This is a genomic window from Aeromonas sp. QDB25 (genome assembly GCF_027707725.1).
Classification (GTDB): Bacteria; Pseudomonadota; Gammaproteobacteria; order Enterobacterales; family Aeromonadaceae; genus Aeromonas; species Aeromonas caviae.
The window spans coordinates 1-46830 of the sequence record NZ_JAPCIZ010000032.1; the positions used below are offsets into that span (position 1 = coordinate 1).

The window sequence follows — 46830 nt, forward strand, 5'->3', positions numbered from 1 at the left end:
ACAAGATCAAAGTGATAAAGCGCATGGCATATGGATTTAGGGACTCAGAATACTTTTTTCTGAAAATCAAGGCGGCCTTCCCCGGAAAGCCGCGATGAACCTAAAAAAACCCGCCTCTCGGCGGGTTTTTCAGTGCATCGGACTGCGGGTCGATTACTCGGCCTGGGCTGCCTGGATGCCGGTCAAGGCGATGGTGTAGACGATGTCGTCCACCAGGGCGCCACGGGAGAGGTCGTTGACCGGCTTGCGCATGCCTTGCAGCATGGGGCCGATGGAGACCAGCTCGGCGGAGCGCTGTACCGCCTTGTAGGTGGTGTTGCCGGTGTTCAGATCCGGGAACACGAACACGGTGGCCTTGCCGGCAACCGGGGAGTTCGGTGCCTTGGACTTGGCGACGTTCTCCATGATGGCCGCATCGTACTGCAGCGGGCCGTCGATGATGAGGTCGGGACGCTTGGCCTTGGCCAGCTCGGTCGCTTCACGCACTTTCTCCACGTCCGCGCCGGCGCCGGAGGTGCCGGTGGAGTAGGAGATCATGGCCACGCGCGGCTCGATGCCGAAGGCGGCAGCGGAGTCGGCGGACTGGATGGCGATCTCGGCCAATTGCTCGGCGGTGGGATCCGGGTTGATGGCGCAGTCACCGTAGACCAGTACCTGGTCCGGCAGCAGCATGAAGAAGATGGAGGAGATCAGGGAAGAGCCCGGGGCGGTCTTGATGATCTGCATCGGCGGACGGATGGTGTTGGCAGTGGTGTGCACGGCGCCGGATACCAGACCGTCAACTTCATTGCGCTCCAGCATCATGGTACCCAGTACCACGTTGTCTTCCAGCTGCTCGCGGGCAACCACTTCGGTCATGCCCTTGTTCTTGCGCAGCTCGACCAGACGGGCCACGTAACGCTCGCGTACGGCAACGGGATCGATGATCTCGACGCGGTCGGTCAGGATCACGCCCTGCTGTTCGGCAACACGGCGGATCTCGTCCGGGTTGCCCAGCAGCACCGGACGGGCGATACCGCGCTCGGCACAGATGGCGGCCGCCTTGATGGTGCGCGGCTCTTCCCCTTCCGGCAGCACGACGCGCTTGTTGGCCTGACGGGCCAGCTCGGTCAGCTGATAGCGGAAGGCCGGCGGGCTCAGGCGACGGGAGCGGGTGGACTTGGCGGAGAGAGACTCGATCCAGTGCTTGTCGATGTGACCAGCAACGTAGTCCTGTACCAGCTCGATCCGCTCGCGGTCATCTTCCGGGATGTCGACGTTGAAGTTCTGCAGGCTGACGGCGGTCTGCCAGGTGTTGGTGCCGGTGATCATGATCGGCAGACCGGTGGCCATAGCCTGTTGGCACAGGGCCATCACCTGGGGTTCCGGGTGGTAGTTGCCGGTCAGCAGCAAGGCACCCAGCTTGACGCCGTTCATGGCGGAGAGGCAGGCGGAGACGATGACGTCGGAGCGGTCGCCGGAAGTCACCAGCAGGCTGCCTGGACGGAAGTGCTCGATCATGTTGTGGATGGAGCGGGCGCAGAAGGTCACGGTCTGCAGGCGGCGGCTTTCCAGCTCACCCTTGTTGATGATCTTGGCGGCCAAGTGCTTGGCGAGATCCTTGGCGCGCGGTGCGATCAGCTGGGTGTTCCAGGGAATGCAGCCGAGGATGCGCAGCGGACTCTTGCCGAAGACCTGCAGCACTTCCAGGTTGTGGCCGGTATCGGCGCCGTGGTGGTGCGCTTCGAACATCTCGGTCAGGTCGGGACGGGTCACGCCGTGCTCGTCAACCGGGGCACCCACCTTGTTGATGACGCAGCCCACGATGCGCGGGTTGTTGACGCCACCGAAGTTGGAGCAGGCCAGCTCGATGCGCTCTTTGAGCTTCTGGCTGGAGTCGTTGCCTGGATGGGTCACGAACACCATGTCGGCGTCCAGCGCCTTGGCGACGTCGTAGTTCAGCTTGTTGGCAAAGGGTTGCTTGTCGGTCGGAACCAGGCCCTCGATCACCACCACTTCGGCACCGCTGGTCTTCACGTGCTCTTCGAAGCGGGCCACGATCTCTTCCAGCAGGATGTCGGTGTTGCTGGAGGTGATCATGTTCTCGGCGTAGGAGAGGGCGAACGGCTCGGGCGGGTTGATGTTGGCAGCGGCGCGGATCACGGCGGTGGAGCGCTCGGTACCGGTTTCACCCGGACGCGGCTGGGCGACCGGTTTGAAGAAGCTGACATTGACACCGTGACGCTCCATGGCGCGAACGACGCCAAGACTCACGGAGGTTACGCCGACACCAGTGCCGACCGGGATGAGCATAATAGTGCGTGCCACTTATTACCCCTTGTTCATTTTTTGGGATCAGGAAAAGGCCGCCCTGGGGCGGCCTTGCTCTACAGCTAATTTATGCGCCGACCAGTTCCAGCGCGTCGTGGGCGATGACCCACTCTTCGTTGGTCGGGATAACCAGGGCCTTGGTGGAACCAGCCTTGGTGATCTCGCCGCCCTTGCCGAAGCGAGCCTTCAGGTTGGCGTCGTGGTCGACGTCAAAGCCCAGCAGGCCCAGCTTGTTCAGGGTGATCTCACGGATCGGGGCGGAGTTCTCGCCGATGCCGCCGGTGAAGACCACGGCATCCAGACGACCGTCCATGGCGGCGGCGTAGGCACCGATGTACTTGGCCAGACGGTAGCAGTACACGTCCATGGCGCGCTTGGCTTCTTCCTTGCTGTCGTAGTTGTCTTCAACGAAACGGCAGTCGGAGGTGACTTCAGTCAGACCCTGCAGGCCGGATTCCTTGGTCAGCATGGTGTTGATCTCGGCGACGCTCATGCCCAGCTTGTCGTGCAGGAAGAAGATGATGGCCGGATCGATGTCACCGGAACGGGTACCCATCACCAGGCCTTCCAGCGGGGTCAGGCCCATGGAGGTGTCGACGGACTGGCCGTTCTTGATGGCGCAGACGGAACCGCCGTTGCCCAGGTGGCAGTTGATGATGTTGAGCTCTTCCACCGGCTTGTTCAGCTGCTTGGCCGCTTCCAGGCTGATGTAGTAGTGGCTGGTGCCGTGGGCGCCGTAGCGACGGATGCCGTTCTCTTTGTAGAGCTTGTACGGCAGGGCGTACAGGAAGGCTTCTTCCGGCATGGTCTGGTGGAAGGCGGTGTCGAACACGGCGACGTTCTTCTCGGCCAGTTCCGGGAAGACCTTCAGGGCGGCACGGATACCGATCAGGTGAGCCGGGTTGTGCAGCGGTGCGTAAGGAATGGCGGCTTCGATGCCGGCAATGACGTCATCACAGATGCGAACGGAGGAGGTGAAACGCTCGCCGCCGTGTACCACGCGGTGGCCGATGGCGATCAGGTTCTTGGACAGTTCCGGGTTGAGCGGCAGGATCTTGTGAACGATGAAGTCCAGCGCTTCCTGGTGAGCGGCACCGGCACCCAGATCAGCGTTGCCTTTCTCGCCGTTCAGCTTCCACTTGATGCGGGCGTCGTCGAGGTTGAAGCATTCGGCCAGGCCGGACAGCAGGTCATCACCGGTGGTTGCGTCAATGACAGCAAACTTCAGGGACGAGCTGCCACAGTTAAGAACAAGAACCAGCTTACTCATGAATAAATCCTATCGCAGATTGGGTTGGGTTGGAGGATGCGCCGGACGCGGTGCGTCCAAAAACTATCAACTTATCCTTATGAGGGTTGGCAATCTGTTGCTTGCCCCTTGTATAGTGATACAAGACCCGAAATTCAGACGTCCCTGACTGGTCAGTGGCCGTGCCCCAGCGTAAAAATGGGCGTACAAAGGATAACCTGATTGTTGAAAAATAACAAAGTCATCCTCAACCTTTGTTATTGCCTCTCAAATATTGTCGAGGTTTTGCCGTTAATACGTTCGAAAAGAGCTCGGAGGTAGCATGAGCATGAACATTTTTGGAACTAAATTACAGCAAGGCCGTCATTATATGACTCTTTGGCCGCGCCGTCCCGAGCTTAATTCCATGTTCCCGGAGAATCGGGTGATCAGGGCCACCGAATTCGCCCTCAAGGTGATCCCGGCACTGGCGGTGCTCAGCGTCATGGTGCAGTTCCAGTTTGGCGAGCTTCATTACTGGCCCTCCGTGATGGCGTCCGTGCTCTTCCTGCTCAGCCTGCCGCTGCAAGGGTACTATTGGCTCGGCCAGCGCGCCGATACCCGGCTGCCCCCCTCCCTCGCCACCTGGTATCGGGAGATAAACGGCAAAATGAACGAACAGGGCGGTCAACGTCAGCTGGTGGCCCGTCCCCGCTACGAAGAGCTGGCCGATACCCTCAACGCCGCCTTCAAGCAGCTGGACAAATCCTTCCTCTACGAATGACTTTCCGGAGTCAGACTGACGACAAAGGCGCCCTCAGGCGCCTTTTTCACATTCAGGCGGCCAGCACCTTGCTGATCTCCTGGATGGAGAGCTTGTACTGACGGGGGCACTGACGCCAGACCGCCAGCATGCGCTGGTACTTGTCCCGCATGGCGATGTCGCTGGAGAGCTCATCGCAGGGGCAGGGCAGTTCGGGGAAGCGCTTGTCCACTTCCAGCAGGAAGCAGACGTAATCCGCCAGTTCCCGCTCCTGGCTGCGGCTGTAGCCGTTGAAGGCAAGGCGGCTCTCGTTGACATCGGCCCGGGCGCTGGCATCCAGGTTGCCCCAGGAGATGGCCAGTGCATGGTGCAGCTCCAGGGTGTCCAGCACCTCCTGGCAGGTGGCGAGATCCAGATGGCCGAAGCTCTTCTCCAGCTCGAGGATTTGCAGGCAGTAGCCGCGCTCGACGATGGTGCTGGCACGCTGGTAAAACGCCGCCTTTTCCGGATTGAGTTTGGCCAGGATCTCGTACTGGTTGCTCAGGATCAGGCGTTCGGTGTGGCTCATGTTCATGGGCTGTCTCGCTGGAAAATGAATCTGGGGTCACGTTAACCCATATCCAGGATGAATTTTTTGATCTGAGAGGGGAGGTTGGCGAGAAAAGGGGGGAAGAGGCGCCCTGGTGAGCCGCCAGAGAGTGGGGGCTGATGCCGTGGTGAAACGAGCAGGGCCCGCCATGGCGAGCCCTGCAACAATGCCGCTGGTGGCTTAGCCCTTGACGAGGTCGAGCACCACCTGATGGTGATCGCTGGTCTTGAACTTGTCGAAGCGATGGGCAACCTTGCCCTCTTCATCGATGAGGAAGCTCAGGCGATGAATGCCGTCATACTCCTTGCCCATGAACTTCTTCGGGCCCCAGACGCCAAAGGCATCGGCCACCGCGTGATCCTCATCGGCCAGCAGGCGGAAGTTGAGGTTGTCGCGCTCCTCGAACTTTTTCAGGCGCTTGGCGCTGTCCGGGCTGATGCCGAGCACCACCACATTGAGGGCAGCCAGCTCGCTATTGACGTCGCGCAGACCGCAGGCCTGGGTGGTGCAACCCGGGGTCATCGCCTTGGGGTAGAAATAGATCAGCACCTTCTTGCCGCGCAGATCGGCGAGGCGAACCTGATTGCCGTCCTGATCGGAGAGGGAGAAATCGGGGGCCTGGGTACCAGCTTCTAGTGGTGACATGGGGTCTCCTCGGATAAACGCCGTCAGGCGTACTTGTGATTGACGATGAATTCGAACGACTCGGCGCCCAGTCCACGACAGAAATCGGCGAAGGCCGTCTTCGAACCGGGCTCTTCTCCCTGCTTGGAGAGATTCAACTGAAAGTTCGCCTTGAGCAGGTTGAAGGGCTGCTGTTCCAGGGTGATGGTCTGCATGGCCTGGATGTCCCAGCCGTGATCGCTGAAGAACTGGGTGCACTGACTTACGATGCCCGGCTGATCCCGGATCAGCACCTCTGCGCTGGCGCTGATGTCATATTGCAGGGAGTGGTGGCGCTCGGTGCGTTTCATCATGGTGATGAGATCCCACTCCTGGCTGCGCAGTGGGAGGCTGATTTCCAGTTGCATCAGGCTGTTCCAGTCACCGGACAGCAGCATGATGAAGGTGAATTCGTTGCCGAAGATGCCAAGACGGCTGTCGACAATGTTGCAACCGCAGCCACTGACGTGACGGGTCACCTCATTGACGATGCCAGGCCTGTCCGTGCCGATGGCCGTTACGACCAGGTAGTGAGTCATAAATCGTCTCTCGTCCATTATTGAGAATGCGTTGACCGCGGGTGCCGGTACCCTGCCGGGAGGCCTCTTGTGCGCTCGTGCATTCATACGTTTTGTGCCGGATGGTAACACGGCTTGTCCCGTGCCTCCCTTGTTTTTCAAAAGGGGCAGCTTTACCATTACGCCCCTGAAAATCGGGAGAATTATCCATGTTACGCGGTAGTATTGTTGCGCTCGTTACCCCCATGCTGCCCTCGGGCGACATCGATTGGGTCAGTCTGGCAGCGCTGGTGGAATATCATGTGGATGCCGGGACCAGCGCCATCGTCGCCGTGGGAACCACGGGAGAGTCGGTCACCCTGAGCGAGCAGGAACATATCGCCGTGGTTGAGAAGACGGTGGAATACGCCGCTGGACGCATTCCCGTCATCGCGGGCTGCGGCTCCAACAATACTGCTCACGCCATCGCCCTCTCCCGGCGTTTCGCCACCATGGGCGTGGTGGCGGGTCTCTCGGTGACCCCCTATTACAACAAACCCACCCAGGAAGGCCTCTATCGTCACTATTGTGCGATCGCCGAGGCTAGTGGTCTGCCTCAAATTCTCTATAATGTGCCCGGTCGCACCTGCTGTGACCTCAAACCCGAGACGGTGGCCCGTCTGGCCAAGGTGCCCGGCATCATAGGTTTGAAAGAAGCGACTGGCGATCTTGGCCGTACCCCGCTGCTGCGCGAACTGTGCGGGCCGGATTTTGCGCTTTATAGTGGCGATGACGCCAGCGGATGTGATTTTATGCTGCAAGGGGGCGATGGTGTCATTTCGGTCACCACCAATATTGCGGCGCCCCAGATGGCCGACATGTGTCGTGCTGCCCTGGCCGGTGATGCCGGGCAGGCTCATGACATCAACAATCGATTGATGCCGTTGCATCAGACTCTGTTCTGTGAACCGAGTCCCATTCCGGTGAAATGGGCCTGTGCCCGGCTGGGATTGATGGCGACGGCGACCTTGCGTCTGCCCCTGACCGATCTCACCCCCGAGGGGGAAGCGGCGATGGCGCGAGCACTGACGACTGCGGAGTTGATGGCGAGTGTTTAAAGCAAATGGAAAGGGAAATGCAGTGCGCCTGGTACTGAGTGTCGCGACGGTGGCCGTGCTGGCTGCCTGCAGCTCACCCCAGGAACGCAAAATGGCCAACCGTGGCTTCGAGTATGAAGAGAGCCGCCTCGAAGGCCGCGCCTTCCTTGTGCCCGCCGGGTTGAGTACCCCCGCCTTTAACAGCAATTTCGACATTCCGGCCCTGCCCGAGAGCAGCCGTGAGGGCGCCCTCGGGGCCAAGGTGGACGTGCGTCCGCCCGCCCAGTTGCTCACCGTGGTGCCCGGAAGCCAGGTGGTGGCCAATGCCAGCGAGCCAACCGTCGCCTTCTATGCCCTCAGCACCTCCCAGAGCGTGGAGCGCGATACCTGGGCCTTCCTGATGAACTTCCTGGCCGAACACAAGGTCACCACCGAGAAGCTGGACCAGCAGGACGGCGTCTTGCAGACCGGCTGGTTTGACAACTCCGCGGTGCTCGATGGCTGGGCGGAAGATGACGATGACTTCAAGATCCGTCAGCGTTACCAGTTCACCCTGCGCAACGATGTGCAGCGCCACGCCATCAAGATGTCGGTACGGGTGCTGGATCACGAAGAGACCATCGACGGCGAGACCAGCACTGTGCTGACGCCGGCGGACGCCCAGCGTTATGCTACCCGCGCCCTGAACCAGTTCTCCCTCTATTACGACAAGCAGCTCAAGGCCCGTGAACAGCACAAGTCCAGCGATGGCATGGGGCTGGAGCTGGGTCTGGACAACAACGAGCTGAGCGCCTGGATTGCCGAAGGGTCGTTTGACCAGGTGTGGCGCCGCCTCAATCAGGTGCTGCCTGCCTATGGTTTCACCATCAAGGATACCCAGCAGTCCCTGGGCTGGATCGACGTGGAGTACGACGAGCCGGACAGCGAGTTCTGGAAGGCCAAGGGAGCGGAGCCCTTCAAGCTCGAGGAAGACAAGTATCGCTTCCAGCTCGGCGAGATGACGGGCGGCAAGACCTCCATCACCCTGTTCGACAAGGACAAGAAGCCTGTCGCATCCGGTGTCATCTCCCAGATGTACATCAGCCTGTCCGAGGCCTTTGCCAAGGGCTTGGCCGATCAGGGGGCGAAGTAAGCATGGAAACAGGGGCCTCGCGCCCCTGTTTTGTTATGTCCGGGTTGCCGCAGGGCCAGCGTGCCGAGCCGGTTGCCCCGGGCCTGAGTACCTGATGATGTGAATCCCCCACAGACAGGGGTCTGGTGCCCCTGCCTAACTAGTCCCACAACAGGAAGTGTTATTAGCCATGAGTCTTGCAGATCAAGTATTGGCGGTGAACGACGATTTGCCGATCCGTACCGATAAACCTGTCCATTCCGGCAAAGTGCGCAGCGTCTACTGGTTGACCCCGGCAGACAGTGCCCGGCTCATTCGGGAGAAAGGCTATGATGTGCCGGCCGATACGCCCCTGGCCCTCATGGTGATCAGTGATCGCATCTCGGCTTTCGACTGCATCTGGCAAGGGGTGGACGGTCTGAACGGCGTGCCGGGCAAGGGCGCGGCGCTCAATGCCATCTCCAGCCACTGGTTCAAGCTGTTCAAGGAGCAGGGGCTGGCGGACAGCCACATCCTGGACATCCCGCACCCCTTCGTCTGGATCGTGCAAAAAGCCCGTCCCGTGATGATCGAGGCCATTGCCCGCCAGTACATCACCGGCTCCATGTGGCGTGCCTACAAGGATGGTGAGCGGGAATTCTGCGGCATCACCCTGCCGGAAGGGCTCAAGAAGGATCAGAAGCTGCCCGAGATCCTCATCACCCCGTCCACCAAGGGGATCCTCAAAGGGCTGGATGGCGTGCCGGAAGCGGACGACGTCAACGTCTCCCGCGGCGACATCGAGCGCCACCATCAGGCCTTCGGCTTCCGCTCCCCGGCGGACATCGACCGCTACGAGGCGCTGCTCAAAGAGGGCTTCAACGTCATCAGCGAGGCGCTGGCTGCCCTGGATCAGGTCTTCGTCGACACCAAGTTCGAGTTCGGTTACGTGACCGATGCCGCCGGTCGCGAGAAGCTCATCTACATGGATGAAGTGGGCACCCCCGACAGCTCCCGCATCTGGGACGGCGCAGCCCTTCGCGGCGGCGAGATCATCGAGAAGTCCAAAGAGGGCTTCCGCCAGTGGCTGCTGAACCACTTCCCGGATCCGGACATCCTGCTCAACAAGAACCGCATGCCCGAGCGCTTCGCCCTGGCCCGGGACAACAAGCTGCCCACCGAGGTGATGATGGATATCTCCCGTACCTATGTGGGGATCGCCGAGAAGATCATCGGTCAGCCGCTGGTACGCAGTGCCAATCCGAAGCAGGAGATCATCGAGGTACTGCGGGAGCAGTACGGCCTGATCGACTGAGGCCGACCGCTTTTATGCCGCAGGCGAACAAACGTTTGCCGGTGACAGGGGAGGCGCTTGCAACGCAGATGACAAAACGGGCCCCATGACGGGGCCCGTTTTCATTGGGTTGTCCGGAGCGCTCAGCCATTGACCCGGAAGATCTGGCCGGTCTGTACCCCCAGTACCGATTTCTTGTAGGCCTGGGCCACCCGGGCGGCGGGTACCGGCACGAAGCCCGGGAAGAAGTCGGCATACTTGCTCATGGACTCTTCCAGCACGGTGGGGCTCACCACGTTGATGCGAATGCCCCTTGGCAGCTCGCAGGCGGCCCCTTTCACGAAGTGCTCGATGGCACCGTTGATGGTGGTGGCGCTCACCCCCCAGTGGATGGGCTCCTCGCTCAGAATGCCGCTGATGAGGGTGATGGAGCCACGGTCGCTCAGGTGGGCAATGGCGGCCCGGGTCAGGTTGATCTGGCCCATCAGCTTGCTCTGAAGCCCCACCTGCCACTGCTCGTCCGTCATCTCGGTCAGGGCATTGAAGGCGACGCTGCCGCTGGCGACCACCAGGGCATCGAAGGATCCGATCTGCTCGAAGAGCGCCCGGATGGAGGCGGGGTCGCGCATGTCCACTCTGGCATCCCCCTGGCTGTGACCGACCCGGATCACCTGGTGATCCTGGGCAAGCAGTTCGCTGACGGCGGCGCCAATGGTGCCGGAGGCACCCACAATCACAATCTTCATATCTATCGCTCCTGGTTGAGATGAGTTGATGATAGCGGGATAAAAGGGGAGAAAAAGCGCTTATGATGAACCCATTATTTCCATATTGGTGCTAATGATGGATATCACTCACCTGGCCAGTTTCTATGAAGTGGTGCAGCGGGGCAGTTTCTCCGCCGCTGCCGATGCCCTGGGGGTGAGCAAGGGGATGCTGAGTCGCCATGTCAGCGCCCTGGAGTCCGCCCTCAATGCCCAGCTGCTCCAGCGCACGACCCGCAGACTCAGCCTGACCGAGGCGGGGCGGGTGCTTCACCAGCAGGCCGGCGAGATCTTCGCCCTGGCCCGGGAGGCGGAGGAGGGGATCCGCGCCCTGACCGAGGAGGACAGCGGCCGCCTGCGCTTCACCTGCCCGGTCAGCACGGGGGACCGCATGGTGAGCGAGCTGCTCGCCCGTTTTGCCGAGCTCTGCCCCGGCGTCCAGGTCGAGCTCAACTTCACCAATGCCATGATCGACATGAGCCAGGGGGAGAATGACATCGCTCTGCGGGCCATGGAGCTGATCCCCGACAACCTGGTGGCCCTGCCGCTCGGCAGGCTCAAGGATGTGGTGGTGGCAAGCCCCGCCCTGCTGGCGCGAGAGGGGATCCCCGCCACTCCCTATGAGCTGGGGGGGCGCTCCTGCCTGCTGCAGGGCCACAACCCGGACTGGGAGCAGTGGCACTTTCGCCTGGGGGAGGAGGAGGCGCACATCCTGGTGCAGGGGCGAGTGCGGGCCAACCACTACAGCACCCTGCTGCAACTGGCCCGGGCGGGCATGGGCTTTGCCAAGTGTCCACTGATGCTGGTGGAGGCCAGCCTGGCCCGAGGGGAGCTGGTGGCCGTGCTGACGGAGTGGCAGACCGGCCTGCACCCGATCCATGTGCTGCACGCCCAGCAGCGCCGGGTGCCGCGCAAGATCCGGCTGTTCAAGCAGGTGCTGGCCCAGTGGTTTGCCGAGCGGCCCCATTATCTGCTGGGGTGAGCCTGCATCCCGTTATTTTTCTGTCATCTGGGGCTGCTACCCTGCGCCCTTCATCGCGAAAGGAGAGTCAGGGAATGAAGCGTCATCAGGGTTGGGCAGGGGTTGCGCTGCTGTGCTGCGGCGGTGTGCAGGCCGAGGTCAGGGTCGAGGTGCCCCGGGATTTCCAGATCCTGGCGGTGAGCGCCGGCAAGGTGCAGGACGAGCAGCACGCCGTGCTGGCCGACGGAGAGCAGCAACTGCTGGTGCGCTACGAGGGGGTGATCCCGAGTCGCAACAGCAGCGACAACGATCGCCAGGTTCGCTCCGAGCCCCAGGTGCTTCGCTATGAGGCCCGCGGGCAGTCGGTGCGCCTGCAGGCTCCCGTGCCTGCGGACGAGGCAGGGATGGAACGCTACGCCAGGGCCCCTGTCCTGGGCCTGGTGGCGGGGGGGCAGCCCCTCGAGGTGCGCCAGGATACGCTGATGGTGCAGGGGATGCAGATCGGCATGGACTGGCATGCCAGGCTGATGGAGTACAACCGTGGCGAGGGGCCTGCCGTGCTCGCCGGTGCGGCGGATGTGGCTGCGGCCGCCGTGGCGACGCCCCGGGCCTCCTCCGTGCCGGCCAGCGCCCTGGAAGGGCAGTTGCAACAGCTTTTCCTGCAGGCGGACCCCGCGCTTCGCAAGCGCTTCATCGGTTGGGCCGTGCCGCGCCTTTAAGTTTGCTCCCCGTTGCAGTAACGTGGGCACATCTTTGATTCCCGATGTGCCCATGTTGATCAGCGAGGCCCCCATGTTTGAATTGCACCCCCGCCTTCAGGCGGATACCCGGATACTCGGGGATCTGCCCCTGTGCCGCGTCCTGTTGGCCAAAGACAGCCAGTATCCCTGGCTGATTCTGGTGCCCCGGGTCGCCAACCTTCGGGAGATCCATCATCTGGCCCCCGAGCAGCAACAGCAGTTGATGCAGGAGTCCTGCGCCGTCGCCACCCTGATGGAGCGGGCACTCGGCCCGGACAAGATCAACGTGGCGGCCCTCGGCAATCTGGTACCTCAGCTGCACCTGCACCACGTGGCCCGCTTCAGCTCGGATGCGGCCTGGCCCGGTCCCATCTGGGGTGCCTGTCCCGCCATTCCCTATGAGGATCAGGCCTTGCAAGGGGCGGCTGCCAGTTGGCAAACCCGTCTGGCTACCCTGGATGGATTTCAGCCATTTCTGACTGATAATCCAGTCAAGTGAGAGGTGGCTCGCGCTTTGGGCACCGGGATCACGCAATCTGTTAGCGTATCGCGCCGGTGCATGGTGACATGGGCGACACGAGTGACAGCCCCATTATTTCGATCAGCAGGAAGGTTCCATGATAGTGACAAGATCCGAGGATGATGCCGTATTGACCACAGAGGACGTACTGCTGAGCCTGTGCAATTCGGTGACGAGCGTATTGAGTGCGGCGACCCAGACCCAGGTGCGCTTCTCCGGCATGGTGCAGCGGATCAGCAAGACCTGCCTCAAGCCTGACATCGGCTGTTTCGTGCTGTTTGACGGCGGCTTCTCCGGGCTGGTGGTGATCAACTTCTCCGCCGCCGCGGCCATGGAGCTCTACCAGAGCTACATGCTGAGCATGGGGCTCTCCAAGGAGGATCTTGCCATCTCCCACACCTCGGACGAGGTGAGCAACGTCATGGGCGAGCTGATGAACCAGATCGTCGGCAGCTTCACCACCAAGGTGGGGCGCGAGCTGCAGACCCACATCACCCAGAACCAGCCCAAGATGCTGGCGCTCAACAAGCAGGTGATGCTGAGCGTCGACACCAACCTCGACAATCCCGAGACCCGCCGGGTGACCTTCTTCACCGCCAGCAACAACATCTTCTATCTGGAGCTGGCCATGGACAAGACGGAGTTTATCCGGATCCATGATGGCGGCGTGCAGGAGGAGGTGGATCCCGACGAGCTGATCGCCCAGGCCAAGCAGTCAGCCAAACCGGCACCGGCGGCCGCGCCGGCGAGCAACGAGCACGACGATCTGCTGGATTCCCTCGGCATCTGATGGTCGAGGGGTGTGCAAATGAAGAGGCCACCCCGGGGGTGGCCTCCTTGCTTGGGGCGGGTCAGAAGTTGTAAAGCAGCCCGGTACTGAAGCGAAGCGCCTCGGCATCGTAGAAGTCGATGTCGGAGTCGGCGCTGGAGTAGGCCGCGGTGAAGGTGGCGGCAAGGGGTTTGATGCCGAACAGGTTGTGCCAGAAGAAGGTGCCATTGAGGGCGAACTCGCTGGCATCGGCGCGCTGGCCGAACAGGGGATTCGCCTCGTCGTACTTGCGCTTGCCGGCGTAGAGGTTGCTCACGATGGACCACTGGGAGGCGCGCTTGGCATAGGTCAGCTGCAGACCGGTGTTCTTGAAGCTCTCCGCACTCCCGTCCAGGCGGGCCTCCTTGTAGAGGAAGGCGGGCTCCAGCAGCTGGTCGCCGCCGAAGTGGTACTGGTAGGAGACAGCCAGGTCGTGGACCTTGCCGTTGCGGCTCAGCATGGAGGCGTAGTGGGTGCCGTGGGTCAGGTCATATTGCTGGCCGCTGCGCTCCTCGTCGAGCTCCACTTCCCGGCTGGTCAGGGTGGCGTAGACGTTGCTGCCCCAGATCCTGTCCCAGGCAAAGCGCACCCCTTTCGAGGTGAGATCGGTGGCGCTGCGGTCCACGCCGGTGGCGAAGGGATCGCTCCACACTTCCACCGGCATGAGGTTGAACACCAGGGAGGTGGCGACGATACCCTTGTCGCCCATCTCCTGGCGCAGACCGAGTTGCTGGGTAAAGTCGAAGCGCACCGCGTCCTGGATGAGGTTGCCGAGGAAGACCTGGGTGCGGGTATCGGCGAAGGTGTAGCGGATATCGGCATTGAGCAGCGGGCTCAGACCGCTTTCGCGGCCGGGGGAGCCCAGAGCATCGATACGGCTGTTGCTGTCGTCACCGGCATAGAAGTTGGACTTGTGGCTGCCGGCATTGACTCCGCCCAGCAGAAAACCGGACCAGCCGGTCTGGCGGGGGATCTCCCCCAGATCGGCGTGGGCGGTGGTGGCGACCAGCAGGCCAAGGCTCAACAGAACATGATTTCGCATCGGGTATGCTCCTGACATAACGAATGAGAAGGGTGACAGTGCGCCCCGGTATTCCGGTGGAACCGGTGCTGACTGAGGCATGGCAGGCATGCTACCCCAGCCGGAGTGTGACGTTAATCAATAATTGAATACGCGACGGACAAGAGTTCATGGCGCCGTACTGGTATCCTGTTTGCGCAAGAAAAGGGGAGAAAACAACGAGATGAAGCAGATCAAATCCTGGGCGCAATATTACGTCGACCTGATGACCAAGCTGGGACTGGTGCGCTTCAGCATGTTCCTGGCCACCGCCATCATAGTGCTGGCCGTGTCGATCCAGATGGGGGTGACCCTGTTTTTGCGCGGCACCGTGGACATCGTCGACCTGGTGCGCTCTGTCTTCTTCGGTCTGCTGGTGACCCCCTGGGCCGTCTATTTTCTCTCCATCGTGGTGGATCAGCTGGAGGACTCCCGCCAGCGGCTGACCCGGATGGTGCGCAAGTTGCAAGACATGCGCGAGCGGGATCTCGAGCTCAACAGCCAGTTGCAGGAGAACATCAGCCGGCTCAACGCCCAGATTGCCGAGACCAACCGGGCCGAGACCCTGCGCCAGCAAGCCATCGAGGATCTCGAAAACGAAGTGTTCCAGCGGGAGAAGGCCCAGCTGCATCTGGGGGAGCGTACCGCCCTCTTGCGCTCCTTCATCGACTGCTCCCCCGATCTGGTCTATTACCGCAACGAGGACGAGCAGTTCTCCGGTTGCAACCGCGCCATGGAGGAGCTCACCGGCAAGGTGGAAGCGGAACTCATCGGCCTGACCCCGTTCGATGTCTACAAGCACGACATCGCCAGCAAGGTGGTGGAGACCGACAAGCAGGTCTTCGCCCAGAACGAGCCGCTCACCTATGAGCAGTGGCTGGAGTACCCCGACGGTCGCAAGGCCTACTTCGAGCTGCGCAAGGTGCCCTTCTTCGATCGTTTCGGCAAGCGGCTCGGCCTGCTCGGCTTTGGTCGCGACATCACCGAGCGCAAGCAGTACCAGGACAAGCTGGAGAAGGCGAGTCGGGACAAGACCACCTTCATCTCCACCATCAGCCACGAGCTGCGCACCCCGCTCAATGGCATCGTCGGCCTGAGCCGGATGCTGATGGATACGCCCCTCGATGCCAGACAGCAGCAGCAGCTCAAGACCATCCACCTGAGCGCGGTGACGCTCGGCAACATCTTCAACGACATCATCGATCTGGACAAGCTCGACCGTCGCCGGCTGGAGATTGCGCCGGCTCCGCTGGATCTGCCCGCCTTCCTCGACGAGCTGGAGACGCTGTCGCGCATCCAGGCGGAGCAGAAGGGGCTCTACCTGCACTTCGACCGGGACGGCGATATGCCTCAGTTCGTGATGGCGGACGGCACCCGGCTGCGTCAGGTGCTGTGGAACCTGGTGGGCAATGCGGTCAAGTTCACCGATGAAGGGGGCGTCACCATACGCTGTCTCGCCCACGCCGCTGATGAACCGGGCAAGCTGGCGCTGCACTTCGAGGTGGAAGACACCGGGGTGGGCATTCCCCGTGCCCAGCAGGAGAAGATCTTCGCCATGTACTATCAGGTGCAGGGCAAGAAGCACGCCACCGGCACCGGCATCGGTCTTGCGGTCTCCCGCCAGCTGGTGCAGGCCATGGGCGGTCAACTCTATGTGGACAGCGACCCGGGCGAAGGCGCCTGCTTCACCGCCGAGCTGGAGGTGGACTGCGTCGAGCCCAGGGCCGCAGCCCCGGAGCCCGAGATGCCCTCCCTCGACATCCTGCTGGTGGAGGATGTGGAGCTGAACGTCACCGTGGCCTGCGCCCTGCTGAACAAGCTCGGCCATCAGGTCAAGGTGGCGCGGGATGGTGCAGAGGCGCTGGCCATGGCCAACCCGGATGATTTCGACTTGATCCTGCTCGACATCCAGCTGCCGGACATGACGGGGTTCGATGTGGCGGAGCAGCTGCTCGCGCGCTACGGCGACAGCCTGCCCCCCATGGTGGCGCTCACCGCCAACGCCACCGGCGATCGCCAGTACTACCGGGATCACGGCATGCAGGATGTGATCAACAAGCCGCTGGGCTCCAAGGCGGTGCAGGAGGTGATAGGCCACCTGTTTGCGGATCTCGCCGGGGACGAGGCGGACGAGCAGGACGATGTCCACCATCAGGATGCCCTGCTGGATCTGCCCTTCCTCACCGATTACGCCAGCACGGTCGGCAAGCCGGTGCTGCTCTCCAGCGTCGAGCTGTTCGAGAAGATGATGCCGGACTACATGGCGGTGCTCGACTCCAACATGATTGCCAGGGATCAGGCCGGTGTGGTGGAGGAGGCCCACAAGATCAAGGGGGCGGCGGGCTCCATCGGCCTGCGCCGGTTGCAGCAGACGGCCCAGCTTATCCAGAGCCCGGATCACCCCGCCTGGTGGGAGAACGTGGAAGACTGGATTGAAACCCTGCGCCGGGAATACCCGGGTGACATCGCCCGCCTGCGGCGCTGGCTGCTCTCGTAGACACGACGCCTCAGGCAAGGAGCCACGACATGTATGACCGTTTGATCCCCCCCGAGCGCATTCACCCCTGGGGAGACGAAGACCTGCTGGAGGCGACGGAGCAGGACCGCACCCGCATCGTGCAGGCGGCGCCGGTGCGTCGGTTGCAGCAGAAGACCCAGGTCTTCCCGCTCGATGTGAAAGCCTCGGTGCGCAGCCGTCTCACCCATTCGCTGGAGGTGCAGGAGACCGGTCGCCAGATCAGTCGCCGTATCCTGGCGGCGCTGCCGGCTGGAGTGGTGTGCGAGGGGGCCTTCATCAATCTGGTGGAGATGTCCTGCCTGTTGCACGATGTCGGCAACCCGCCGTTTGGCCATTTCGGCGAGCAGGTGATGAGTCAGTGGCTTGCCCAGGAGCTGGACGGCCTCTTCGCCCGTGCCCACGACCAGTTGCCGAGCCCCCAGTGGGCAACCCTTCGCCAGGATCTGCTGGTGTTTGACGGCAATGCCCAGAGCCTGCGACTGGTGCACAGCCTCCATGAGCTGAACCTCACCCTGGGGCAGCTGGCGGCGCTGTGCAAATACCCGCAGCAGCCCCTGCCGGGCCTGCACCATCCCCAGGGCTATGGCCAGCACCACGGCTGGACCAGCAAGCGCGGCATCTTCTTCAGCGAACAACCCCTCTATCGTGCCCTCGGCCAGAGCCTGGGGCTGGCCGAGGGGTGCCGTCATCCGCTGGTCTACATCATGGAGGCGGCGGACGACATCTCTTACTGCATCGCCGATCTCGAGGATGCGGTGGACAGGCGCATCCTCACCCAGAGCGAGCTGCTGACAGCCCTGCGCGAGGCGGACGAGGGCGGTTACATGGCCGACCTGCTCGATGAGGCGCTTGCCTCCGGTCGGGGGTTCTTCCCCCATTTTCGCCAGCATCTGACCCGGGATCTAGTGGCGCTGGCCGCCCATACCTATGTGGCCGAGCACGATCAGATCCTGAGCGGGGCCTATCCCCAGGCGCTACTGCACGGCCAGGCTCCGGCAGCCCGGGTACTCGATACCCTCAAGCGGGTGGCTCGCGAGCTGGTGTTCATGCGCCCGGAGGTGGAGGCGCTGGAGCTGGAAGGCTATGCCGCCCTGCGCGGAGTGCTCTCCACCTACGCCTGCCTGCTGGCCCTGCCCGCCAGCCAGTTCGAGCGGCTGCTCGCAGGCAACGGCGGGAGCGAGCTCTTCTTTGCCCGACGGCTGTTCCACCGCCTCTCTGCCCGCCACCTCAAGGCGTATCGACTGGCGGTGGCGAGCCGGGATCCCCGTTTCGAAAAGGAGAGCGAGCAGGAGTGGTACTACCGGGTGCGGCTGCTGCTCGATTATGTGAGCGGCATGACGGATACCTATGCGCTGGAGGAGTTCCGGCTGTTGTCAGGGATTTGACTGAACCTCTTTTTGGCCGTATTCCACCCATATGGGTGGGAGAGATATTGCGTAAAATTCGGTGTTTTTTTACACTGCGGCAACTTGTTCAACTTTCACACGGTAAGGAGACGACCATGCAACATTCCATGTTCAACGTTGCGTTCGATCGCTGCTCTGGCAGCGCGAAGACTCGTGCTCTTTATTTGCCGCGTGGAGGTGACAGGTAACACCTGCTTTTTTCATCACCCGCGGTTGTCCCGCAGGGTGATCACCTCTCTCCGGGGGAACCGCACGTTCAACTGGAGAATATTATGTCTATCGAACTCGCCCTGCTGCGCCACGTAGAGACCCTGGTTCAAAAAAGGATCACCCGGCTGGAGCGTCGCGTCAGCTACCTGCATCTTTCACCTGCCCTGCTCAAAGACATCGGGCTGGAAGGCAAGGAAGTGCAGATCGCCCACATCCGTGAGCGGGAGTTTCAAACCGGTTTCCGGCTCGGGAACCGAATAACCTGATGGGAGGGGGCCCGGCCCCCGACCTGGTGGATGGCAGGCCTGGGCCTGCCATTTTTCTTTCCTGATGAGCATTGTCTCAATTTAGTTGTCGCACATTGCGCCAAACACTCTATGATCCCCCTCCGTTTCGTATGGGAGTTGATAATGTTCCGCCGCTGCTGTCGTCTCATCCTGCTATGTGGTCTGGCTTTCTGGAGCCTGATGGTTGCGGCTGCGCCGGTGCAACTGGACCAGAGCAACTTCACCCTGGACGAACTGCACTGGCTTGCCACCCATGATGAATTGGTTGTCGGCATGCCTTCGGCGGCCTGGCCACCCTATGTCTATACCGATGGGCGCGGCAATTTCACCGGCCCCCTGGATGAGTTCGCCTCCCAGATTGCAGCCAGGCTGGGAGTGAGCCTTCGCTACCGTGCCTATGCCAACAATGCAGCGGTCCAGCAGGCCTTGCTGGATGGCAAGGTCGACATGTTGATCGGGGTGGCTCCGAGTCCGACCCGCACCCTGCAGATGCAATTTACCTCCGAGCTGATGGCACTGCCCCGGGCCGTGCTGTTGACGGGGGGGCGGGAGAGCCTCTCTCTGGAAGAGGCCTATGGGGTGCGCTGGGTCTGCGTCTTCGGTGTCAGCGCCTGCGATGAGCTGCTGCGCCTGGGGATCTCGAACCTGATCACGGCCGACAGCCGGGACGAGGCGATCTTCATGCTCAAGGAGGGCAAGGCGGATGCCTATCTGGCCGAGCTGCCCATGCTGAACCGGCTGCAAGCCATGGCGGGCATGGCGCTGGCCAGGATCGACTGGATGAAGGATACCTCCCTCGCCATGGCCGTGGCGCCCAGGAATGATGTCTTGCAGGGATTGCTGGAGCGGGCCCTCGAGGACATCTCTCCCTTGGAGCGTCGCGCCATTCTGGAGGCGGGGGACATCCTCGACTATGCCCTGGTGAAAAGGAGCAGGGAGATCGTCTTCAATCCGCAGGAGCAGGCGTGGTTGCAAGCACATCCGGTCATCCGCTACGGGGTTGCCCCGGATTGGCCCGGGATGAGCGAGGTGGACGACAGGGGGCGGCTCAAGGGGCTCATTGCCGATCTGCTGACACTGATGAGCCAGCGTGCCGGGCTTCAGTTCACCCTGGTGCCGACCCGGAGCTGGGCCCAGAGCATGGCGCTCTTCCAGGATCGCAAGCTGGATCTCATCCCGGCCATGACTCCCACCGCGGAGCGTCAGCAGTTTGCCCGCTTTACCCCCAACTACGCGTCGATCAACCGGGTGGTCGTGGCGAGGCAGGGGATGGCCGAGCTCACCGCCGCCAGGGCACTGAAAGGGCACAGGGTGGGCATGGTAGGGGGCTCGGTGGAGCAGGTCTTGCTGAACGAGGTGGGGGCCATCGCCGTGCCGGTGGCCAGCGATGCCGAATTGCTGCCCCTGCTGGACCAGCAGAAGGTCGACTATGTGCTGATGAGCACCACCACCCTGGAGCAGTCGCTGCAAAAGGGATTCAGCGACCGCTACCAGGTGGTCTTCTCCGGCAGCGACCTGCGGGTACCCATCGCCATGGCGACCCAGTTGCAGGACCCCATGCTGCAGCAGATCCTCACCAAGGTGCTGATCGCCATTCCCCCCGACGAGCTCTCCGCCCTGGAGAAAAAGTGGCTCTCCCTGACCATACAGACGGGACTGGATCCGAAGACGGTGCTGCTCTGGTCCTCCCTTGGCGGCGGCATCTTCCTGCTCTGCCTCTTGCTGTTCATGGGCTGGAACCGGACGTTGCGCCGCCAGATCAGCCAGCGGCGGGAGGCCGAGCGGCGGCTCGAGGAGCAGCTGGTGTTTGTCCAGATGATGCTGGATGCCCTGCCCAACCAGGTGGTGCTGACCAACGAGCGCTATGAAGTGGCAATGACGAACCGGGCGTATCGGCAGATGTTTCTCGGCGGGGAGAACCTGACGGGCTCCTATGAGCGGTTGCTCCAGGATCGATTGCCCGAGTCGATCCGCGCCAGGGTGATGGAGGAGGATGCCAGCGTCTGGGAGAGCGGAGAGGAGCTTCATGGCCGGGGCGAGATCCGGTTTGATGACGATCGCCTGCACCAGATGATCTACACCAAGCGGCTCTTTGCGGGGCCCGATGACAAGCGGCTCGGGATCCTGACAGTGCTGACCGACGTGACCGAGCTGGAGCAGGCGCGGTTTGCGGCCCAGGAGGCGCAGACCCGGCTGACCCAGATCACCGACAGCATGCCGGGTCTGGTCTATCAGTATCACTGGCTTGGGCCGGGCAAGGGGCACTTCCTCTACACCTCGCAAGGGGTCAGGGAGATGGTGGGGGGCGAAGAGGACCTGGTCGGCATGGCGGTCACCGGTGCCTCCATCCTGGGGCTGACAGGCAAGGCGCACCAGGACTTCGTGGCCACGGTGGATCGTCATGCCCTGAGCATGCAGCAGCTGGATCTCGAGGTGGAGATCCGGCGCCAGGGGGAGGCGGGCTATTTGCAGATCCGTGGTCATTTCGTTCACCAGGAGGGGCTTGAAGGGGTCATATTGAACGGCGTGGTGCAGGACATCACCAAGCTCAAGCGCCAGGAGCTGGAGCTGCGTCAGGCTAGGCGGGTGGCGGAGGAGGCGACCCAGGCGCGCAGCCGCTTCCTCGCCACCATGAGTCATGAGCTTCGCACTCCCATCTCCGGCATGCACGGCATGCTGGAGCTGCTGCAAATGAGCCCGCTGGACGACGATCAGCGCTACATGTTGCGCAATATCTCGACCTCCACCAACCATCTGCTCTATCTGGTGAACGACATCCTGGACTTCTCCAAGATGGAAGCCGGGCAGTTGCAACTGCACCCCCATCACTGCCGCCTGACCTCGGTGATTTGCGATGTCATCCGGGGACATGCGGCCCTGGCCTATGGCAAGGGACTCATTGTGACGCTGCGGTGGGGGAAGACGGTGCCGGATCTGGCCTGCATCGACGGGATCAGGGTGGGGCAGGTGATCTCCAATCTGTTGAACAACGCGGTGAAGTTCACCGAGGCAGGGGCGATCGCCATCCAGGTGGATTATGAAGACGACCGGCTGGCCTTCCGGGTCCGGGATACCGGGATCGGCATCGCCCTGGAGCAGCAGCGCACCCTCTTCATCCCGTTCAAGCAGGTGGAGTCCGACACCAACCGCCGGTTTGGCGGCACCGGGCTTGGGCTTGCCATCTGTCATCAACTCACCCAGAAAATGGGGGGGAGCCTGACCCTGGAAAGTACCCCCGGAATGGGCACCTGCGTGACCTTCACGCTGCCCCTGGCCGAGTGCCAGTGGGAAGCGCCGCCCCTGACCGGTCAGGTATGGTGGTGGTTTGGGGAGGATGAGGGGCTGGAGTCGGTGATGGCCAGGCTGGGCGCCAGACTGGTACGCATGGAGGCACACCATTGGCTGCAGCCCCTCGAGGGGCATCTGCTGGCGCAGGAGAATCACCTGGAGCAGGCCCTTGGCAGTGACTGGCTGGCCTGTTTGCAGCGTTCGAACCTCAAGGGCATAGTACTCTCTCCCCATGAGGCCCTGCGGGGGCGCATGGGGGGCAACGCCTGGTGGCGACTGGGACAATCGCCCCTCTACCCCGATCTGTTGCTGGAAACCTGCCAGTCACTGTTCAACCAGCAGGCGAGCCAGTCGATGGGGATGGAGGGGGAGAAGCTCAGGGGGCGGGTGCTGGTGGCGGATGATCACCCCGTCAACCGGGCATTGCTGACGAGGCAGCTCGCTATCCTGGAGCTCGAGTCCGAGGTGGTGGAAGATGGCGAGGAGGCGCTGCGCGCCTGGCAGGGGCAGGACTTCGCCCTGCTGCTGACCGACTGCCACATGCCGGTGATGGATGGCTATGCCCTCACGCGAGCCTTGCGGGATGCCGGGGACAGTGCTCCCATTATCGGGGTGACGGCCGATACCTCTGAGGAGGCGAGCCAGCAGATGCGTGATGCCGGCATGAACGACATGCTGTTCAAGCCCTACAGCCTGGATGCCCTGAGCCAGACCCTGGGACGCTGGTTGCCGACTCAGGAAGAACAGCTCGCCTCGGAGGCGCCCCGGCAAGCCAGGGTTCAACTGCCAGGCATAAGCTGGTTGACCCTGTTCGGGGATGAGGCGGTGGCACGCAGCATGGCCAGCGAATACCTGGAAGCCAACGAGCAGGATGGCGAGGACATGAGGCTGGCGCTGGCCAGCCAGGATACCCAGGCGCTGGTGGAGACGGCACATCGCATCAAGGGGGCCGCGCGCATGGTAGGACAGCAGGCTTTGGCAGAGGAGGCGGCCCGGCTGGAGGCGGCGGCCAGATTGAAACAACTGGACAAGCTCGATGACCTGGCCAGGGCGGTACAGGCATTGATGGACTCTATCAGAGGTGAAACGGGGTTATGGCTCGATGAATAGCGCACAGCATGAGTTGGCGATCATGGTGGTGGAGGATCACAACTTCCAGCGCAAGGCCCTGATGCACCAGATCCGCGGACTGGGCTACGGCAACCTGCTGGAGGCGCAGGACGGGGAGGAGGCGCTGGCACAGTGCCAGCACCACAGGGTCGACATCCTGTTCTGCGATCTGCGCATGCCAGGCATGGATGGCATGGCGCTGCTGCGCCGCCTCTCCCTTGGCGGGTTTCGCGGCGGCATTGTGCTGTGCAGCGCCTTGGAGGATGACGTGGTCGATGCCGTGCTGCGCATGAGCCGGGCCTATGGCCTGCAGGTGCTGGGGCGCATCGAGAAACCCGCGTCTCCCCAGCAGATCGCGCAGCTCATCGGTGCCTGGCGGCCCCAGCAGGTGCGCAGCCAGGAAGAGGATGGTTATCACCTGACCCAGGATGAGCTGCGCCGGGCGCTGGATCAGGACCAGTTGCTGCCCTGGTATCAACCCAAGGTGGGTTTTCACAACGGGGAGTGGCTCGGCATGGAGGCGCTTGCCCGCTGGCAGCACCCCGAATATGGCCTCATCTCGCCGGCCCGTTTCATCCCGCTGGCGGAGCACAACGGGCTCATCGACCCGCTCACCGAGGTGATCATCGGCAAGGCGCTGCGGGACGGCCACCTGTGGGAGAAGACCGGGCTCTCCCTGAACCTGTCGATGAACCTCTCCACCACCTCCCTCATCGAGGGGGATCTGTGCAACACCCTGCTCAGCCACTGCCAGCGCTGGAGCATCAACCCCGAGCTCATCACCCTCGAAGTGACCGAGAGCGCCTTCGTCAAGGATCTCGGCAAGTCGCTGGAGGTGCTGACCCGCTTGCGGATGCACGGTTTTGGTCTCTCCATCGATGATTTCGGGACCGGCTACTCCTCCATGCAGCAGCTCGCCCTGCTCCCCTTTACCGAGTTGAAACTGGACAGATCCTTCGTGGATCGCTGCTATGAAGATCCCTCTCGCCTAGCCATCATCGAGTCCAGCATCGAGCTGGCTCGCAAGTTGGGCTTGAAATCGGTGGCCGAGGGGGTCGAAGATGAGGCGACCTGGCAATTGCTGGCGAAGCTGGGGTGCGATCAATGCCAGGGCTTCTTCTCCGCCCGTCCCATGCCCCGCGAGGAGCTGATGGGATGGCATCAGGGTTGGCAAGCTCGTTTGCCCGCGCTCATCAGACGCTAATCCCGGGCAGGATGCCCGACGAATTCCAAGGATGGCCATGAAAATATCAAGCAAGTTGTTGTTGAGCTTCTGTTTTATCAACCTGCTCATCATTCTCTCCTCCGCCCTTGTCTATCATCAGCTCGGCCGGATCGAAGGCTCGCAAGATGCCTTGCTGGCCCAGGCCCTGCCCGCCCTGCAGCGGGACGAGGCGAGCCAGAAAGCCCTGATTGCCACCGTTTCATCCCTGCGGGCCTATCTCATCCTCGGCAAAGATCCGGCACAGGGTGATCGCATCAAGCAGGAGTGGGAAGAGGCCTGGCACGCCATCGATCGCCAGCGTTTCACCCCCGACCTGACCCGGGCACTCAAGGATTTCAAGGGGGCACAGTCACAGGTGTGGGCCCTGGCTCACACCGAAGAGAACCTGCCCGCCCACACCCTGATGCTGCTGGAGGCCGGCCCCCTGGCGGAGTCGGCCCTCGATCAGTTGCAGTCTTTTGCCAATGAAGAGGTGGCGACGCCCCAGGCGACGTTGCCCGGTGACAGGCGCCTGCTGCTCAAGCAGGTGGGGGATGCCTACAACAGCCTGGGCAATGCGCTCTCCGCCCTGCGGGATTTCCTCATCTCGGGGGAGAAGGAGTACCTGGACAAGTATCGGGACTACTACCAGTTCCACCAGCAGCGGGTGGCCGAGCTGAAACAGCAAGAGGCCAACTTCACCGAGGCACAAAAGGGGCTCTGGACGCTCTTTGAAGAGATGTCAGCCCCCTTTGCCGAGCTGGTCGGCCAGGTGATCGAGAAGCGCCAGGCCCCGGACTGGGACAGGGCCAACCACCTGATGGCCACCGAGATAGAGCCCGCCCTGACCCGGCTGGCGGATCAGCTGGCGACTCAGGTGACCCATACCCGTGCCGAGGTGGACAAGATGGCGGGGGAGATGGCGGCCGCCAGTCAGACCATTCACCGCACCCTGCTGCTGGCCACCACCAGCGTCATCCTGCTGGGCACCCTGGTGGCCCTGCTGTTCAGCCGGCGCCTGACCCGGGACATCGCCAGCCTGGTGAAACGGGCGGGCCTGGTGGCCGATGGCCGCCTCCCCGTCACCCCCTTGCCCGTGCTTCGTCAGGATGAGCTGGGAGGGCTCACGGGCTCCATCAACCGAATGTCGGCACAGTTGCGCGAGCTGGTGGGGGAGATCCAGGGGGCGGTCGGTCAGGTGGAAGGGGCTGGCCGCGAGGTGGGTCAGACCACCAATGCCATCGTGGATGATCTGGCGAGCCAGAATCAGCGGCTCGATGCGGTGGCAGCCGCCATCGAGCAGATGTCGGTCAGTACCCGGGATGTGGCGGGCAACATTGCGGACGCGGCGGGAGCGGCTCGCCAGACCGAGCAACAGGCAAGGGAGGGGGAGCAGGCCCTCGCCCGCATGGGGACCACCATGGCGCAGATTGGTGCCATGATTGCCCAGGCAAACCAGGCGATGACGCAGCTCAGCAGCCAGAGCGAGCAAGTGGGGAGGGTCACCGAAGTGATCGCTACCATCGCCGAGCAGACCAATCTGCTGGCACTCAATGCGGCCATCGAGGCGGCGCGGGCCGGTGAGCAGGGACGGGGATTTGCCGTGGTGGCCGATGAAGTGAGGCAGTTGGCCAGCCGCACCAGCGCATCGACCATGGAGATCAACCAGACCATTGCCAGCATCCAGCAGCAGACCCGGGAGACCGCGGATACCGTGGGCAGCGGCACCCTGCTGGTGGAGCAGGGGCGCGGCGCCGTGGCCTCGGTGACCGAGACCCTGGAGTCGATGGCGACGCTGGTGCAGGATCTCAGCGGCCAGCTTGCCGCCATCGCCACCGCCACCGAGCAGCAGTCAAGGGCGGCGCAGGAGGTGGCGGGCACGGTGGAGGAGATTGCCGAGCTCAGCCATCAGTCCAGCGAGCATGGCCAGCAGGGGGAGCAGATCGCCGCCCGCCTGACCCGGGAGACGGGGAGACTGACATCGGCCATCAGCCGCTTCGAACTGGATGCCTGACGCAAGGGAGAGAAAAACGGGGCAGACCTCTGGGTCTGCCCCGTTTTTTCGGCCCGAAAACCTGGTGGTGGAAGGATGCACGACGCAGGTGCGGTCCTGACCGTTCGGGAGCAGGGGGATGGTGTCTTGTGTACTGCCCTGTGGCTCTTTCTGCCGGCAGTACGGGTCACTCCAGGCGGCGGAAGGCCTGATTTTCGAAGCTGCTGCAGGTCTCCTGGTTGAGCAGGTTGACCAGCAGGATGGCCCGCTTTTCGCCATCCGGCTCCAGATAGATGGCTTCAAACCCGGCGAGGGGGCCGGATTCGATAAGTACCTTGTCTCCCTGGGTCGGCAGACGGGCATAGCTGGCGCGCGCCTCGTCGCTGTCGTCCCGGCTCATGAGCCGGTAGATCAGCTGGCTGCTGACGGGGGTCCACTCCTTGCCGAAGTGGATGATGCGACTGATGCCCCGGGTCGATTTCAGGGTGACCGGGGTGACCTCTTCCAGATCCACGTAGATGAAGAGGTAGTTGGGGAACATGGGCTCGCGCTGGGGCACGCGCTTGCCTCGCCGCAGTTTTTCAATCTCGACCATGGGGTAATAGGATTCAACGCCCTGGGCTGCCAGATGGGCGCGGGCGCGGGCTTCTTCCTTGGGTTTGCAGTAGGCCAGATACCATTTCTTCATTGTTGTTCTGTTTTTCGTGTTGCCGTGCTTGCGGCTATCATAACGGGGGTAAAAAAAAAGGCCACGCTTGACGTGGCCTTTTTTCCAGAGTGAGTGATTACCAACCTTTCACCAGACCGCCCTTGAACAGTTCGGTCCCCTTCTTGAAGACCTCGTCGGTCTGGAAGGACTGGACGAACTCCTTGACCTTCTCGTCGTCCTTGTTGTTCTCGCGAGCAACGATCAGGTTGACGTAGGGGGACTCCTTGTCTTCGACAAACAGGCCGTTCTCGGTGGGGGTCAGACCAATCTGACCGGCGAAGGTGTTGTTGATGATGGCCAGATCCACGTCTTCCAGGGAGCGCGGCAGTTGTGCGGCTTCCAGCTCGACGATCTTGAAGTTGCGCGGGTTGCTGGCGATGTCCAGTACGGTCGCTTCCAGACCGGCACCCTCTTTCAGCTTCAGCAGGCCCTGCTTCTCCAGCAGGATCAGGGAACGACCCAGGTTGGTCGGATCGTTCGGCACCGCGATCTGGGCACCGTCTTTCAGCTCGGACAGGGCCTTGACCTTCTTGGAGTAACCGGCGATCGGGTAGACGAAGGTGTTGCCGACCGGCACCAGCTTGAAGCCGCGATCACGGATCTGGGCATCCAGGTAGGGCTTGTGCTGGAAGGCGTTGACGTCGACGCTGCCGTCGTTCAGGGCCACGTTCGGGGTGACGTAGTCGGAGAAGGTGACCACTTCGACGGTCAGGCCGTATTTTTCCTTGGCCACCTTGGCCGCGGTCTCAACCAGCTCGGTCTCGGGACCGGCGATGGCGCCCACCTTCAGGGTCTTGTTCTCTTCCTTCTGGCCGCAGCCGACCAGTACCAGGGTTGCCAGCAGCGCAGCTGCTGCGGATTTGATGCCCAATTTCATAAAAACCTCCTGTCAGAAATCGACGATTAACGATGATCACATTGTTTGACCAGGCGCTCACCCGCGCTCTGGATGAGTTGAACCAGCACCACCAGAATGACCACGGTGACCAGCATGACGGTGGGATCGAAACGCTGGTAGCCGTAGCGAATACCCACATCACCGAGACCACCGCCTCCGATGGCACCTGCCATGGCGGAGTAGTTCACCAGGGTGACGAGGGTGATGATGACGCTGTTGAGGATCCCCGGCAGGGCCTCGGGCAGCAGCACCTTGGCGATGATTTGCAGGGGCTTGGCCCCCATGGCCTTGGCCGCTTCCAGCAGGCCGTCAGGCACCTCCATCAGGGCCCCTTCCACCAGGCGGGCGATGAAGGGAATGCAGCCCACGGTCAGCGGCACGATGGCGGCGATGGTGCCGATGCTGGTGCCGACGATGAAGCGGGTCAACGGAATGATGGCGACCAGCAGAATGATGAAGGGCACCGAGCGACCGACGTTGACGATGACGCCCAGGACCTTGTTGAGCAGCGGATTGGCCAGGATCTGCCCCGCCTTGGTCACGTGCAGCGCCACGCCGAGCGGCAGGCCGAGCAGGCAGCCGAACAGGGCGGAGGCAAACACCATGATGAGGGTGTCGCCCAGAGCCGAAATCAGCAGATTAATCATTGCTTCGGACATAACCCATTACCTCCAGCTGAATGTGGTTGTCGATGAGGAACTGTTGGGTGGCCTCGCACTGGGCCTCGTCCCCGAACAGTTCCGCCAGCAGGAAGCCGAACTTGACGCCACCGGCGTATTCGATGTCTGCGCTCAGGATGCTGATGTCGATGTTGAAACGGCGGCTCGCCTCGGAAATCAGCGGTGAATCCACCGTGGTCCCGGTAAAGCCGAGCTTCACCAGGGGATAGCTGCCGGGCACCCGGTCGCTACTCATCCGATCCTGATACTCCTGAGGCACTTCCAGGTGGATGGTGGAGTGGATGAAATCCCGGGCCAACTGGGTCTTGGCATTGCTGAAGAACCAGGCCACTTCCCCCTGCTCGATGAGACGGCCGTCGCTGATGATGGCCACCTCGTCACAGATCCCCTTCACCACGTCCATTTCGTGGGTGATGAGCAGTATGGTGAGCCCCAGCTTGACGTTGATCTCCTTGAGCAGGGTCAGGATCGAGCGGGTTGTCTGCGGGTCGAGGGCCGAGGTGGCCTCGTCACACAGCAGAACCTTGGGAGCCGGTGCCAGGGCGCGGGCGATGGCGACGCGCTGCTTCTGCCCGCCGGAGAGCTCGGACGGATAGGCGTGGGCACGGGCTTCCAGCCCGACCAGGGCCAGCAGTTCGCTGACCCGGCTCTGGATCTTGTCCTTGCTCCAGCCCGCCAGCTCCAGCGGGAAGGCGATGTTGGCGGAGACGGTGCGAGAGGCCAGCAGGTTGAAGTGCTGGAAGATCATGCCGATCTGGCGGCGAGCCTGAGTCAGATCCCGCTCGCTCAGGGCGACCAGGTCCTGGCCATCGACGATGACCTGCCCCTCGGTGGGGCGCTCCAGCAGGTTGACGCAGCGGATGAGGGTACTCTTGCCGGCACCGGAGGCACCGATCACCCCGAAGATCTTGCCTTGGGGCACATGCAGGCTCACGTCACGCAGGGCGTGCACGGCATCACTGCCTTTACCGTAGACTTTGTTGAGACCGATCAACTTAATCATGGATTCTTCCGTGCTAACAGCCTTAAAGCACAGGGCGCTACAGGCGGGTAAATTGGGCAGAGGTTTCACTGGGTAGCTCTGTCATCATGGAGGATGATGCTAAGATGTCCGGATGGCTGTGTCAACGCATGTTTTTACGTCTAGACGTCTAAAAAATGGATAAGGATTCCCGCCATTTGACTATGGTGTGGAGGTATCACCACCAGTATCAATATTAGATTCCGATTTGATGACATTGATCCGAATATAAGCTGGTAAATATCTCTTATGTCGTCGATTTGATGTCTCCCCTTCGGACAAGGTGCCCGGTCGTCCGGGCAGCATCGCTGCCGGTTTCCCCTTCCTCCTGCCGTCTCTTTTTCTGTTTTCTTTTCCATCTCCTTGATGCAGAACAATAAATGACCAGTTCGTGGCCGTGTCGACATGCCAGCTCCCTATACTGGCTGCAGGTGGATGCCAGGAGGGAGGCGAGATGCGATTCCAACAGATCAAGGACCTGATGCTCTATCTCGAGGAGCTTCATCATCGGCAAGGGCACATTTACGGGCGCCAGATCCCCCGGGTGGATGCTGAGCGCAGCAGGATGTTGCTGGCCTATTTGCAAGGGCGGGAGGATGCCGCGGCGGCTCATCTGCACGATTATCGCGAGCAGATGGGAAGCGCGGTGAAGGAGACCTGGCTGGATCAGGGATTTGGCGAGGATCTGCTGGCCGAGGGGGATCGTCTGGCGCTGCCCGCCACAACCCAGCCCGCGGAGATAGTGGCCCTGGTGTCACGCCAGGAGGAGAGGCTCATCGGCGAGCTGGAACGTCTGGCCCGGGAGTGCCCCACGCCCGACACGGCGGCGCTGCTGAAAGCCCTGGCTTCCATGGCCCAATCCCGCCTGACCCGTCTGGTACACGGTGCTCATCGCCTCGACGATCTCTGAGCCCGGATGAGAGAGACCCGGCACGGGCCGGGTCTTCTGATGTTGCTGGCGGTCAGCCCCCTTGCCGGGCCGCGCCATAGAGGGCGGCGCCTATGATGCCGGCCTGGTTGAGGTTCGCGGCCGCCACCAGGGGAGCCCGGGTCTCAATCTTGTCGATGAACTTGTCGAGCTTGGCGGCGCTGCCGCCCCCCAGGATGAAGAGGTCGGGGGAGAACAGAAACTCCAGGCGAGCCAGGTATTTGTTGAAACGTTTGCCCCAGCGGCCCCAGGAAAGATCCTCGCGCTTGCGCACCGCATCGGAGCAATAGTGTTCGGCCACCATGCCTTCCAGCATCAGGTGGCCCAGCTCGGTATTGGGCAGCAACTGGCCATTGACGAAGACGGCGGTACCGATGCCGGTGCCGACGGTGATGAGAATGATGACCCCCTGGCGATCCTGCCCGGTGCCAAAGCGCATCTCCGCCAGACCGGCCGCATCGGCGTCGTTCAGGACATGGCAGGGCAGGCCGGTCACATCGGCAAACAGGTGGGCTGCATCGGTCTCAATCCAGCTCTTGTCGATGTTGGAGGCATTCTTGGCGATGCCGTTGTGGATGGTTGCGGGAAAACCGCACCCCACGGGACCCTTCCATTGGAAGTGCTCGACCAGCGCCTTGAGGGTGTGTGCCACGGCGGCCGGGGTTGCCGGTTGCGGTGTGGCGATGCGGTGGCGTTCGCCAATCAGCTCCCCGGTTTCGGTGTCGACCAGGCAGCCCTTGATCCCGGACCCCCCAATATCTACTCCCAGCATCTGCATCAGAATCTTCCTTTTATTGTGCCGATGTTCAATGGTCGGCAGAGCATGAAAAAATGGCTGCGATCCGGCAAGTGCCAGATCACTTATGCGTGATCCGGCAGACCTTTTTCGATGCAGCGGATCAGCAATCGCGTCTTTTTATTCTCTTCCTGCTGACGCCTGGCCAGGGTCGCCAGCGCCCACTCGATATGCTCGGCCACCATGGACGCAGCCTCAGGCAGCGCCTGTTGCAGGGCGGCCAGGACCTCGCTGCTGGCCGGTCCGTTGCCAAGGGCCACCGCCAGGTTGCGACGCCAGCGCTGATAGCCGATGCGGCGGATGGGGCTGCCTTCCGTGTGCTTGAGAAATTCGGCTTCGCTCCAGCGCCACAGCACCAGCAGGGGAGGGCGATGCAGGTCGGGACGGGGACTGAAATCGGGTTCGGGGCTGGCATCGGCATAGCGGTTCCAGGGGCAGATGAGCTGGCAGTCGTCACAGCCATAGATGCGATTGCCCATGAGCGGCCTGAACTCCTCGGGAATGGGGCCGTCGTTCTCGATGGTGAGATAGGAGATGCAGCGCCGTCCGTCTACCACATAGGGGGCGATGATGGCACCGGTGGGGCAGATGTTGATGCAGGCCACGCACTTGCCACACAGCTCCTTCTCCACCGGGGTATCCACGGGCAGCGGCAGGGCGATGAGCAATTCTCCCAGAAAGAAGAAGGAACCGGCGGACTCGTTGATCAGCAGCGAGTGCTTGCCCACCCAGCCAAGGCCGGCCTTGGCCGCCAGCGGCCGTTCCAGAATAGGGGCCGAGTCGACGAAGGGGCGCCACTCGCCCAGGGTTTGTCCCGCTGCCCGCAACAGGGTGTCGCACCGCAGCTCGATGCGCTCCCCCAACTGCTTGAGCCGGTTGCGCAGCACCTTGTGGTAGTCGCGGCCGAGGGCATAGCGGCTGATGTAGCCGAGGGTGGGATCGCGCAGGGTGGCGGCAAAGCCCGCCTCGAACGGGAGGTAGTTCATCCGCACCGAGATGACCCGCAAGGTGCCCGGCAACAGCTCGTGGGGGCGGGCCCTCATCATGCCGTGGCGCGCCATGTAGTCCATGGTGCCGTGATAACCGGCATCCAGCCAGGCCTGCAACCTTGGCTCTTCTAGGGTGAGATCGGTGTCGGCGATGCCGACCTGGTCAAATCCTAGCTCCCTTGCCCAGAGCTTGATATCGTGGGCCAGTTGCGCAAGTTCGGCAGCCGTCATGCAGCATCCCCTCTCTTCCTGCAGGAGTGTGGCAGGCGCAGGGCGGCAATATGGCGTGCCAGTTGCCGGGTCATGGGATGATGAAACGTGGGGGCCGTCATGGTAGAGGTGTTCGGGGACGCTATCCGCAAAAATGAGTGGGAGAGTCTAGCACAACCCCTGTGGCGGGCCGAGCAGATCCGCAGCATGGAACGGCGCTGGGCCGAGCAGGAAGGGTTGCCCCTCTATGTGCTGATGGAGCGGGCCGGGAGTGCGCTGTGCAACTATGCCTGTCACCACTGGCCCGACAGCCGTCAGTGGTGGATCTTCGTCGGCCCTGGCAACAACGGCGGGGACGGCTACGTGCTGGCCCGCCTTGCCCGGCGCATCGGCCTCGAACCTCTGGTGATTGCCGCCCGGGCTCCCGGCCTGCTGAGGGGGGATGCCAGGCGGGCTGCCGAAGAGTGGCTCGCATCGGGGGGGGGCGTGACCATGGCCGAGGATCTGCTGCCCGCCACGCTGCCGCCGCCGGATCTGGTCATAGACGCACTGCTCGGTACCGGCGTCCAGCTTCCCCTCTCCTCGTCAATGACAAAGATCGTCGCAACAATCAATGGCTTGAACGCGCCCGTGCTGGCGGTGGATCTCCCCTCCGGTCTCAATGCCGACACCGGCCGCGCCATGGGCGCACTGGTGCGTGCCACCCGCACCCTCACTTTCATCGGCATCAAGCAGGGCATGCTCACCGCCGACGGGGTAGACGGAGTCGGCCACCTCGACCGGGATCCCCTGGGAGTGACGCCGGGGGAGGAACGGGTTCCCGCTGCCGAGCGGATCGATTATCCCAGCCTCAAGGGGTTGCTGACCCCGCGCATGCGCTCGGCTCACAAGGGACACAGCGGCAAGGTACTGCTGACGGGGGGGAACCTCGGCATGCAGGGGGCCATCCTGCTGGCGGGTCAGGCCTGTCTGCGGGCGGGGGCGGGATTGGTACGCCTGCGCCAGCACCCTGATTGCCCTGCGGCCAGCCTGGTTCAACCCGAGCTGATGGGATGCCCCGCGGACATGGATGAAGGGTGGGCATCGGTGCAGGTACTGGGCCCCGGGCTCGGTCAGGATGAGTGGGGCCGGGCCCGGTTCGAACAGGGCATCGGAGCCGCCGTGCCACTGGTATTGGACGCCGATGGATTGAATTGGCTGGCGCAGGCCCCCCGTCATCAGGATAATTGGGTGCTCACGCCCCACCCCGGGGAGGCGGCTCGCCTGCTGGGTTGCTCCATCGCCGAGGTCGAGGGGGACAGGTTTGCGGCCGTCTCGCGACTGCAACAGCGCTACGGTGGTGTGGTGTTGCTCAAGGGGGCGGGGTCGCTCATCTGCGACGGCAGGCGCATTTCCCTGTGCGACGAGGGCAATCCGGGCATGGCCAGCGGCGGCATGGGCGACCTCTTGTCTGGTATAATCGCCGCCCTCCTGGCCCAGGGCTGGCCTGCGGGGATGGCCGCCCGACTCGGGGCCGTGATCCACGGCGAGGCGGCCGACCTGGCTGCGGCCGAGGGGGAGAGGGGCATGCTGGCATCGGATCTGCTGCCCTGGATCCGCCGTCTGGTCAATCCGACACAGTAACAAGTTAAAAGAAGAACATGGCAAAAACGTTGATGATGACACTGCCGGACGAGGCAGCAACAGTGGCCCTGGGCGGCCGGCTGGCGCAGGCGTGCCAGCAGGCGACCACGGTCTTTCTGCACGGCGCCCTCGGGGCCGGCAAAACCACCCTGACCCGAGGCTGGGTGCAGGGGCTCGGCCATCAAGGCAAGGTCAAGAGTCCGACCTATACCCTGGTGGAGCCCTATGAACTGGCCAGGTGGCAGGTCTATCACTTCGATCTCTATCGACTGGCCGACCCGGAAGAGCTGGAGTTCATGGGTATTCGCGACTACTTCGGTGCCGATACCCTCTGCCTGGTGGAGTGGCCGGAGAAAGGGGAGGGCTGGCTGCCCGCTCCGGATCTCGAGATCACCCTGACCTATGTTAACGAGCAGCGCGAGGCCCAGATCGTGACCCGCACTGCTATCGGCGAAGCCATTCTGGAACGGTTGTCATCTCAGTGCGCTTGATCCTCGTCTTTGTTCTCTCCTTGATGGCCTTACCCACCTGGGCGAATCAGCTCAAGAGTGTGCGGGTATGGCCGTCGCCGGACAACACCCGGGTGGTGCTCGACATGAGCAGTGCCCCCAATTTCAACTACTTCACCCTGACCGGCCCGAGCCGCCTGGTGATCGACCTGAAGGGCGCCAGCAATGCCGCCAACCTGGCCCGCATCGAGAACAAGAGCGAGCTGGTGCGCAAGATCCGTGAGAGCACGCCCCTTGAACAAGGCAGCCTGCGCCTGGTGCTGGATCTCAGCTCTTCCATCAAGCCAGTGGTCTTCCCGCTGGCGCCGGCTGGTCCCTATGGCCACCGGCTGGTGATCGATCTGCCCTACGAAGAGAAGGGCAGCGCCACGGCACAACCCGCGCCCGTCGGGGGACAGGGCAAGGCCATCGTCATCGCCATCGATCCCGGCCACGGCGGGGAAGACCCGGGCTCCATCGGCCCGCGCCGCACCTACGAGAAGCGGGTGACCCTGTCGGTGTCGCAGAAGCTGGCGGCCCTCATCGATCGCGAGCCCGGCATGCGTGCCGTGCTGACCCGGCGCGGCGACTACTTCGTCGACCTGAACAAGCGCTCCGAGATCGCCCGCAAGGCCAAGGCGGATCTGCTGGTGTCGGTGCACGCCGACAGCTTCCACAACTCGACCCCGCGCGGCGCGTCCGTGTGGGTGCTGTCGACCAACCGTGCCAACCGCGAGATGGGCAGCTGGCTCGAGAAGCAGGAGAAGCAGGGGGAACTGCTCGGCGGCGTCGGCAAGGTATTGGCCGAGTCCGATCCCAACCCCTATCTGGCACAGACCTTCCTGGATCTCTCCATGGACAAGTCCAGGGCCGAAGGTTATGAGGTGAGCCGCCAGATCCTGCGCTCCATGGGCAGGGTGGCCCGGTTGCACAAGAAGGCGCCGGAGCACGCCAGTCTGGCGGTGCTGAAGGCGCCGGACATTCCCTCGGTGCTGGTGGAGACGGGCTTCATCTCCAACCACGCGGAAGAGAAGCTGCTGGCCACCGCCAGCTATCAGGATCAGCTGGCCCGCGCCATCTTCGAGGGGATCCGCGCCTATTACCGCAGCCATCCGACCAAGGGCCCCATGCTGACCGGCAAGGGACAACAGGTGGCCAGCAAGCAGGCAACGAGTCGTCCTGCCCCCGCGAGCAGGCCAGTGGCCGCCAGCAAACCGGCGACACAACCGGTGCAGCAGGTGGTGACCAACCGGATGCCGGCGACCGAGCCGTATCGCGTCGGCGACGGCGGTGCCCCGGTCAGCAGCGTCGGCAGTGCCTCCGGCGCCGGGGTGATCAAGCCCTACAAGGTGGCGGCGAAGGAGCCAAGCGCCCCGGTCAGCAGCGTGCAGAGCAACGACAAGTCCAGGATGATCCGCCACGTGGTCACCCGCGGCCAGAGCCTCTCCCGCCTCGCCGAGAAGCACGGGGTGAGCCAGGCGCGGCTGGTGGAGATCAACAAGCTCAAGTCGCGGGACATCCAGATAGGGCAGGTGCTCTACATCCCGCAGGACTAGTGCCGGATGAACGCCGCGACCGTCCCTCTGCCGGTGGCAAGGAGGGGCGCGGCGAATGTTCATGGTGTCAAGCCCATCCCCTCACACCCCCAACCTTCAGGAGTACGCGATGCCAATCCGTATATTGCCGCCGATTCTGGCCAACCAGATTGCTGCCGGTGAGGTGGTGGAGCGGCCCTCCTCCGTGGTGAAGGAGCTGGTGGAGAACAGCCTGGATGCGGGGGCCGACCGGGTCGAGATCGACATCGACAAGGGGGGCGCCAAGCTCATCCGCATCCGTGACAACGGCTGCGGTGTCGCCAGGGATGAGCTGGTGCTGGCGCTGTCGCGCCACGCCACCTCCAAGGTCGCCACCCTGGACGATCTGGAAGGGATCAGCAGCCTGGGGTTTCGCGGTGAGGCGCTCGCCTCCATCAGCTCGGTGGCTCGCCTCACCTTCACCTCCCGCACGGCGGAGCAGGCCGAAGCCTGGCAGGCCCAGGCGGAAGGGCGCGAGATGAGCGTCACCGTCAAGCCGGCGGCCCACCCGGTGGGTACCACGGTGGAGGTGGTGGACCTCTTCTTCAACACCCCGGCGCGGCGCAAGTTCATGCGCAGCGAAAAGACCGAGTTTGCCCACATCGACGAGCTGGTGCGGCGCATCGCGCTCTCCCGTTTCGACGTCACCCTGATCCTGCGCCACAACGGCAAGGTGGTGCGCCAGTACAAGGCCGCGAACACGGTGGCGGAGCAGGAGCGCCGGCTCGCCGCCGTCTGCGGCTCTCCCTTCATGCACCACGCCCTGGCGGTGTCGAGCGAACATAGCGACGTGCGGCTCTGGGGCTGGCTGGCCACGCCCGCCGGCGCCAGGCCGCAAAACGATCTGCAATACACCTATGTCAACGGCCGCATGATGCGCGACAAGCTCATCAACCACGCCATCCGGCAGGCCTATGACGAACTGCTGCCGGCCGACCGGTTCGCGGCCTATGTGCTCTACATCGAGCTGGATCCCCGTCAGGTGGACGTGAACGTTCACCCCGCCAAGCACGAGGTGCGCTTCCATCAGGCGCGCCTCATCCACGACTTCATCTTCCAGGCGCTGTTTACCGCCTTGCGCCACGACGGAGCAGGGAGCGCCACCGATGCCCCCCTGGCCGAGACCCAGGTCGAGCTGCCGGGCAGCCCGGAGATCACCTATCCGGGTCAGGCGCCGCGCACCGAGTGGTACGGTGCCGAACACGGCTATCGGGCTCCTGCCCCTGCGCGAGATGGCGACGGCGTGCGGGAAGGCGGTGGTGGCAGGGGAGGACACTACCAGCCTCCCGAACCCCCGAGCCGGGCCGCCATGCGAGGCATGGGCGCCTTGCTCACCACCCTGCCCGAGGTGGCGACGCCGGCATCCCGGCCCGGAGCCGAGAGCGGTGCCGTCGAGACGCCAGCCCGAACGGGGGAGTGGCGCGCCCTGAGCCTGGTCGAGCAGGCCTATCTGCTGATGGAGCGTCAGGGGCAGCTGGCGCTGCTCTCCCTGGTGCGCGCCGAGCGTCTGTTGTTGCGCCACTGGCTGCTGGATGCCTGGGGCCAGGGGCTGGCGGCCCAGCCTCTGTTGCTGCCGGTCTCCTTCAAGCTGCCGAAAAACCTGGTCGCACTGGTGGAGGAGCGGGAACGTCTGCTCAAACGCATGGGGCTGGAGTTGAAAAGCGGGGGACGCGACACCATGATCCTGACTCGGGTGCCCGCCCTGCTGCGCCAGACCGATCTGGCCCGCCTCTTACCCGAATTGTTGCAGCTGGTCGAGAGTGGATCTGACAGTGATGCCGACGCACAGGCTGGGGTACTATGCCAGTGGTTGGTGGAACAAGGCATAAGTGCCGAAAAAATATACGATTTTGCCACTGCCACCCGGTTGTTGACGGAACTTGTTGCCGATTTCAGTGACCAACTGGCAGACGTTCGCATGGTGCGCCCGTTGCCGCTGGCGAACGTGCTGGCCGAGTTTGCCGATGGCAACTGACGGCGTCTCGTCGTCTGTTGCATCCATATGACCAGTTTTATGCCGGCTCGCCCGTGAAGGGGCGGCCGAAGGGAGTATTTAACGTGGCTGACTTGCCGACTGCAATTTTTCTGATGGGGCCGACGGCCTCCGGCAAGACGGATCTCGCCATTGAACTGTGCCAGGCCCTGCCCTGCGACATCATCAGCGTGGACTCCGCGCTCATCTATCGCGGCATGGACATAGGCACCGCCAAGCCGACGCCAGCCGAGCTGGCGCAGGCCCCGCACCGGCTGATCGATATCCTGGATCCCGCCATGAGCTATTCGGCGGCGGATTTTTGCAAGGATGCCCTGCGGGAGATGAAAGAGATCGCCGACCGTGGTCGCATTCCGCTGCTGGTGGGCGGCACCATGCTCTATTTCAAGGCGCTGCTGGAGGGGCTTTCTCCGCTGCCTTCCGCCGATCCCGCCATTCGGGCCGGCATCGAGGAAGAGGCTGCCCGCCTCGGCTGGCAGGCGCTGCACGACGAACTGGTGCGCATCGACCCGGTGGCCGGTGCCCGCATCCACCCCAACGATCCCCAGCGCCTGTGCCGGGCGCTCGAGGTTTACCGCATCAGCGGCAAGACCCTCACCGAGCTGACCCAGGTACAGGGAGAGGGGCTGCCCTACCGGGCGCTGCAGTTTGCCATCGCGCCGAGGGATCGGGCCGTGTTGCACCAGCGCATCGAACAGCGGTTTGACAAGATGCTGGGCAGCGGCTTCGAGCAGGAGGTCAGGGCGCTTTACGAGCGGGGGGATCTCACCCCGGATCTTCCCTCCATTCGCTGCGTGGGATACCGCCAAATGTGGGACTACCTGGCGGGGGAAGTGGAGTATGATGAGATGCGTTATCGCGGCATTGTTGCCACCCGCCAGTTGGCCAAGCGTCAGATGACCTGGTTGCGCGGTTGGCCTGATGTGACCTGGTTGGAATCTGGTGAGTCTGGCAATCTGGCCAGGGTCGTCGCCCAAGCTGGTCCGGCTTGACACTCCTGTATAATCAGGTTGTTATATTGAATATCCGGTGTTTAAAAACAACAAACTATAAGGAAAAGAAAGATGGCTAAGGGGCAATCTCTCCAAGACCCGTTTTTGAATGCGCTGCGCCGTGAGCGTATTCCTGTTTCTATCTATTTGGTGAACGGCATCAAACTGCAGGGTCAGATCGAATCGTTTGACCAGTTTGTCATTCTGCTGAAGAACACCGTGAGCCAGATGGTCTACAAGCACGCCATTTCCACCGTGGTGCCGGCCCGTGCCGTCAACCATCACCAGCACGCCCCGGGCGCCGCCGGTGAAGAGCAGGGTGAAGCCGAGGCGTGATATCCTGCGGCGAGTTCACTCGCCAACTCAGATCCATCATGATACCTGTCAAGGAGCAAGCGCTTGTTTGACCGTTACGAAGCTGGTGAACAGGCCGTTCTGGTACATGTCAACTTCAGCGATGAGGGGGAGCGGGAGGATCTGGACGAGCTTAAGATGCTGGTGAGCTCGGCCGGGGTCAATGCGCTGGCGGTGATCACCACCAGTCGCAGCGCACCCAGCGCCAAATTTTTTGTCGGCAGTGGCAAGGCGGAAGAGATCGCGTCCCAGGTCCAGATGCTGGATGCGGACGTGGTCATCTTCAACCATGCCCTGACCCCCGCCCAGGAACGCAACCTGGAGCGTCTGTTCCAGTGCCGGGTGGTGGACAGGACCGGCCTGATCCTCGATATCTTCGCCCAGCGCGCCCGCACTCACGAAGGCAAGTTGCAGGTCGAACTGGCCCAGTTGCGCCATCTTTCCACTCGCCTGGTGCGAGGCTGGACCCACCTCGAACGACAGAAGGGCGGGATCGGTCTGCGCGGCCCGGGTGAAACCCAGCTTGAAACCGACCGCCGCCTGCTGCGCGAGCGCATCAAGGCGATTCTGCGCCGACTCGACAAGGTGGCCAAGCAGCGGGAACAGGGGCGACGTGCCCGCAACCGCAACGAAGTGCCGACCGTTTCCCTGGTGGGTTACACCAACGCCGGAAAATCCACTTTGTTCAACCAACTTACAGATGCCAGCGTGTATGCTGCCGACCAATTGTTCGCAACCCTGGATCCCACCCTGCGCAAATTGGTGATCCAGGATGTGGGTGATGTGATCCTGGCGGATACAGTTGGATTTATTCGGCACTTGCCCCATGATCTGGTCGCGGCCTTCAAGGCGACGCTGCAGGAGACCCGCGAGGCGGACCTGCTGCTGCACGTGGTGGACTGCGCCGATGAGCAGATGCAGGAGAATATCGATTCGGTGCAGACAGTGCTGGCCGAGATCGAGGCGGACGACCGTCCCCAGCTGATGATCTGCAACAAGATCGACAAGCTGAGCGATCGCCCGGCCGGTCTTGAGCGGGATGAGGCAGGGCGTCCGGTGCGGGTCTGGCTGTCGGCCCAGACCGGGGAAGGCAGAGAATGCCTGTTCCAGGCCCTGACCGAACTGCTGGCCGGCTCCATGGTCCATCACACCCTGCAGTTGCCGCCGTCGGCCGCGAGATTGCGCAGTGCGCTCTATCGGCTCAAGGGCATCGAGCAGGAAGGTTTCAGCGAGGAGGGGGATTTTGTCCTGGAGGTGCGCCTGCAACTGGCCGACTGGAACCGCCTCATGAAACAAGAAGGTGAGATTTTACAACGCTTTATCAGGCATTGATGGGTCGATGAACATAACTGGTTTGCTGATTTCATCGCCCCTCTGTGGCCCGATAGAGATGATATCCATCCGCATGTATTAATGGAGACGCTGATGGCTTGGAATGAGCCTGGTAACAATGGCAAAGACCGTGACCCCTGGGGGAACAACGGCAAGAATCAGGGCCCCCCTGATCTGGACGAGATGCTTCGCAAGGTGAGCCGTCGTTTTGGCGGTCTGCTCGGTGGTGGCAAATCCGGTGGTGGTGACGTCGGCAAGTTCGGCCTCTCCATCGCCTTGGTGGTGGCCGTGGTGGTGTGGGTCGTCAGCGGCTTCTACACCATTCGCGAAGCCGAGCGAGGCGTGGTGCTGCGCTTTGGCGAATACTCCCACAACGTGGATCCCGGCCTGCGCTGGAAACCGACCTTCATCGACCGGGTGATCCCGGTGGACGTGGAGTCTGTCCGTTCCCTGCCGGCGTCCGGTTTCATGCTGACCCAGGATGAAAACGTGGTGCGGGTCGAGATGGACGTGCAGTATCGCGTGGTCGATCCCGAGCAGTACCTGTTCAGCGTGACCAACGCCGACGAGAGCCTGAGCCAGGCCACCGACAGCGCCCTGCGCTACGTGGTGGGTCACACCCGGATGGATGATGTGCTGACCACGGGTCGTGAGAAGGTGCGTCAGGAAACCTGGCAGGTGATCGACAGCATCATCGAGCCCTATCAGATGGGTCTGCAGATCGTGGACGTCAACTTCCTGCCGGCGCGTCCGCCGGAAGAGGTGAAGGATGCGTTTGATGACGCCATTTCCGCCCAGGAAGATGAGCAGCGTTTCATCCGTGAAGCGGAAGCCTATGCCCGTGAAGTGGAGCCCAAGGCTCGTGGCCAGGTCAAACGTCTGGAGCAGGAGGCCGAAGCCTACAAGTCCCAGATCGTGTTGAAGGCCAAGGGTGAAGTCGCTCGCTTCAACGAGCTGCTGCCCCAGTATCAGGCCGCGCCCGAGCTGACCCGTGATCGTATCTACCTGGAAACCATGGAAGAGCTCTATCAGCAGGCCAACAAGGTGGTGGTCGACATGCCGGCTGGCAACAACAGCATGATCTACCTGCCGCTCGACAAGCTCTCTGGCAAGGCGAATGCCGTGCAACCGGCACGTCCTGCGGGCACCCCAGCAGTCGAGGCGGCCCAGCCGTCCAACGAAGGGGCCAACTCCACTCCGACCCCGCTGCGTGGCGGTGATCGTTTCAGCACAGGGAGAAACTGATAGATGAAAAAGCTAGCTATTGGTGTCATCGCTGTGGCCGCCATGGTCTGCTTCTCTTCCATCTTCATCGTCGATGAAGGACAGAAGGGGATCGTGGTGCAGTTTGGCAAGGTGAAACGGGTCGACTCTGGTGAACCGCGCCTGTACGAGCCGGGCCTGCACTTCAAGGTGCCGCTCATCGACCAGGTACGCAAGATGGATGCCCGCATCCAGACCCTGGAAGGCCAGGCGGATCGCTTCGTTACGTCCGAGAAGAAGGATCTCATCATCGACTCCTACGTGAAGTGGAAGATCGAGGACTTCTCCAAGTACTACCTGGCGACCGGTGGTGGCAACAAGATCCAGGCTGAAGACCTGCTCAAGCGCAAGATCAACAACGGCCTGCGTTCCGAGATCGGTAACCGCACCATCAAGGACATCGTCTCCGGCGAGCGCAGTACCGTGATGGAAGATGCCCTGATGAAGATGGCGCGCTCCTCCGAGCTCGGCATCAAGGTGGTGGATGTGCGCATCAAGCAGATCAACCTGCCGGTGGAAGTTTCCAGCTCCATCTATCAGCGGATGCGTGCCGAGCGGACTGCGGTTGCCCGTGAACACCGTTCACAGGGTCGCGAGCAGGCCGAGATCCTGCGTGCCGACATCGACCGCAAGGTGACCGTGATGATCGCCGACGCCGAGAGTAATGCCCGTCAACTGCGTGGTGAAGGGGATGCCGAAGCCGCCAGGATCTATGCCGACAGCTACAAGAAGGACCCGGAGTTCTTCAGTTTCGTGCGCAGCATGGAGGCCTATCGCAAGAGCTTCGCCGGTGGCAACGACCTCATGGTCCTGAAACCGGACAGCGAGTTCTTCCGCTACCTCAAGTCGCCGCACGGCAACAAGCAGTAAACATGTGTTGATATGACCCAAGGGCCTGATGATTCAGGCCCTTTTGTTTGCCGGCCACAGACCGGCAGGGGAACAGGGATAGGGAGAGGTGATGCTGACATCCATGTTGATGGGGCTGGGGTTGCTGCTGCTCTTCGAAGGATTGGGGCCCTTGCTCGCTCCCAGGGCATGGCAGCAGATGCTGCGCCTGCTCGGGGAGTTGCCGCCGGAACAGCTGCGCCGCATCGGCGGCTGTCTGGTGGTGGCAGGTGGTGTCATCTTGTGGGCGTTGGCCCGTTAGAGCCTGTGTTGATACGACAGTGGCACGGGGAATTCGGACAATAAAAAAAGGCCAGAGGGCCTCTTTTTTATTGTCCGCCGGCTAGCATCAGGCGCTGCGCTGCACCGCCATGTGGGCCAGGGTCTCCAGCGCTTGCTTGTGCCGGGAGTCAGGCAGGATGGCGAGGGCGGCGATGGCCTTGTCAGCCTCTTCCCGAGCTCGCTGGCGGGAGTATTCGAGAGCTCCGGTGCGATCCAGGATGCCCAGAATACGCTCCAGGTGATCCATACCGTTGCGGTGCTCGATGGCATCGCGCACCAGTTGACGCTCTTCCGGGGTACCCACTTCCATGGCGCGCAACAGCGGCAGGGTCGGCTTGCCTTCGGCCAGATCGTCACCCACGTTCTTGCCCATCTCCTCGCTCTGGGAGCAGTAGTCCATCACGTCGTCGATGATCTGGAACGCGGTACCCAGGTACTTGCCGTAGTCGGTCATGGCCTGCTCGACGGGCTCGGGCTGATGGGTCAGCACGGCGGCGAGTCGGGTCGCGGCTTCAAACAGCTTGGCGGTCTTGCAGTAGATGACCGTCATGTAGCTCTCTTCCGTGGTATCCGGATCGTTGCAGTTCATCAGCTGCAGCACTTCTCCTTCGGCGATGGTGTTGGTGGCATCGGAGAGGATCTCCATCACCTTCAGGTTGGAGAGTTCGCTCATCATCTGGAAGGAGCGGCTGTAGAGGTAGTCACCCACCAGAACACTGGCGGCGTTGCCAAACAGGGCGTTGGCGGTTTCCCGGCCGCGGCGCAGGTCGGATTCGTCGACCACGTCGTCGTGCAGCAGGGTGGAGGTGTGAATGAATTCGATGATGGCGGCCAGTTTCAGGTGATCTTCACCCTCATAGCCCAGTGCGCGTGCGGCCATCACGGTCAGCATGGGGCGCATCCGTTTTCCGCCTGCACTGACAATATAGAAACCCAGCTGGTTGATCAGGCTGACATCGGACTGGAGTCTCGCCAGGATCAGTTCATTGACCGCCGTCATGTCGGCGGCACAGAGCGCACGGATAGTCTGTTGGTCCATAAGTCTCGTCACGTGACGGCAGCATTTACTGCGTTTTTAGCAATGGCGGGGATTCTACACGATTTCACAATGGGTTACAGTTAGGCGTTTATTCACGGGGGCAGATATGCGCACAAAATAAACTTTTTGCTAAATTGGCCTTGCCTCGGCAAATCGTTCTGCGTAGAATGCCCGCCCATTGTTATAGGTTTTTGTGCGTGTCTGGCCTTGAGCAAAAGACACGCCTTTACGGAGTTAATCAAATGTACGCGGTATTCCAAAGCGGCGGAAAACAACACCGTGTGGCCGAAGGTCAAATCGTTCGTCTGGAAAAGCTGAACGTTGAGACTGGCGCTACCATCGACTTCAACGAAGTGCTGATGGTTGCTGCAGGCGACACTTTCAAAGTAGGTGCTCCTTTCGTTGAAGGTGGCAAGGTTGTGGCTGAAGTTGTGGCTCACGGCCGTGGCGAGAAAGTGACTATCGTCAAGTTCCGTCGTCGTAAGCACCACCGTAAGCAAGCGGGCCACCGTCAGTGGTTCACTGAAGTCAAAATCACTGGCATCAGCGCTTAATTAGAGGAGTCCGATAGATGGCACACAAAAAAGCTGGCGGTTCATCCCGCAACGGTCGCGATTCTGAAGCTAAACGCCTGGGCGTGAAGCGTTTCGGCGGCGAAACAGTTCTGGCTGGCAGCATCATCGTTCGTCAGCGCGGCACCAAGTTCCACGCTGGTGAGAACGTTGGTCTGGGCAAGGACCACACTCTGTTCGCTACCGCGAACGGTAAAGTGCAGTTCGAAGTTAAAGGTCCGCAGAATCGTAAGTACGTCAGCATCGTTGCTGAGTAATTACGGACCGCAAGGATCCGAAGCCCCGCCAACCTGGCGGGGCTTTTGTTTTTCTGATGAGTTTGACGAAAAAACGGCACGCGGATGAGCCGGCGCTGACAGCCCTCATCGGCCAGATGCGCCTCGCCCGAAGGGGCCCGTATCACTATAATTGCGTATCGGTTTTTCGAATTAAGGTGACGGTTACCTATGAAGTTTGTTGATGAAGTCCAGATTCGAGTCGATGCCGGTGACGGTGGTAACGGTTGTGTGAGCTTCCGCCGCGAGAAGTACATCCCGAACGGCGGCCCGGACGGCGGTGACGGCGGTGATGGTGGCGACGTGTATCTGGTGGCCGATGAAAACCTGAACACCCTGATCGACTACCGTTTCGAGCGCTTCCACGCCGCTGAGCGTGGCGAGAACGGCCAGAGTGCCAACTGTACCGGTCGTCGCGGCAAGGACAAGATCCTGCGCGTGCCGGTGGGAACCCGTGCCACCGATGAAGACACCGGCGAACTGCTGGGGGATTTGACCAGTCACGATCAGAAGCTGCTGGTTGCCAAGGGTGGCTTCCACGGCCTTGGCAACACCCGCTTCAAGAGCTCGGTCAACCGGGCGCCGCGCCAGAAGAGCAACGGCACCCCGGGTGAAGTGCGTACCCTGAGGCTGGAGCTGCTGCTGCTGGCGGATGTCGGCATGCTGGGTCTGCCCAACGCAGGCAAGTCCACCTTCATTCGCGCCGTTTCTGCGGCCCGTCCGAAAGTGGCAGACTACCCCTTCACCACCCTGGTACCGAACCTGGGTGTGGTACGTGGTGAGAACTCCCGCTCCTTTGTCATTGCCGACATTCCGGGTCTGATCGAGGGTGCTGCCGAGGGTGCAGGCCTGGGTATCCGCTTTCTCAAGCACCTGGAGCGTTGCCGCGTCCTGATCCACCTGGTGGATATCTGCCCGGTGGATGGCTCCGATCCTGCCGAGAACGCCGTGACCATCGTCCGGGAGCTGGAAAAATACAGCCCCGAGCTTGCGGGCAAGCCGCGCTGGCTGGTGTTCAACAAGATGGACCTGATCCTGGAAGAAGAGGCTCAGGAAGTGATGGACAGAGTCAAGGCAGCCCTCAACCACGAAGGTCCGGTCTACGCCATCACCGCCATCAGCAAGGAAGGCACCAAGAAGGTGTGCTACGACATCCTGGATCTGCTGGATACCATGCCTCGTCAGCTGGCGGAAGATGCCAGAGACGCCATCGAGAAGGTGGAGTTCAAGTGGGATGACTATCACAAGAACCAGCTTGCCAAGGCGGAAGCCGATGCCCTGGCGGCGTCCAAGGCCTTCGATGATGGCCTGGACGATGACGACTGGGACGATGAGGACGACGACGGCGTCGAAGTCATTTACGTTCGCGATTGAGCATCATGTTCGTGACAAGACCGGAGCCAGACAGGCTCCGGTTTTTTTAGGTTCATCGCGGCTTTCCGGGGAAGGCCGCCTTGATTTTCAGAAAAAAGTATTCTGAGTCCCTAAATCCATATGCCATGCGCTTTATCACTTTGATCTTGT

The 46830-nt window shown here is 62.2% G+C and carries 44 protein-coding genes; 29 read left to right on the plus strand and 15 right to left on the minus strand.

Going from position 1 to position 46830, the window contains the following annotated elements; translation table 11 throughout:
• The coding region (locus PG883_RS12590; RefSeq protein ID WP_160171047.1) for a transposase at nt 1-98 on the plus strand (98 nt) is incomplete at its 5' end.
• Nucleotides 99-153: 55 nt separating this feature from the next.
• Here the strand turns inward: PG883_RS12590 and pta are convergent.
• A complete protein-coding gene (gene pta, locus PG883_RS12595; RefSeq protein WP_041211116.1) occupies nt 154-2307 on the minus strand; it encodes a phosphate acetyltransferase in 2154 nt (717 codons plus the stop codon).
• 70 nt (nt 2308-2377) lie between these two features.
• Entirely contained in the window at nt 2378-3580 is a 1203-nt protein-coding gene (locus tag PG883_RS12600) for an acetate kinase (RefSeq protein ID WP_010673162.1), read from the minus strand.
• A gap of 301 nt (nt 3581-3881) precedes the next feature.
• Between PG883_RS12600 and yfbV the strand changes: the two genes are divergently transcribed.
• On the plus strand, nt 3882-4322 hold the full coding sequence (gene yfbV, locus PG883_RS12605; RefSeq protein WP_039040944.1) for a terminus macrodomain insulation protein YfbV: 441 nt from the start codon (nt 3882-3884) through the stop codon (nt 4320-4322).
• A gap of 52 nt (nt 4323-4374) precedes the next feature.
• Here yfbV and PG883_RS12610 read toward each other — a convergent pair whose 3' ends face one another.
• The 3 genes from PG883_RS12610 to PG883_RS12620 all read right to left on the minus strand — a co-directional run bounded on the left by PG883_RS12610 (nt 4375) and on the right by PG883_RS12620 (nt 6092).
• The gene (locus PG883_RS12610) at nt 4375-4875 is read right to left on the minus strand and encodes a YfbU family protein (protein ID WP_039040945.1); all 501 of its coding nucleotides are present in this window, start codon (nt 4873-4875) and stop codon (nt 4375-4377) included.
• Between the two features lie 195 nt (nt 4876-5070).
• The gene (bcp, locus tag PG883_RS12615; RefSeq protein WP_010673165.1) at nt 5071-5535 is read right to left on the minus strand and encodes a thioredoxin-dependent thiol peroxidase; all 465 of its coding nucleotides are present in this window, start codon (nt 5533-5535) and stop codon (nt 5071-5073) included.
• 23 nt (nt 5536-5558) lie between these two features.
• Entirely contained in the window at nt 5559-6092 is a 534-nt protein-coding gene (locus PG883_RS12620; protein WP_010673166.1) for a glycine cleavage system protein R, read from the minus strand.
• 188 nt (nt 6093-6280) lie between these two features.
• On the opposite strand from PG883_RS12620, the gene dapA reads away from it, so the two are divergent.
• The 3 genes from dapA to PG883_RS12635 all read left to right on the plus strand — a co-directional run bounded on the left by dapA (nt 6281) and on the right by PG883_RS12635 (nt 9552).
• The gene (dapA, locus tag PG883_RS12625) at nt 6281-7168 is read left to right on the plus strand and encodes a 4-hydroxy-tetrahydrodipicolinate synthase (protein ID WP_029313831.1); all 888 of its coding nucleotides are present in this window, start codon (nt 6281-6283) and stop codon (nt 7166-7168) included.
• On the plus strand, nt 7161-8279 hold the full coding sequence (gene bamC / locus PG883_RS12630) for an outer membrane protein assembly factor BamC (protein WP_029313833.1): 1119 nt from the start codon (nt 7161-7163) through the stop codon (nt 8277-8279). The genes dapA and bamC overlap by 8 nt, the downstream gene beginning before the upstream one ends.
• Nucleotides 8280-8448: 169 nt before the next feature.
• Nucleotides 8449-9552, plus strand: coding sequence for a phosphoribosylaminoimidazolesuccinocarboxamide synthase (locus tag PG883_RS12635; protein WP_039040947.1), 1104 nt, complete (start codon nt 8449-8451; stop codon nt 9550-9552).
• A 122-nt stretch (nt 9553-9674) separates the two neighbouring features.
• Here PG883_RS12635 and PG883_RS12640 read toward each other — a convergent pair whose 3' ends face one another.
• The gene (locus PG883_RS12640; RefSeq protein ID WP_042016682.1) at nt 9675-10277 is read right to left on the minus strand and encodes a short chain dehydrogenase; all 603 of its coding nucleotides are present in this window, start codon (nt 10275-10277) and stop codon (nt 9675-9677) included.
• 97 nt (nt 10278-10374) lie between these two features.
• Between PG883_RS12640 and PG883_RS12645 the strand changes: the two genes are divergently transcribed.
• The 4 genes from PG883_RS12645 (at nt 10375) to PG883_RS12660 (ending at nt 13306) form a co-directional block, all read left to right on the plus strand.
• Nucleotides 10375-11277 (plus strand): LysR family transcriptional regulator, encoded by a 903-nt coding sequence (locus PG883_RS12645; RefSeq protein ID WP_102983766.1) that lies wholly within the window; start codon nt 10375-10377, stop codon nt 11275-11277.
• Between the two features lie 74 nt (nt 11278-11351).
• Nucleotides 11352-11975 (plus strand): DUF2057 domain-containing protein, encoded by a 624-nt coding sequence (locus PG883_RS12650; protein WP_119197349.1) that lies wholly within the window; start codon nt 11352-11354, stop codon nt 11973-11975.
• Between the two features lie 73 nt (nt 11976-12048).
• Nucleotides 12049-12495, plus strand: a complete 447-nt coding sequence (locus PG883_RS12655) for an HIT domain-containing protein (RefSeq protein ID WP_182956970.1) — start codon at nt 12049-12051, stop codon at nt 12493-12495.
• Between the two features lie 118 nt (nt 12496-12613).
• Nucleotides 12614-13306, plus strand: coding sequence for a DUF3334 family protein (locus PG883_RS12660; RefSeq protein WP_029313837.1), 693 nt, complete (start codon nt 12614-12616; stop codon nt 13304-13306).
• 61 nt (nt 13307-13367) lie between these two features.
• Here PG883_RS12660 and PG883_RS12665 read toward each other — a convergent pair whose 3' ends face one another.
• The gene (locus PG883_RS12665) at nt 13368-14366 is read right to left on the minus strand and encodes a DUF2860 family protein (protein ID WP_270807256.1); all 999 of its coding nucleotides are present in this window, start codon (nt 14364-14366) and stop codon (nt 13368-13370) included.
• Between the two features lie 202 nt (nt 14367-14568).
• Between PG883_RS12665 and arcB the strand changes: the two genes are divergently transcribed.
• The 6 genes from arcB (at nt 14569) to PG883_RS12695 (ending at nt 26421) form a co-directional block, all read left to right on the plus strand.
• A complete protein-coding gene (arcB, locus tag PG883_RS12670; RefSeq protein ID WP_270807257.1) occupies nt 14569-16881 on the plus strand; it encodes an aerobic respiration two-component sensor histidine kinase ArcB in 2313 nt (770 codons plus the stop codon).
• Between the two features lie 29 nt (nt 16882-16910).
• On the plus strand, nt 16911-18287 hold the full coding sequence (gene dgt / locus PG883_RS12675) for a dGTPase (protein WP_041211123.1): 1377 nt from the start codon (nt 16911-16913) through the stop codon (nt 18285-18287).
• A 293-nt stretch (nt 18288-18580) separates the two neighbouring features.
• Nucleotides 18581-18784 (plus strand): hypothetical protein, encoded by a 204-nt coding sequence (locus PG883_RS12680; RefSeq protein ID WP_041211124.1) that lies wholly within the window; start codon nt 18581-18583, stop codon nt 18782-18784.
• Between the two features lie 144 nt (nt 18785-18928).
• A complete protein-coding gene (locus PG883_RS12685; protein ID WP_270807258.1) occupies nt 18929-23203 on the plus strand; it encodes a transporter substrate-binding domain-containing protein in 4275 nt (1424 codons plus the stop codon).
• Nucleotides 23196-24407 carry an EAL domain-containing response regulator gene (locus tag PG883_RS12690; RefSeq protein WP_270804423.1) on the plus strand — a complete coding sequence of 404 codons (1212 nt, stop codon included), beginning with the start codon at nt 23196-23198 and terminating at the stop codon, nt 24405-24407. Before PG883_RS12685 ends, PG883_RS12690 begins: the two co-directional genes overlap by 8 nt.
• A gap of 37 nt (nt 24408-24444) precedes the next feature.
• Nucleotides 24445-26421 (plus strand): methyl-accepting chemotaxis protein, encoded by a 1977-nt coding sequence (locus tag PG883_RS12695; RefSeq protein WP_270804424.1) that lies wholly within the window; start codon nt 24445-24447, stop codon nt 26419-26421.
• A 166-nt stretch (nt 26422-26587) separates the two neighbouring features.
• On the opposite strand, the gene rfaH is transcribed toward PG883_RS12695, so the two are convergent.
• The 4 genes from rfaH to metN form a co-directional block, all read right to left on the minus strand.
• Nucleotides 26588-27088 (minus strand): transcription/translation regulatory transformer protein RfaH, encoded by a 501-nt coding sequence (rfaH, locus tag PG883_RS12700; RefSeq protein ID WP_010673182.1) that lies wholly within the window; start codon nt 27086-27088, stop codon nt 26588-26590.
• A 97-nt stretch (nt 27089-27185) separates the two neighbouring features.
• On the minus strand, nt 27186-27986 hold the full coding sequence (metQ, locus tag PG883_RS12705; RefSeq protein WP_010673183.1) for a methionine ABC transporter substrate-binding lipoprotein MetQ: 801 nt from the start codon (nt 27984-27986) through the stop codon (nt 27186-27188).
• 26 nt (nt 27987-28012) lie between these two features.
• On the minus strand, nt 28013-28666 hold the full coding sequence (locus PG883_RS12710) for a methionine ABC transporter permease (RefSeq protein ID WP_029313844.1): 654 nt from the start codon (nt 28664-28666) through the stop codon (nt 28013-28015).
• Nucleotides 28647-29690, minus strand: a complete 1044-nt coding sequence (metN, locus tag PG883_RS12715) for a methionine ABC transporter ATP-binding protein MetN (protein ID WP_039040957.1) — start codon at nt 29688-29690, stop codon at nt 28647-28649. Before metN ends, PG883_RS12710 begins: the two co-directional genes overlap by 20 nt.
• A gap of 472 nt (nt 29691-30162) precedes the next feature.
• Here metN and PG883_RS12720 point away from each other — a divergent pair, with 472 nt between their 5' ends.
• Nucleotides 30163-30618, plus strand: coding sequence for a hypothetical protein (locus tag PG883_RS12720; protein WP_010673186.1), 456 nt, complete (start codon nt 30163-30165; stop codon nt 30616-30618).
• Between the two features lie 52 nt (nt 30619-30670).
• Here the strand turns inward: PG883_RS12720 and ppgK are convergent, their stop codons facing one another.
• Both ppgK and queG read right to left on the minus strand, forming a co-directional pair.
• Nucleotides 30671-31414: a polyphosphate--glucose phosphotransferase gene (ppgK, locus tag PG883_RS12725; protein ID WP_010673187.1), complete on the minus strand. Its 744-nt coding sequence runs from the start codon at nt 31412-31414 to the stop codon at nt 30671-30673.
• Between the two features lie 83 nt (nt 31415-31497).
• Complete coding sequence (gene queG / locus PG883_RS12730; protein WP_270804425.1) at nt 31498-32652, minus strand: tRNA epoxyqueuosine(34) reductase QueG; 1155 nt, start codon at nt 32650-32652, stop codon at nt 31498-31500.
• Nucleotides 32653-32751: 99 nt separating this feature from the next.
• On the opposite strand from queG, the gene PG883_RS12735 reads away from it, so the two are divergent.
• From PG883_RS12735 to PG883_RS12780, 10 genes are all read left to right on the plus strand, one after another.
• A complete protein-coding gene (locus PG883_RS12735) occupies nt 32752-34254 on the plus strand; it encodes an NAD(P)H-hydrate dehydratase (protein WP_270804426.1) in 1503 nt (500 codons plus the stop codon).
• A gap of 17 nt (nt 34255-34271) precedes the next feature.
• Nucleotides 34272-34745, plus strand: coding sequence for a tRNA (adenosine(37)-N6)-threonylcarbamoyltransferase complex ATPase subunit type 1 TsaE (tsaE, locus tag PG883_RS12740; RefSeq protein WP_219142759.1), 474 nt, complete (start codon nt 34272-34274; stop codon nt 34743-34745).
• A 23-nt stretch (nt 34746-34768) separates the two neighbouring features.
• The gene (locus tag PG883_RS12745; RefSeq protein ID WP_270807261.1) at nt 34769-36298 is read left to right on the plus strand and encodes an N-acetylmuramoyl-L-alanine amidase; all 1530 of its coding nucleotides are present in this window, start codon (nt 34769-34771) and stop codon (nt 36296-36298) included.
• 109 nt (nt 36299-36407) lie between these two features.
• Complete coding sequence (gene mutL, locus PG883_RS12750) at nt 36408-38291, plus strand: DNA mismatch repair endonuclease MutL (RefSeq protein WP_270807259.1); 1884 nt, start codon at nt 36408-36410, stop codon at nt 38289-38291.
• 92 nt (nt 38292-38383) lie between these two features.
• On the plus strand, nt 38384-39301 hold the full coding sequence (miaA, locus tag PG883_RS12755; RefSeq protein WP_080770083.1) for a tRNA (adenosine(37)-N6)-dimethylallyltransferase MiaA: 918 nt from the start codon (nt 38384-38386) through the stop codon (nt 39299-39301).
• A gap of 72 nt (nt 39302-39373) precedes the next feature.
• The gene (gene hfq / locus PG883_RS12760; RefSeq protein ID WP_011704864.1) at nt 39374-39637 is read left to right on the plus strand and encodes an RNA chaperone Hfq; all 264 of its coding nucleotides are present in this window, start codon (nt 39374-39376) and stop codon (nt 39635-39637) included.
• Between the two features lie 63 nt (nt 39638-39700).
• Nucleotides 39701-40987, plus strand: coding sequence for a ribosome rescue GTPase HflX (gene hflX / locus PG883_RS12765; protein ID WP_270807260.1), 1287 nt, complete (start codon nt 39701-39703; stop codon nt 40985-40987).
• Between the two features lie 93 nt (nt 40988-41080).
• The gene (gene hflK / locus PG883_RS12770) at nt 41081-42232 is read left to right on the plus strand and encodes an FtsH protease activity modulator HflK (RefSeq protein ID WP_010673195.1); all 1152 of its coding nucleotides are present in this window, start codon (nt 41081-41083) and stop codon (nt 42230-42232) included.
• Between the two features lie 3 nt (nt 42233-42235).
• Nucleotides 42236-43120: a protease modulator HflC gene (hflC, locus tag PG883_RS12775; protein ID WP_010673196.1), complete on the plus strand. Its 885-nt coding sequence runs from the start codon at nt 42236-42238 to the stop codon at nt 43118-43120.
• Nucleotides 43121-43211: 91 nt separating this feature from the next.
• Nucleotides 43212-43400: a DUF2065 domain-containing protein gene (locus PG883_RS12780; RefSeq protein ID WP_010673197.1), complete on the plus strand. Its 189-nt coding sequence runs from the start codon at nt 43212-43214 to the stop codon at nt 43398-43400.
• An 87-nt stretch (nt 43401-43487) separates the two neighbouring features.
• Here PG883_RS12780 and ispB read toward each other — a convergent pair whose 3' ends face one another.
• A complete protein-coding gene (gene ispB, locus PG883_RS12785; protein ID WP_010673198.1) occupies nt 43488-44459 on the minus strand; it encodes an octaprenyl diphosphate synthase in 972 nt (323 codons plus the stop codon).
• A 242-nt stretch (nt 44460-44701) separates the two neighbouring features.
• On the opposite strand from ispB, the gene rplU reads away from it, so the two are divergent.
• From rplU to cgtA, 3 genes are all read left to right on the plus strand, one after another.
• Nucleotides 44702-45013 carry a 50S ribosomal protein L21 gene (gene rplU, locus PG883_RS12790; RefSeq protein ID WP_005304210.1) on the plus strand — a complete coding sequence of 104 codons (312 nt, stop codon included), beginning with the start codon at nt 44702-44704 and terminating at the stop codon, nt 45011-45013.
• Nucleotides 45014-45030: 17 nt separating this feature from the next.
• On the plus strand, nt 45031-45288 hold the full coding sequence (gene rpmA / locus PG883_RS12795; RefSeq protein ID WP_010673199.1) for a 50S ribosomal protein L27: 258 nt from the start codon (nt 45031-45033) through the stop codon (nt 45286-45288).
• A 189-nt stretch (nt 45289-45477) separates the two neighbouring features.
• Complete coding sequence (gene cgtA, locus PG883_RS12800) at nt 45478-46680, plus strand: Obg family GTPase CgtA (RefSeq protein WP_010673200.1); 1203 nt, start codon at nt 45478-45480, stop codon at nt 46678-46680.
• Nucleotides 46681-46732: 52 nt separating this feature from the next.
• On the opposite strand, the gene PG883_RS12805 is transcribed toward cgtA, so the two are convergent.
• Nucleotides 46733-46830: transposase (locus PG883_RS12805; RefSeq protein ID WP_160171047.1), on the minus strand; the 98-nt coding region annotated here is incomplete at its 5' end.

Bases quoted from the DNA above. Each gene is read 5' to 3' on its own strand.
- PG883_RS12640 (WP_042016682.1), bottom strand. From the start codon at position 10,277: ATGAAGATTGTGATTGTGGGTGCCTCCGGCACCATTGGCGCCGCCGTC.
- hflC (WP_010673196.1), top strand. From the start codon at position 42,236: ATGAAAAAGCTAGCTATTGGTGTCATCGCTGTGGCCGCCATGGTCTGC.
- hflK (WP_010673195.1), top strand. From the start codon at position 41,081: ATGGCTTGGAATGAGCCTGGTAACAATGGCAAAGACCGTGACCCCTGG.
- PG883_RS12655 (WP_182956970.1), top strand. From the start codon at position 12,049: ATGTTTGAATTGCACCCCCGCCTTCAGGCGGATACCCGGATACTCGGG.
- PG883_RS12745 (WP_270807261.1), top strand. From the start codon at position 34,769: ATGGCCTTACCCACCTGGGCGAATCAGCTCAAGAGTGTGCGGGTATGG.
- PG883_RS12600 (WP_010673162.1), bottom strand. From the start codon at position 3,580: ATGAGTAAGCTGGTTCTTGTTCTTAACTGTGGCAGCTCGTCCCTGAAG.
- ppgK (WP_010673187.1), bottom strand. From the start codon at position 31,414: ATGCAGATGCTGGGAGTAGATATTGGGGGGTCCGGGATCAAGGGCTGC.
- yfbV (WP_039040944.1), top strand. From the start codon at position 3,882: ATGAGCATGAACATTTTTGGAACTAAATTACAGCAAGGCCGTCATTAT.
- rplU (WP_005304210.1), top strand. From the start codon at position 44,702: ATGTACGCGGTATTCCAAAGCGGCGGAAAACAACACCGTGTGGCCGAA.
- PG883_RS12710 (WP_029313844.1), bottom strand. From the start codon at position 28,666: ATGTCCGAAGCAATGATTAATCTGCTGATTTCGGCTCTGGGCGACACC.
- tsaE (WP_219142759.1), top strand. From the start codon at position 34,272: ATGGCAAAAACGTTGATGATGACACTGCCGGACGAGGCAGCAACAGTG.
- PG883_RS12610 (WP_039040945.1), bottom strand. From the start codon at position 4,875: ATGAACATGAGCCACACCGAACGCCTGATCCTGAGCAACCAGTACGAG.
- PG883_RS12620 (WP_010673166.1), bottom strand. From the start codon at position 6,092: ATGACTCACTACCTGGTCGTAACGGCCATCGGCACGGACAGGCCTGGC.
- PG883_RS12780 (WP_010673197.1), top strand. From the start codon at position 43,212: ATGCTGACATCCATGTTGATGGGGCTGGGGTTGCTGCTGCTCTTCGAA.
- PG883_RS12665 (WP_270807256.1), bottom strand. From the start codon at position 14,366: ATGCGAAATCATGTTCTGTTGAGCCTTGGCCTGCTGGTCGCCACCACC.
- hfq (WP_011704864.1), top strand. From the start codon at position 39,374: ATGGCTAAGGGGCAATCTCTCCAAGACCCGTTTTTGAATGCGCTGCGC.
- PG883_RS12690 (WP_270804423.1), top strand. From the start codon at position 23,196: ATGAATAGCGCACAGCATGAGTTGGCGATCATGGTGGTGGAGGATCAC.
- rpmA (WP_010673199.1), top strand. From the start codon at position 45,031: ATGGCACACAAAAAAGCTGGCGGTTCATCCCGCAACGGTCGCGATTCT.
- PG883_RS12650 (WP_119197349.1), top strand. From the start codon at position 11,352: ATGAAGCGTCATCAGGGTTGGGCAGGGGTTGCGCTGCTGTGCTGCGGC.
- PG883_RS12660 (WP_029313837.1), top strand. From the start codon at position 12,614: ATGATAGTGACAAGATCCGAGGATGATGCCGTATTGACCACAGAGGAC.
- PG883_RS12685 (WP_270807258.1), top strand. From the start codon at position 18,929: ATGTTCCGCCGCTGCTGTCGTCTCATCCTGCTATGTGGTCTGGCTTTC.
- mutL (WP_270807259.1), top strand. From the start codon at position 36,408: ATGCCAATCCGTATATTGCCGCCGATTCTGGCCAACCAGATTGCTGCC.
- bcp (WP_010673165.1), bottom strand. From the start codon at position 5,535: ATGTCACCACTAGAAGCTGGTACCCAGGCCCCCGATTTCTCCCTCTCC.
- metQ (WP_010673183.1), bottom strand. From the start codon at position 27,986: ATGAAATTGGGCATCAAATCCGCAGCAGCTGCGCTGCTGGCAACCCTG.
- ispB (WP_010673198.1), bottom strand. From the start codon at position 44,459: ATGGACCAACAGACTATCCGTGCGCTCTGTGCCGCCGACATGACGGCG.
- dgt (WP_041211123.1), top strand. From the start codon at position 16,911: ATGTATGACCGTTTGATCCCCCCCGAGCGCATTCACCCCTGGGGAGAC.
- PG883_RS12695 (WP_270804424.1), top strand. From the start codon at position 24,445: ATGAAAATATCAAGCAAGTTGTTGTTGAGCTTCTGTTTTATCAACCTG.
- cgtA (WP_010673200.1), top strand. From the start codon at position 45,478: ATGAAGTTTGTTGATGAAGTCCAGATTCGAGTCGATGCCGGTGACGGT.
- PG883_RS12680 (WP_041211124.1), top strand. From the start codon at position 18,581: ATGTCTATCGAACTCGCCCTGCTGCGCCACGTAGAGACCCTGGTTCAA.
- arcB (WP_270807257.1), top strand. From the start codon at position 14,569: ATGAAGCAGATCAAATCCTGGGCGCAATATTACGTCGACCTGATGACC.
- dapA (WP_029313831.1), top strand. From the start codon at position 6,281: ATGTTACGCGGTAGTATTGTTGCGCTCGTTACCCCCATGCTGCCCTCG.
- PG883_RS12645 (WP_102983766.1), top strand. From the start codon at position 10,375: ATGGATATCACTCACCTGGCCAGTTTCTATGAAGTGGTGCAGCGGGGC.
- PG883_RS12720 (WP_010673186.1), top strand. From the start codon at position 30,163: ATGCGATTCCAACAGATCAAGGACCTGATGCTCTATCTCGAGGAGCTT.
- PG883_RS12735 (WP_270804426.1), top strand. From the start codon at position 32,752: ATGGTAGAGGTGTTCGGGGACGCTATCCGCAAAAATGAGTGGGAGAGT.
- metN (WP_039040957.1), bottom strand. From the start codon at position 29,690: ATGATTAAGTTGATCGGTCTCAACAAAGTCTACGGTAAAGGCAGTGAT.
- queG (WP_270804425.1), bottom strand. From the start codon at position 32,652: ATGACGGCTGCCGAACTTGCGCAACTGGCCCACGATATCAAGCTCTGG.
- rfaH (WP_010673182.1), bottom strand. From the start codon at position 27,088: ATGAAGAAATGGTATCTGGCCTACTGCAAACCCAAGGAAGAAGCCCGC.
- PG883_RS12635 (WP_039040947.1), top strand. From the start codon at position 8,449: ATGAGTCTTGCAGATCAAGTATTGGCGGTGAACGACGATTTGCCGATC.